The 57,671-nt window shown below is 34.8% G+C and carries 41 protein-coding genes, 3 tRNA genes and 1 pseudogene (1 of these 45 only partly in view); 34 read left to right on the top strand and 11 right to left on the bottom strand.

Translation table 11 applies throughout. From position 1 onward, the window contains the following. Positions 1–18 precede the first annotated feature (18 nt). The 8 genes from ACNQGJ_RS09610 to ACNQGJ_RS09575 all read left to right on the top strand — a co-directional run bounded on the left by ACNQGJ_RS09610 (position 19) and on the right by ACNQGJ_RS09575 (position 7,080). Positions 19–1,359 carry a TolC family protein gene (locus ACNQGJ_RS09610; protein ID WP_417972422.1) on the top strand — a complete coding sequence of 447 codons (1,341 nt, stop codon included), beginning with the start codon at positions 19–21 and terminating at the stop codon, positions 1,357–1,359. 2 nt (positions 1,360–1,361) lie between these two features. Further along, a complete protein-coding gene (locus ACNQGJ_RS09605; RefSeq protein ID WP_417972423.1) occupies positions 1,362–2,426 on the top strand; it encodes an HlyD family secretion protein in 1,065 nt (354 codons plus the stop codon). After that, positions 2,392–4,017: an efflux MFS transporter permease gene (locus ACNQGJ_RS09600; RefSeq protein ID WP_417972424.1), complete on the top strand. Its 1,626-nt coding sequence runs from the start codon at positions 2,392–2,394 to the stop codon at positions 4,015–4,017. Before ACNQGJ_RS09605 ends, ACNQGJ_RS09600 begins: the two co-directional genes overlap by 35 nt. A gap of 147 nt (positions 4,018–4,164) precedes the next feature. Further along, positions 4,165–4,992 (top strand): hypothetical protein, encoded by an 828-nt coding sequence (locus tag ACNQGJ_RS09595; RefSeq protein ID WP_417972425.1) that lies wholly within the window; start codon positions 4,165–4,167, stop codon positions 4,990–4,992. Positions 4,993–5,160: 168 nt separating this feature from the next. Beyond that, positions 5,161–5,448 (top strand): hypothetical protein, encoded by a 288-nt coding sequence (locus tag ACNQGJ_RS09590; protein ID WP_417972426.1) that lies wholly within the window; start codon positions 5,161–5,163, stop codon positions 5,446–5,448. Positions 5,449–5,502: 54 nt separating this feature from the next. After that, complete coding sequence (locus ACNQGJ_RS09585; RefSeq protein ID WP_417972427.1) at positions 5,503–5,988, top strand: hemerythrin domain-containing protein; 486 nt, start codon at positions 5,503–5,505, stop codon at positions 5,986–5,988. A gap of 204 nt (positions 5,989–6,192) precedes the next feature. Continuing rightward, on the top strand, positions 6,193–6,888 hold the full coding sequence (locus tag ACNQGJ_RS09580; protein WP_417972428.1) for an SMUG2 DNA glycosylase family protein: 696 nt from the start codon (positions 6,193–6,195) through the stop codon (positions 6,886–6,888). 27 nt (positions 6,889–6,915) lie between these two features. Next, complete coding sequence (locus ACNQGJ_RS09575) at positions 6,916–7,080, top strand: DUF488 family protein (protein WP_417972548.1); 165 nt, start codon at positions 6,916–6,918, stop codon at positions 7,078–7,080. A 994-nt stretch (positions 7,081–8,074) separates the two neighbouring features. On the opposite strand, the gene ACNQGJ_RS09570 is transcribed toward ACNQGJ_RS09575, so the two are convergent. Both ACNQGJ_RS09570 and ACNQGJ_RS09565 read right to left on the bottom strand, forming a co-directional pair. Beyond that, the gene (locus tag ACNQGJ_RS09570) at positions 8,075–8,383 is read right to left on the bottom strand and encodes an ATP-binding protein (RefSeq protein WP_417972549.1); all 309 of its coding nucleotides are present in this window, start codon (positions 8,381–8,383) and stop codon (positions 8,075–8,077) included. 153 nt (positions 8,384–8,536) lie between these two features. After that, entirely contained in the window at positions 8,537–8,740 is a 204-nt protein-coding gene (locus tag ACNQGJ_RS09565) for a hypothetical protein (RefSeq protein ID WP_417972429.1), read from the bottom strand. Between the two features lie 536 nt (positions 8,741–9,276). On the opposite strand from ACNQGJ_RS09565, the gene ACNQGJ_RS09560 reads away from it, so the two are divergent. The 3 genes from ACNQGJ_RS09560 to ACNQGJ_RS09550 all read left to right on the top strand — a co-directional run bounded on the left by ACNQGJ_RS09560 (position 9,277) and on the right by ACNQGJ_RS09550 (position 10,161). Continuing rightward, the gene (locus ACNQGJ_RS09560; protein ID WP_417972430.1) at positions 9,277–9,591 is read left to right on the top strand and encodes a hypothetical protein; all 315 of its coding nucleotides are present in this window, start codon (positions 9,277–9,279) and stop codon (positions 9,589–9,591) included. Between the two features lie 139 nt (positions 9,592–9,730). Further along, positions 9,731–9,811, top strand: coding sequence for a hypothetical protein (locus tag ACNQGJ_RS09555; protein ID WP_417980354.1), 81 nt, complete (start codon positions 9,731–9,733; stop codon positions 9,809–9,811). Between the two features lie 92 nt (positions 9,812–9,903). Beyond that, positions 9,904–10,161 carry a transposase gene (locus tag ACNQGJ_RS09550; RefSeq protein WP_417980352.1) on the top strand — a complete coding sequence of 86 codons (258 nt, stop codon included), beginning with the start codon at positions 9,904–9,906 and terminating at the stop codon, positions 10,159–10,161. A gap of 14 nt (positions 10,162–10,175) precedes the next feature. On the opposite strand, the gene ACNQGJ_RS09545 is transcribed toward ACNQGJ_RS09550, so the two are convergent. Continuing rightward, positions 10,176–10,328, bottom strand: a complete 153-nt coding sequence (locus ACNQGJ_RS09545; protein ID WP_417972431.1) for a hypothetical protein — start codon at positions 10,326–10,328, stop codon at positions 10,176–10,178. Between the two features lie 833 nt (positions 10,329–11,161). Here ACNQGJ_RS09545 and ACNQGJ_RS09540 point away from each other — a divergent pair. The 14 genes and pseudogenes from ACNQGJ_RS09540 to istB all read left to right on the top strand — a co-directional run bounded on the left by ACNQGJ_RS09540 (position 11,162) and on the right by istB (position 37,319). Further along, positions 11,162–12,184 carry a LacI family DNA-binding transcriptional regulator gene (locus ACNQGJ_RS09540; RefSeq protein WP_417972432.1) on the top strand — a complete coding sequence of 341 codons (1,023 nt, stop codon included), beginning with the start codon at positions 11,162–11,164 and terminating at the stop codon, positions 12,182–12,184. A gap of 248 nt (positions 12,185–12,432) precedes the next feature. Continuing rightward, positions 12,433–14,721 (top strand): annotated as a pseudogene (locus ACNQGJ_RS09535) (GH92 family glycosyl hydrolase); the annotation flags it as partial. A 5-nt stretch (positions 14,722–14,726) separates the two neighbouring features. After that, a complete protein-coding gene (locus ACNQGJ_RS09530; RefSeq protein ID WP_417972433.1) occupies positions 14,727–16,166 on the top strand; it encodes a glycoside hydrolase family 125 protein in 1,440 nt (479 codons plus the stop codon). A gap of 144 nt (positions 16,167–16,310) precedes the next feature. After that, a complete protein-coding gene (locus ACNQGJ_RS09525; protein WP_417972434.1) occupies positions 16,311–18,041 on the top strand; it encodes a class I mannose-6-phosphate isomerase in 1,731 nt (576 codons plus the stop codon). A gap of 17 nt (positions 18,042–18,058) precedes the next feature. After that, positions 18,059–19,195, top strand: coding sequence for an ROK family protein (locus ACNQGJ_RS09520; protein ID WP_417972435.1), 1,137 nt, complete (start codon positions 18,059–18,061; stop codon positions 19,193–19,195). A 45-nt stretch (positions 19,196–19,240) separates the two neighbouring features. Next, positions 19,241–20,416: an MFS transporter gene (locus tag ACNQGJ_RS09515; protein ID WP_417972436.1), complete on the top strand. Its 1,176-nt coding sequence runs from the start codon at positions 19,241–19,243 to the stop codon at positions 20,414–20,416. A 235-nt stretch (positions 20,417–20,651) separates the two neighbouring features. Continuing rightward, a complete protein-coding gene (locus ACNQGJ_RS09510; RefSeq protein ID WP_417972437.1) occupies positions 20,652–23,654 on the top strand; it encodes a SusC/RagA family TonB-linked outer membrane protein in 3,003 nt (1,000 codons plus the stop codon). Positions 23,655–23,677: 23 nt separating this feature from the next. Next, positions 23,678–25,279, top strand: coding sequence for a RagB/SusD family nutrient uptake outer membrane protein (locus tag ACNQGJ_RS09505; protein WP_417972438.1), 1,602 nt, complete (start codon positions 23,678–23,680; stop codon positions 25,277–25,279). Positions 25,280–25,398: 119 nt separating this feature from the next. Then, positions 25,399–28,572 carry a GH92 family glycosyl hydrolase gene (locus ACNQGJ_RS09500; RefSeq protein WP_417972439.1) on the top strand — a complete coding sequence of 1,058 codons (3,174 nt, stop codon included), beginning with the start codon at positions 25,399–25,401 and terminating at the stop codon, positions 28,570–28,572. A gap of 48 nt (positions 28,573–28,620) precedes the next feature. Further along, positions 28,621–30,891: a GH92 family glycosyl hydrolase gene (locus tag ACNQGJ_RS09495; protein WP_417972440.1), complete on the top strand. Its 2,271-nt coding sequence runs from the start codon at positions 28,621–28,623 to the stop codon at positions 30,889–30,891. Between the two features lie 192 nt (positions 30,892–31,083). Beyond that, on the top strand, positions 31,084–33,453 hold the full coding sequence (locus ACNQGJ_RS09490) for a GH92 family glycosyl hydrolase (protein ID WP_417972441.1): 2,370 nt from the start codon (positions 31,084–31,086) through the stop codon (positions 33,451–33,453). Between the two features lie 11 nt (positions 33,454–33,464). Next, positions 33,465–34,772: a glucosidase family protein gene (locus ACNQGJ_RS09485; RefSeq protein WP_417972442.1), complete on the top strand. Its 1,308-nt coding sequence runs from the start codon at positions 33,465–33,467 to the stop codon at positions 34,770–34,772. Between the two features lie 243 nt (positions 34,773–35,015). After that, positions 35,016–36,563 (top strand): IS21 family transposase, encoded by a 1,548-nt coding sequence (gene istA, locus ACNQGJ_RS09480; RefSeq protein ID WP_417972443.1) that lies wholly within the window; start codon positions 35,016–35,018, stop codon positions 36,561–36,563. Between the two features lie 18 nt (positions 36,564–36,581). Beyond that, positions 36,582–37,319, top strand: coding sequence for an IS21-like element helper ATPase IstB (gene istB / locus ACNQGJ_RS09475; protein WP_417972444.1), 738 nt, complete (start codon positions 36,582–36,584; stop codon positions 37,317–37,319). 377 nt (positions 37,320–37,696) lie between these two features. On the opposite strand, the gene ACNQGJ_RS09470 is transcribed toward istB, so the two are convergent. The 3 genes from ACNQGJ_RS09470 to ACNQGJ_RS09460 all read right to left on the bottom strand — a co-directional run bounded on the left by ACNQGJ_RS09470 (position 37,697) and on the right by ACNQGJ_RS09460 (position 38,012). Continuing rightward, a tRNA-Arg gene (locus tag ACNQGJ_RS09470) sits at positions 37,697–37,770 on the bottom strand. Between the two features lie 66 nt (positions 37,771–37,836). Continuing rightward, positions 37,837–37,911, bottom strand: a tRNA-Pro gene (locus ACNQGJ_RS09465). Between the two features lie 17 nt (positions 37,912–37,928). Next, positions 37,929–38,012 (bottom strand) — tRNA-Ser (locus ACNQGJ_RS09460). Between the two features lie 230 nt (positions 38,013–38,242). Between ACNQGJ_RS09460 and ACNQGJ_RS09455 the strand changes: the two genes are divergently transcribed. Both ACNQGJ_RS09455 and ACNQGJ_RS09450 read left to right on the top strand, forming a co-directional pair. Continuing rightward, positions 38,243–39,421 (top strand): acetyl-CoA C-acyltransferase, encoded by a 1,179-nt coding sequence (locus ACNQGJ_RS09455; protein WP_417972445.1) that lies wholly within the window; start codon positions 38,243–38,245, stop codon positions 39,419–39,421. Between the two features lie 72 nt (positions 39,422–39,493). After that, positions 39,494–40,255, top strand: coding sequence for a C40 family peptidase (locus ACNQGJ_RS09450; RefSeq protein ID WP_417972446.1), 762 nt, complete (start codon positions 39,494–39,496; stop codon positions 40,253–40,255). 50 nt (positions 40,256–40,305) lie between these two features. Here ACNQGJ_RS09450 and ACNQGJ_RS09445 read toward each other — a convergent pair whose 3' ends face one another. Both ACNQGJ_RS09445 and gyrA read right to left on the bottom strand, forming a co-directional pair. Then, a complete protein-coding gene (locus ACNQGJ_RS09445; protein ID WP_417972447.1) occupies positions 40,306–41,574 on the bottom strand; it encodes a tetratricopeptide repeat protein in 1,269 nt (422 codons plus the stop codon). Between the two features lie 48 nt (positions 41,575–41,622). Continuing rightward, positions 41,623–44,247 (bottom strand): DNA gyrase subunit A, encoded by a 2,625-nt coding sequence (gene gyrA, locus ACNQGJ_RS09440; protein WP_417972448.1) that lies wholly within the window; start codon positions 44,245–44,247, stop codon positions 41,623–41,625. A 256-nt stretch (positions 44,248–44,503) separates the two neighbouring features. Between gyrA and ACNQGJ_RS09435 the strand changes: the two genes are divergently transcribed. The 4 genes from ACNQGJ_RS09435 (at position 44,504) to ACNQGJ_RS09420 (ending at position 49,461) form a co-directional block, all read left to right on the top strand. Beyond that, positions 44,504–47,050: an ATP-dependent Clp protease ATP-binding subunit gene (locus ACNQGJ_RS09435; RefSeq protein ID WP_417972449.1), complete on the top strand. Its 2,547-nt coding sequence runs from the start codon at positions 44,504–44,506 to the stop codon at positions 47,048–47,050. Between the two features lie 138 nt (positions 47,051–47,188). Continuing rightward, positions 47,189–48,559, top strand: coding sequence for a 30S ribosomal protein S6--L-glutamate ligase (rimK, locus tag ACNQGJ_RS09430; protein ID WP_417972450.1), 1,371 nt, complete (start codon positions 47,189–47,191; stop codon positions 48,557–48,559). Between the two features lie 60 nt (positions 48,560–48,619). Then, positions 48,620–49,135: a DUF421 domain-containing protein gene (locus ACNQGJ_RS09425; protein ID WP_417972451.1), complete on the top strand. Its 516-nt coding sequence runs from the start codon at positions 48,620–48,622 to the stop codon at positions 49,133–49,135. A 44-nt stretch (positions 49,136–49,179) separates the two neighbouring features. Further along, a complete protein-coding gene (locus ACNQGJ_RS09420; protein ID WP_417972452.1) occupies positions 49,180–49,461 on the top strand; it encodes a GNAT family N-acetyltransferase in 282 nt (93 codons plus the stop codon). A 69-nt stretch (positions 49,462–49,530) separates the two neighbouring features. Here the strand turns inward: ACNQGJ_RS09420 and ACNQGJ_RS09415 are convergent, their stop codons facing one another. The 3 genes from ACNQGJ_RS09415 to hutH are packed head-to-tail and all read right to left on the bottom strand — an operon-like array spanning position 49,531 to position 53,053. Beyond that, the gene (locus ACNQGJ_RS09415) at positions 49,531–50,814 is read right to left on the bottom strand and encodes an inorganic phosphate transporter (protein ID WP_417972453.1); all 1,284 of its coding nucleotides are present in this window, start codon (positions 50,812–50,814) and stop codon (positions 49,531–49,533) included. A 30-nt stretch (positions 50,815–50,844) separates the two neighbouring features. After that, complete coding sequence (locus tag ACNQGJ_RS09410; RefSeq protein WP_417972454.1) at positions 50,845–51,489, bottom strand: DUF47 domain-containing protein; 645 nt, start codon at positions 51,487–51,489, stop codon at positions 50,845–50,847. A 49-nt stretch (positions 51,490–51,538) separates the two neighbouring features. Then, positions 51,539–53,053: a histidine ammonia-lyase gene (hutH, locus tag ACNQGJ_RS09405; protein ID WP_417972455.1), complete on the bottom strand. Its 1,515-nt coding sequence runs from the start codon at positions 53,051–53,053 to the stop codon at positions 51,539–51,541. A gap of 634 nt (positions 53,054–53,687) precedes the next feature. On the opposite strand from hutH, the gene thrA reads away from it, so the two are divergent. The 3 genes from thrA to thrC all read left to right on the top strand — a co-directional run. Continuing rightward, a complete protein-coding gene (gene thrA / locus ACNQGJ_RS09400; protein ID WP_417972456.1) occupies positions 53,688–56,135 on the top strand; it encodes a bifunctional aspartate kinase/homoserine dehydrogenase I in 2,448 nt (815 codons plus the stop codon). A 107-nt stretch (positions 56,136–56,242) separates the two neighbouring features. Then, a complete protein-coding gene (locus ACNQGJ_RS09395; RefSeq protein WP_417972457.1) occupies positions 56,243–57,169 on the top strand; it encodes a homoserine kinase in 927 nt (308 codons plus the stop codon). Between the two features lie 121 nt (positions 57,170–57,290). Next, positions 57,291–57,671, top strand: partial view of a threonine synthase gene (gene thrC, locus ACNQGJ_RS09390; protein ID WP_417972552.1) — the 5' portion only. 909 nt of this gene lie beyond the right edge of the window; 381 of the gene's 1,290 nt are visible here — the first part of the coding sequence; it begins with the start codon at positions 57,291–57,293; the stop codon falls past the right edge of the window.

Here is a 57,671-nt window from a genome sequence, read left to right as displayed (position 1 = left end):
CTTAAATAAACAATGATAATGCCTGTCGATACATCAAAAAAACTGATTTTCTTCTTCTTAATATTAAATTCCACATTTCTTTTTTCACAGAATAATTTACTTCAAAACCAAACACCAACACCATTATCTATTAATGAAATGTGGACAAATGCTGTCCAGTACAGCAAGAAAATTCACTTGAACAGTATAGAAAAAAACATAGCCAAAGAAGAAATTTTAGAAAGCAAAATTGAACGCCTTCCTGAAATTAGTTTAAAAGGCAATTATGAATATGCTACCAACATTCCCGTGTATGAAAATGGTCTTTTCAGTAAGCCAACTCAGCATGAAGTGATTCACTGGTTGTATAAAGTAAGTACTGATATGTATCTGAATATTTATAATGGAGGAAAATTAAACTTAAAAATAGATAAGAAAAAAACACTATTTGATATTGCAAAAGTACAACTGGACATGACTGTTTCTGAAATAAAGCTACAGGGAGCTTCGTACTATTTGAATCTACAACGAAGTCATGTTTTTAAAGAATTAATGACAAAAGATATTGCTAATCAGCAAAAACAATTACTTGAAATTAAGGCTCTCTATAAAAATGGCGTGATTTTAAAAAGCGATGTTTTGCGAGTCGAACTAAAATTATCAAATCAAAAAATGATGCTGGTTAAAATTGACAACGATATTGCAATTGCCAATCAAAAATTGAATATTTTAATTGGCTTGCCAGATCAGCAAATTGTAACTCCTTACGAAGAATTAGATCCCGCGCTATTTGAATTACAGTCTTATGAGTCTTATTTAGAAATAGCAAAAAAAAAATCATACGATTATCATATTTCAGAAAAGACAGTCGATTTAAGAAAAATAGAACTTAAAAGTATTAAAGCCAATGTCAAACCAAAAGTTGGAATGTATGGCGATTTTTATTTGGCAAATCCACAGATATTTTTATACCCTTATTCACCTAGCAATTATACTCTTGGAATTTTTGGAGTAAGAGCGTCGATACCTCTTTCGGAGCTTTATATAAACAAGCCAAAAGTGAGAACTGCACAGTTGAATTTAGAGAAAGAAGAAGTAGAACATCACAATATTGATGATAAAATAAGACAACAGGTATATGAAAATTATTTACGCTTTAAAGAAGCACTCATTAAAATTGATGTTGCTAAAAATGATGTTGCGCAATCAGAAGAAAACGCAAGAATTGTAAAACAAAACTACTTTAATCAAGCGGCACTTATTACCGATTTATTAGATGCAGATATTCAATTACTGCAGAGTCAATTTGATTTTGCCTCAATAAAAATAGCAGCACAAATTCAATACTATCAACTTCAAAACGTTTTAGGAACACTATAAAAATGAAAAACAGAAATACGTACACCGTTACCGATAAATTAATAACCAAAATCACGGGTTGGATTGCAATAATGATAACCATTATTTTAATTATTTGGGGTATCATTTCGTTATGGGATATCTATAAAAACGAAAAAACAAACGATGCTCAGGTTCAGGAATATATAAATCCTGTAATTTCCAGAGCAGGAGGATTTATTACTGCTATTAAATTTGAAGAAAATGAGGCTGTTAAAAAAGGAGATACTTTATTAATTATAGACCGAAGAGAATATGTAATTCAACAAGCACAAACCGAAGCTTCCGTGCTGAATGCAAAAGCACAGTTAGAAGTTTGGCAAAGCAAAGTCATGACACTTAACAAAACGGCTAAAGTAAATTTATCTAAAATTAATGTAGCCAAAGCCGAATTAAGAAAACAAGATCTGGATTATAGCCGATATAAAAAATTAGTTCAGGCGGAATCAGCAACACCGCAAAAATTAGAAACGATTGAGGCAGCTTACAATATTGCTGTAGCACAAACACAAGCAACTAATGATAAATATCAAGCATCGTTATCTGAAATTAATGATGCAAAAGCACAGGAGGCAGTTGTCAAAGCAGAGATAAAAAGACTTGAAGCATTGTTGGATCGCCACAAATTAGATGTTACGTACACTGCAGTTACGGCATCTTACGATGGTTTTATGGGTAGAAGAACGATTGAAAAAGGGCAAATGATTGATGTAGGACAAGTCTTGGCTTATATAATAAATGGAGAAACAGACAAATGGGTTGTTGCCAATTATAAAGAGACACAAATAGGCTCGATGAAACTAGGTGATACAGCTCGTTTTATTGCTGATGCTTATCCCGATAAAACTTTTAAAGGTGTAATTATTTCCTTTTCACCCGCAACAGGTTCTAGTTTTTCATTGCTTCCGCCGGATAATTCAACTGGGAATTACGTAAAAATTGTGCAGCGTGTTCCAGTTAGAATCAGAGTTACGAGTTCAAAAAATGAAGCCGATTTATTAAAGGCTGGAATGAATGTCAATGTTTCCATTGCTAAAAAACAAAGCTAAAATGCTTCCAAAAGGATTTTTATTTAAAGAATGGGTTCCGGAGTGGCTAATTAAAATAACACTGTTTACTGTATTGCTTCCCAGCTTAGTATTATTTTTTCTTCCAATGGCCAATATCAATGCAGCGGCCGGAAATACAGGAGGCGAAACCTACGACATTTATTTTTCAGTTGCCTTATTTTATGCAGGTTATGTTGCTTTCTTTTCCTTGGAAAGACGTTTTTTTAAATATTTGGCAGCAAAGGAATATTTTATTGTAATTACAATAATTCAAATTGTTAGTTCTTACATCTGCTACAGTACAAAAGAGATAGGAATTTTATTTGTGTTCCGATTTATCCAAGGAATGGCATTTACGATGACGGTAAATTTATCATTGTCACTAATTTATGCTCGCTTGAAAACGGAAAGAGCCAGAGTTATTGGCTATTCCATTTTTTTCGGAATGTTGGTCTGCATGATTCCATTTAACAATTTTATTACAGCACAAATTATTGATTCCGTTGATTTCAATATTGTCTATAAATGCGCTATGTTCTCTTACTTACCGAGTCTTGTATTCTTGATGTTATTCATGAATAACGTTAGGCTGGATGTAAAATTTCCTTTGTATCAGTTAGATTGGGCAAGTTTTTTATACTATGCCATTTCACTTTGTTTAATTGGCTACATAATGGTTTATGGACAGGAATATTATTGGATCGAAGATAGCCGCATCTATTGGAGTGTCATTTTCATAGCCATCTTTGGCAGTCTTTTTATTCTGCGACAGTCCAGATTAAAGCGCCCTTATTTTGATTTAGAGGTTTTTAAATATAGAAATTTTAAAGTGGGGGCATTAATAATTGCTATCTTTTATGTCTGTCGTTTTGCGTTTTCCATTACCACAACTTATTTTTTAACAGTCTTAAAACTTGATCCAATTCATGTAGGTAACATCACTTTAATCAATATTTTGGGAATTGTAATTGGAGTCATAATTTCAGCAGTTTTTGTATTGCAGCATCGTCCCATACGTCTGTTATGGATTTACGGATTCTGCATATTATTGTTTTATCACGCATGGATGATTTTCCTTTTTACCACACAAGCCAATGAGAATAATTTTTATATTCCCTTACTGATTCAAGGACTAGGAACGGGAACTTTAATGACCCCTTCCATCATATTTATGGTTTCATCTGTGCCAGAAAAATTAAGAGTAACATCTGCTGGTGTATGTTTATTTATGAGATGCTTCGGTTTTTATATAAGTGTGGGCTTAATGAACTATTTTGAGTTGTATTCTAAAAGTAAACACTTCAATACTTTTCAGGATAAAATTTCTAATGCAAACCCAATCACTTGGCAATCGGTAGATAAATATAAAGAAATTTTACTAAATGATGGAGCAACACCTAGATATGCCGCCAAAGCTGCAAATAAAGTTTTAATTAATGCTATTGACACTCAAAATCACATTCGCTATGCGATTGACTATTATGAAATGATTTGTATCCTTTTGGTTTTCACAATCCTTCTTGTAGCGCTGTTTCCTTATTTTAATCGTACTATTTTGACAGTATCAAAAAACCAGCCGTCACCTTTTTAATTTCAAAAACTACATTATAAATTTAAATTTTAATATTATGTGGATCATTTATATTATTGGCATTTTATCGATTCTTTTTTATATCATTTATTATAAAATTAAAAAAAAAAGTCATACATAACCTCGAGGTTTTCCATATTAATCGACTTGCTTCTACAACTTGACAAAGATTTAATCATTGAAAGTTCTGATGAAGATGATATAATATTATTTTCATCTAATATCAGAGGCTCTATCACTATATTTTTTGTTCAATATGATGGCATAATCTCAATCATAATTGAATTGACGACTATTGAAAATTGTAATAAAAAGAAAGAATGGATTTTTTTAGACAATATGAATCAACATTTGATTTTTAATTCTATAATTAAAGATCTTGAGTCCTTTTCAAATAGTAGTTTTGATTCGTATGTTTTAAAAAAATGGTTTGATAAAAGCAATCAAATAATTCAGAATACAGTTTTAACAAATTCAAACTCAATTTATAATATCCCGCAGTCTTTCTTCTGTGTTGCGTTTAGCGAAATAGAAAAATTAAATAAATTTCAAAAAATAAGTACTAAAGGCTATTTTGAAATTCTCTTTTTTAATTGCCTGATAACTGTGGAGAAAAGCGATGTTAAAGAACAAAATCAATTGTGGGATCAATTAGTTTCTTTATTGGTTTTTTATCTTAAAAATCATAATTTAATTAAACATGTTAAAGATATAGAAAAGCTTTTGGAAGACAGATTGGTTATGTATTCTGAAGAAATACAGTTAATCAAATCTAACCCTTACCAGAACTATACTATGCTTTACCATTATTTCTTTTTAAAACCTTTAAAACTTCCTTCAAAAATTAAACCTAAAGTGAAACAAAATTCCAATTTATCCCAAACAATACAGAGTGCTGAATTTTCGAAAATTGTATTGTTGATGATTGCTGATATTGAAGAAAAATTACCGATTTTACAAAACTTAATTCTTTGAACAGGAAGATTCTTCTACTAAGCGAACCAGCCAAACGTTTGCTTATACGAGCCTCTTTACAGGTCTTTAAATCCACGATGTAGATAAAATGATTATCTTTAAAGTTAGATACAAATGAGATTACAGGAATAATTTCAAAGACATGTAAATTTGAAAAATTAACCAAACATGAACCCATATACAAATTTGACAGAAGCTCTGGAAGGACTCATATGTCAAGGATACAACATTAGTTTTATTGCTGAAAAAGATTTTATAAATGCTAGAAATCATAAATATAAAATCCATTATAATGAAATTGCGGTTGATTACGCCTACCAGTTTAGGGACCCCGACCCAAAGTTAGATGCTATTATATATGGTATTTCCTCAAAGAAACATTGCATCAAAGGATTGATTATATTAAGTTGCTCCATGTTATTAGAAGATTGTTCACAAGAAATCAAAAAGAAATAGAAACGACAATAGCTTTCCGGATTTATAATATTATACGATTTACTTTAAATAAAAATGAATTTAGAACAAACAGTAATCAATAAAGACATTATAAGAAATTTAGAGCAATTACTTGCTTTTTTACATAAAGATCACCAGCAATCATTAGAATTATGTTGGGCAATTCGTGAAGGAATTAGGCAAAAAATTCCATATAAAAGAATTAAAAATTACACAGATTGGTATTACAGCAATGAATTAGCTCCACATTTTGCGATAGAATACGACTATATTTTTCCAATATTGGGAATGGAAAATGAATTAGTAAAAAAGGCTTTAACCCTACATCGCAGAATAAAAAAAAGTTTTACCAAAAAGATGGAAATTGAAAAATCATTAAGTCGTATTGAAGAAGATCTGGAAATATTAATACGCTTTGAAGAGAAACATATATTTAGTTTAATAAGAAATAACATGCCGCCAAATCAAATTATGGTAAATCTAAAAGCATTTTCGCGCGAAATAAATAACAAAGAGTGGAATGACTTGTTTTGGCAATAAAGATCTTTGATTTTATATTGCATGTATTTACTTTTAAAGAAATAGTTTAATTTAAAGCAAGAAAACAGTACTCAGCGTGTTTCCGCTCTAAATAAAAGTTCTTTATATAACGCTTGATATGAAGAACAAATAGATACGACTAATTATCATTATCTAAAATGGTTCTTTAATTTAAATGAAAGTATCGCAATGAAACAAAATTTTATGACAAAAACTTTTGCTGATAAAGTGATTGATTTCAATCGAGAGCTGCATTATTGTGGCAAATTGCCAAAAGGTTTTCAGGTCCTGAATCCATATCTTGACAATCCTGAAACCATCTTGGTAATGGAACGCTTTTATCATAAATATTATAATGATTTTCAGCCCAGAAAATTCATTATTGGTATTAATCCGAGCCGTCATGGAGCTGGAGTAACAGGCGTCCCATTTACAGATACAAAAAGATTAGAAAGTGTTTGTGGTATCAAAATGCAATCGGCACATACGCATGAAATCTCATCTGTTTTTATGTATGATATGATTACCGAATTTGGAGGTTGCGATCATTTTTATGATCAATTTTATATCAATTCTCCCTTTCCTTTAGCTATTACTCGTCAAGCAAAAGATGGAAAATGGCTAAATGCGAATTATTATGATGACATACAACTTTTTAAGATGGTAAAAGATTTTATGGTTCTTTCTATTAAAAATCATATTAGTTTAGGACTTGACACTTCTGAGGTTTTTGTACTTGGAAAGAAAAATGCACTTTTTATCGAAAAACTCAACAAAGAGGAAAAACTATTTGATAACATCAAAGTTTTGGAGCATCCACGGTACATTCAGCAATACAAATCCAAAGAAAAACAGTTTTATATTGACAAGTACATCTTGACTTTAAATAGTGTAGATTGAAAAAAGAAACAACACACTGCTTACACTATAGGACACTTAACGTCTAGTGTAGCTGATTTTTCAGGGATGCTATATTCTTTTGAGATTAAAATTCTTGCTGACATTAGATGTATGCCTCATTCTCGTAAGTTTCCTCAATTTGATCAAGATAGTTTAAAACAGCTATGGAAGAAGTTGGAATTACCCAAATGAATGAAAAGCTCCTTTACAAGCATCTTGTATTAACTTTTCATATTCTTCTTTGTCCATCAATTTATAGTTTTGATAAACAAAGAATTAATAATTTGTTTTTGCAACACCCATTTTTAGTGACATTTTGCGATTTCCACCACCAAAGGAAAACCTTCGAGAGATTCTTTTCGAGAAGTGATCAGTTTAATTTCAATTTTCATGTTCGTGATTTGTTCGTGAAAATGTAGCAAAACGTAATGTTTTGTCGTTCTAATATAGAAGAAATCAAAAACACGAAAATCATTAAACGCAAAAAACCCACTGAATCCAGTGGGTTTTTAAGTGAACATTATTGTACAAAATTCGAATCTTTTGCTAGAAGATTTAAAGCTTTTCGCCGATTCTCTTGAAGGATTGAGGTACTAAAATAAAATTAGTTATAGTTTTTATGTAACCTAAAACGATGAAGCGTTTCGGAGCAAGAGTCGATCCGTCAAAGAAAAAAAATTAAAAATTGGATTATAATTATTACAGAGAGAAAAAGCTTCACAACACTTGTTCATTGCTAACTTTATAACTTCAAAAATAAATAAAAAATACTTTACAGGACTGTGGCACGAAAATCTTTGATGGAAGTTTGATTTGAAAAATATTTAATAACTATGTAATTTCAAGTATTAAATCACAAAAAAGTTATTACAATTTTAGCATTGCATAAACCACATTTGTATTTTATTTAATATTTGTCCTTATGACAAAAAAGGATGTGATTTAGAGATTTTAATTGTTGAATTTGTTAAGATGATTTACAGCTGCGAATTTCAGTAATATTGACCACCCAACGCCAATTTAAAGTGAGCACCCCATTTTTCATTAAAAACTACTCTTTTTCATCTGTCAATTAGTATTCAAATGTACTTAAATATTACTCTTTGTTTATTCCTCTTTTTTCCTCAGAGATTCTCCATGTAATTCGAGTCGAAGGTATTGATCTCTGAGTCTATCCAAGATGGCATCAGCTATTGTTTTTTCTCCAATCGTACCAACTTTGCACTGGGATTTGCGATGTCACATTTATAGAACCATTATTATGCTTGTCTTCAATGATCTCTAAAAGGGTAATTCGGTTATTACTATCTACTGCTTGGAGTCCATAATAGTCCAATATAATAACATATTGCCGTTCTATTTTGGCTAATTTTCGCAGGTAAGAACCATCTGCTTTGGCCATTTTTAATTTATTAAACAGCTTCGAAGTATTTAAATAACTTACTTTAAAACCTTGGATACAGCCTTGATAACGTAATGGTGTGCCTAAATAAATTTACCTACACCGGTACTTCCCGTGATTAAAATGTTTTCATTTTTTTCTTCAAATTCACATTCTGCTAGGCATAGTATGGTATTTCAATCCATATTACGGATTTGTTCAAAATTGATACTTTCAATATTTGTTTTTAAAGGAATCGGGCATTGGTTATACTGTGTGCACTACGACGATTGTGCCTTTCATTCCATTCGGCACAATAAGCATCGATACAAACTGATCGAGTGTATAATGGTCGGTTTTTCTGATTTCAACAGCTGTTTTAAATTCATTACGGATGCCGTAAAGCTTCATTTGTTTCATTTTTGTTACTGTGGATTGCTTTGCCTGTTCGCTAACGCTCGGGTCATTCATGATTACTGTATTATAATTTAAATATAATATCGTTTTCCTTTGACATTACCGTGAATGGGCTGTTCTTGCTCGGGTCCTTATTCAAAGTCAATTTGATCGAGATTGTTTTGTAAAATATTTTGAATGGTCCTAAAATTGTAAATTTTAAATCAAGTGGCCGTTTAAAGGCATTTAATAATTGCACTTTACCTACCTTTTTCTCAAAGCCTAGTATTCCCAAACAACTTTTATGAGCCTACTCAGGATGGTTTCTGCTTTCGATTAACTGCATAATATATTCTCCTACAAATTCATCAATACTATTGGCTTAATCAATTAAGCGTGCAGCGCTCCACTGGGCTAGAAATTGATGGGTGCTGCCTAAATGTTCTAGGGTTGTGGTATAAAAATTAGGTTTGCAATTCCTTGGATGAATGGCTATTCGATTGTATTTATAACCCGTTAGGTGTAATTATTTTGACGTAAAATAAAGGGATCAGACATTGGTCAACACACTGAAATTCAATATCTTGATGTCGCAAAACAACCCAATATCTATGTCAAATATAGTAAAAAATTATTTTAGAGTTTTAGAAGTTATTACTTCTTTTAACATTGTTTTAAATAAAGAAAATCGAGCAGGAAGAAGACTCAAAATGTCTGATTTAGAAATAGTTGCATTGAGCTTAACTTCTGAATATATGTCTATTGATAGTGAAAATTCATTTTTTAATCAACTATATAAAGGAGAAATTCCTAATTTAATTGAGCGAAGTCAATACAATAAAAGAAGAAAAAAGTTATTCCATTTTACTGAAGAAATCGACAACATTTGTATTCAAAATTTATTGAATTTGAAAACTATTTTATAGTTGATAGTATGCTACTTGAGATTTGTAAATTGGCTAGACATAACAGAATAAAAATATGTAAAGATGACTTTCACACTGCTCCTGACAAAGGTTTTGCGCATCGCAAAACACTTGGTTTTATGGTTATAAACTTCACGGAATTTGTAGTATTTCAGGAGTTTTTCAGTCAATAGATATTACAAAAGCAAGTGTTCACGATGTACATTTGTTAAAAGATTAAAAATATCAATTATTTGATTGTGCGCTACTTGGAGACAGAGGTTGTTTGTCTGCAACACAACAATTAAACTTATTTGAAAGTGCAAATATCAAATTGGAAACATCAATAAGAAAAAATCAAAAAAAGGGTATAAAAAACAACCATATATTTATAGAAAATCAAGAAAAAGAATTGAAACTTTATTTTCTCAATTGTGCGACCAATTTATGATTAGAAGAAATTATGCAAAATCTTTTAAAGGTTTTAAAACAAGAATTTTGGCTAAAATAGCAGCGTTAACTTTGGTACAATTCATCAATAAATTTATTTTTGATAGACCAATAAATAATATCAAAACACAAATAATTTAATTACACCCAACGGGTTATTTATAATAGATTTTTACAGTTGATTTGGTATACAATAATTTTGCTTTTTTCTTAACATATTGATACGGAACGCTGTAATAATTTTTGTACTGACTTAATTGAACATGTTCATGTTGCATCACTGTTGAAGGATTGGTATTTGATTTCAAAACGTTCTTGTGGTAATGGAAGTAGTTTTTGTTGCTCGTCTTTTTAAAATAATTCTAAACGAGAGTAAGGACGCCCCGTTAGTTTTTGACTATCATGGGCATCTAATAAATCCCACATCTGCTGATTTAATTCTTTTAGAGAAAAGAATTTAGTTTCTTTTAGATGTACATAAATCCTTCGGTACAATATCTTGAAAGCTCCTTTAACCAATGATTTATCTCGAGGTTTATAAGCCCTGGCAGGCAAGATTGTAGTTTGGTAATGTTCGGCTTAATCAGCCAAGATTTCATTAATTGCTTCAAAACTTAATCCTAGCACTTCAAATAAAAAAACATACTTCTTTAGCCTATTCCTAGAAAGAGATAAGTACTTACTTATGAATAACTTACTTTTCCGTTACAATACAATTTAATTGCTTTTCTAATTTTGCTAATGTTTTTTATTTTGCTTCCATAGTCCGTGTTTTTTTTAACGAATGTATGGTGCTAACAACATGAAAAACTCACCAGTTTTTAATGGTCCGTTTGTTCCAAAAATGGTTATTAATTTAATCATTATTTGCATCGATATCCCTGGTCATCTAGATTTTTTTTATGACATGTCAATGTATTAGCCAAAATAAAGCTACTTTTTAATTAAAGTGCAAGTTCATTAAATTCTTGCTCTGATCTAGAAATTTCTCTCATTGCTTTCTTTTTTATTTGCATAATATTCTATAATTTGATAAAAAAAAAACGATTAATGTAAAAATAAATTTTACTAAAACGTTTTTGTAATAAATTTTATGGTACGTTTGTCATCAATCACTATTTATTTACAGCCTTTTATCATTATGAGAAAAGTTACAATTAAAGATATTGCAATTCAAGCTCAGGTTTCTATATCTACTGTTTCTTTTGTTTTAAACAACAAAGGACCACAAATGGCAATAAGCAAACTTAAGATTGAAAAAGTAAAAGAAATTGCGAAAAGCTTAGGATACATTCCAAATATGATAGCTAGTAGTTTGAGAACTGGAAAAACAAAATCGATTGGACTCATTGTAGAAGATATCTCAAATCAATTTTTTTCTGAACTTGCTAAAGTAATAGAGGATCAGGCTCGAATATTAGGTTACAAAATCTTTTATTGTAGTACAAATAATGATGATGTACGAACAAATGAATTAATCCAAAGCCTGCTGCAGGCAAATGTAGATGGATTTATTATCACCCCAACTGCCGGCTCCGAAAAAAACATCGATTATTTAATCCAGCTAAATAAGCCTGTAGTGTTGATTGACAGATATTTTCCTCACAAAAATGTGAGCTACGTAGTTATGGATAATTATGAAGCAGCATCTGAAGCTACAAATTTATTAATTAGTAAAGGATTTAAAAACATAGCATTGGTAAATAATACCTCTGGAATGATTCAAATGCAACTTAGGGAAAAAGGATATAAGGATGCTTTAAAAAAAGCAGCGATTTACAAGGAAACTCTTGTTTTACACCTCCCTTTTCAAAGCACAGAACAACAAAGAATTGAAGAACTTGTTTCTTTCTTTAAAAAAAATCCAGAGATTGATGCTGTTATTTTCTCTGCAAATTATATGGGACTAGCAGGTCTTCAGGTTTTCAAGCAAATGGGTTATATGTTGCCTAGTGATATTTCTATTATTAGTTTTGATGATCATGCAAGTTTTAGATTACACTCTCCTACTGTATCCGTAATTGAGCAACCTATAGAAAGTTTAGCAATAAAAGTAGTTGAAATTCTGATGGATCAAATTACTAATGAGAAGGAGTTTGAGGTGCAAAAAATAATGCAAAAAGGAAAATTAATTATTAGAGAGTCTATATTTTCTGGTAATTAATAAGTTTAAAAGTAGAGTGTTTTTTTATTTAATTTACTAAAACGTTTTAGTAAAGGTTTGATCCTAATAATCTCCAGTAAAAGAAAATACATACCCTTAGCAATTTTAATTCCTGTTAATAAATACAAAGTCTTCCCCACAAAAAAGGATAAATGAAGATAAAAGATTCAATGTATTTCAAATTTTAATTGAATTAATGCAATAATTACAGAACGACCAATAATAATTTAAATAGTACTAAAAGAACTACCATGAGAAAGAAACACTTTATTTTTTTATGTCTAATTTTCGTTTTTTTTACATCAAAAGCTCAGACAGATATTTTTGATCCTGTTGACTATGTCAACCCTTTAATGGGTACCCAGTCATCCCACAGTCTTTCTAATGGAAACACGTATCCTGCCATTGCTCGGCCTTGGGGAATGAACTTCTGGACTCCGCAAACCGGTAAAATGGGAGACGGATGGATGTACACTTACACCGCTGAAAAAATCAGAGGTTTCAAACAAACCCATCAGCCATCTCCTTGGATGAACGATTATGGACAATTTTCTATCATGCCGGTAACCGGCAAATTGGCTTTTTTAGAAGATGAAAGAGCAAGCTGGTTTAGCCACAAGGCCGAAATCTCTACTCCCTATTATTATAGCGTATACCTCGCGGACTATGATGTGACTACAGAAATAACCGCTACCGAAAGAGCTGCTCACTTTCAAATTACATTTCCGGAAAATGATAAATCTTATATTATTCTTGATGCTTTCGACAAGGGATCTTATGTGAAAATTATTCCTTCTGAGAATAAAATAATTGGATATACGACTCGCAATAGTGGTGGGGTTCCTGATAATTTTAAAAATTATTTTGTATTAATCTTTGACAAACCTTTTTCTGATAAATATACCTGGGAGAATCAAAAATTAGACAAAAACAAATTAGAGTCCTTATCTAATCATACTGGTGCGATAGTTGGTTTCTCAACTAAAAAGGGAGAAAAAATTAATATTAAAGTAGCTTCTTCCTTTATCAGCATCGAGCAGGCGGAACTCAACATGAAAAGTGAATTAGGTACAGCCACTTTCGAACAAACCAAAAAAGAATCCAAAAAAGAATGGAATAAAGTCCTCGGGAAAGTCAAAGCCGAAGGTGGAACAGTAGAACAAACTAAAACGTTTTATTCAAGTTTATACCGAACCGTTTGTTTTCCACAGAAACAATATGAAATTAATGCCGCCGGAAAAATAGTGCATTACAGTCCCTATAATGGAAAAGTTTTAGCAGGTGCCATGTTTGCCGGCACTGGATTTTGGGATACTTTTCGGGCTTTATATCCTTTATTAAATTTAGTTTATCCTTCTATTAATAAGGAAATGCAAGAAGGTCTAATAAATGCTTATAAAGAAGGAGGCTTTCTTCCGGAATGGTCTAGTCCTGGATTTAGAGATGTAATGGTCGGTAATAATTCGGCATCTGTTGTCTCTGATGCTTATTTAAAAGGACTTCGTGGATATGATATCAAAACCTTGTACGAGGCACTTGTAAACGGTGCAAATAATGAAGGTCCCTTAAATGCAGTGGGAAGAATAGGCGTCAATTACTACAATACTTTAGGTTATGTGCCAAATGACGTTGGTATAAATGAAAGTGCTGCTAGAACTTTAGAATATGCTTATGATGATTTTACCATTTGGCAGCTTGCTAAAGCACTAAAACGTCCCAAAAAAGAAATCAATTTGTTCGAAAAACGAATGATGAATTATAAATTACTTTTTAATCCCGAATTCAATTTGATGAGTGGCAAAAGTAAGGATGGAAAGTTCTCTTCTTCTTTTAATCCTTTCAAATGGGGTGGTGATTTTACTGAGGGAAACAGCTGGCATTACAGCTGGAGTGTATTTCATGACATGCAGGGTTTGATTGATTTGATGGGTGGAGAAAAAACCTTCATCTCTCAACTAAACGCAGTTTTTAGCTTACCTCCTATTTTTGATGATAGCTATTACGGAGCAACAATCCACGAAATACGAGAAATGCAAGTCATGAATATGGGACAATATGCACATGGGAACCAACCAATTCAACATCTTATTTATTTGTACAATTATGTTGGCCAGCCTTGGAAAACCCAATACTGGTCTCGAGAAGTAATGAATAAATTATACAAACCAACACCCGATGGCTATTGTGGGGATGAGGATAATGGTCAAACCTCAGCCTGGTACGTTTTTTCTGCAATGGGGTTTTATCCGGTATGTCCCGGAACCGATGAATATGTGTTGGGTGCTCCCCTATTTAAAAAAATAAGTTTGGAACTTGAAAATGGCAAAAATATAATCATTAATGCTCCCAATAATACTGATGAAAATATATATGTTGCTGATTTAAAATGGAACAATATTAATTACACTAAGAATTTTATAAAGCACTCCGACATACAAAATGGTGCAATTCTGAATTTCAACATGACCAATACCCCAAATAAAGTGAGAGGTACAGATCCAAAATCCTATCCCTATTCGTATTCAACCTCAAAATAAAAAGTATGCAGTCACGTAGAAAATTTATTCAAAACACAAGTCTTTTAACAGCCGGTTTACTAACAATTCCTGCGGGATCATTTACTTTTGCAGCTAAAGATTTCACAAGTAAAAGACCTCCATTATCTGAAAGAAAATTTACCAGTATGGCTGTGGAAGCAGCAATAGTAAAGGTCAAAAAACAAATAGCTAATCCTGAATTGGCCTGGTTATTTGAAAACTGCTTCCCTAATACGCTGGACACCACAGTTAATTTTGAAATTATAAATGGAAAACCGGATACCTACGTAATTACAGGTGATATTGATGCCATGTGGTTAAGAGACAGTACTGCACAAATTTGGCCCTATCTGCCTTACATCAAAGAGGATCCCAAACTTAAAGAATTAGTTAAAGGAGTAATTAATCGTCAGACAAAATGTATTTTACTCGATCCTTATGCCAACGCCTTTTATAAAGATGTGAATCAAATAAGTGAATGGAAAAATGATCTTACGGATATGAAACCGGGAGTTCATGAACGCAAGTGGGAAATTGACAGCCTCTGTTATCCTATTCGTCTCGCACACGGGTACTGGAAACAAACTGGAGACACTAGTTTATTTGACAAAGACTTCAAAGAAGCAATGTTCTTAGTGTTGCAAACTTTTAAAGAACAACAACGATATGAAAACTTGGGTCCCTACAGTTTTCAACGAACAACAGCTTGGGCTACCGATGGAGTTCCTCTGGGTGGTTATGGATATCCAGTAAAACCATGTGGTTTGATCGTGTCGACCTTTAGACCAAGTGATGATTGTACTTTATTGCCTTTTTTGATTCCAAGCAATATGTTTGCCATTGAAGTTTTAGGTTATTTAAAGGAACTGTTTTCACTGACAGCAATCAAAGATGAATCTTTGGTTGCCAAAGCAAAAGAATTACAATCACAGGTGAAAAAAGGTCTGGAAGAACAAGGAATAATTAATCATCCCAAATTAGGAAAAATTATTGCTTTTGAAGTAAATGGCTTTGGCAGTTTTCACATGATGGACGATGCCAATGTTCCATCCATTTTATCACTCCCTTATTTGGGTGCAATTGCGGCAGATGATTCTCTATATCTTGCCAGCCGTAAACTAATATTGTCTGATAATAATCCTTTTTTTTATAAAGGAAAAGCTGGGGAAGGAGTTGGCGGGCCACATACTGGCGTAGATACTATCTGGCCTATGAGCATTATCCTTCGGGCTATAACCAGCGTTGAGGAAGATGAAATTAGAAAATGCATTCATACTTTATTGAAAACACATGCTGATACCGGTTTTATACATGAATCCTTTCACAAGGACGATGCAACAAAATTCACCCGCAAATGGTTTGCTTGGGCAAATACACTTTTTGGAGAAATGATCGTACAAACAAGTATTAATTATCCGCAATTACTCAAAGAAAAGAACGGTTAGTTTTCTTCTAAAAAAAATAGTGGTTTTTTATTTTGCACCTACTCTATTCCTTTTTCAATAGTCTAGGCAGGGAAACCTTATCACTAATTATAACCAAATATCCTTTTAAAAAGATGATCGGAATACCAAAAAAATTAAATAGTTATGAAATCCAATTACGATAAATTTCCTGCTACACTAACGAAAGGCTCACTATTCCTAGGATGGGAAAAGGTTATGGATCAGTTGAAAACGGAAATAAATAAAGAGCGGTTTTTACTGGTATTCGATATTTATATTGGAATTAATACCTCCGAATTTTTAAAAGCAATAGAAACTTTTAAACCGCTACTTTTTATTAATACTAGCGATTTATTTATAAAGGAAGAAGAAGTTTTAAAGATAACTTCCCGATTTATGACAAACGATAGTTTATTTGGTTTTCGAACTAATTTAGCAATGATTGATTATTTCGACCCTATAAAACTTGAAAAGGCAAGACAAGCAATTAAAGACTCTAATGGGCTAATTATTGTCTTCGGATCAGGGGCTGAATTGGTGGATAAAATGTTTGACAAATTAATTTATGCTGATTTAGCACGATGGGAAAGTCAGTTGCGATTTCGCAAACAATCTGCTCCTGCTTTAGGTACAGATGACAGCAAGGAAAGCTTTGCCAAACAATATAAAAGAGCTTATTTTAATGACTGGATAATTTGTGATCAACATAAAAAATCGTTGTTTAACAAGGTGGATTACTGGATAGACACGCACGTCGCCAGCAATCCAAAGATGATCGACAAAGAAACGTTCTTCAATGGAATTCATAAAACCATCGAAGGACCTTTTCGGGTGGTTCCTTTCTTTGACCCTGCTCCTTGGGGAGGTCAATGGATGAAAAAAGTGTGCGATCTGGATCAGAATACACCAAATTATGGTTGGTGCTTTGATGGTGTTCCTTCTGAGAACAGCCTACTTTTGAATATTAATGGAGACTGTTTTGAAATGCCTTCCATTAATTTAGTATTTCTAAAAAGTAGCGCATTATTAGGAGAATCTGTAAAATCTCGGTTTGGAGACGAATTCCCCATTCGCTTTGATCTTTTAGATACTATGGGAGGCGGAAATCTTAGCTTACAAGTACATCCTACAACTCAATTTATTCGCGATAATTTCGGAATACAATACACGCAGGATGAGAGCTATTACATCTTGGATGCGAAAGAAGATGCCTTTGTATATCTCGGTCTTCAAACTGGGATTGATAAAGAAAATATGATTAATGATCTCCATGAGGCTGAACAGGGCAAAATTATCTTTGACACCGACAAATACATTAATAAAATACCTGCAAAAAAACACGATCATTTCCTCCTGCCTGCGGGAACAGTACATTGTTCTGGAGCGAATACGCTGGTTCTAGAAATAAGCGCTACTCCGAGTCTGTTTACTTTCAAACTATGGGATTGGCAGCGTCTTGGATTAGATAATAAACCCAGACCTATCAATATTGAAAGAGGGAAAGAAGTGATTAACTGGGAATACCAAACGGATTATGTATATAAAAATATGGTAAACACGATTACTCCAATTGCAGAAGGCAAAGCTTGGAAAGAAGAATCAACGGGACTTCATCCTAATGAATTTATTGAAAGTCGTCGTCATTGGTTTACTGAAAAAGTAACGCATAAAACGAACAATAGCGTAAACCTGATTAATTTAATAACAGGAGATGAAGTCGTCGTGGAAAGTCCAGACGGAAAATTCGAGCCTTTTCACGTACACTACGCCGAAACATTTATTGTTCCCGCTTCTGTCGAAAATTACACAATTACTCCTTTTGGAACCGCTATTGGTCAACAATGCGCTACTATTAAAGCATATGTAAGAATTTAATATTTAAAATAATAAAAATGTATACAAACGATAATCGAATTGTGATGACACTTGATGCAGGAGGTACAAATTTCGTTTTCTCGGCAATTAAAGGAAATCAGGAAATTGTAAGTCCTGTAGTCTTTCCTTCCAATGCAGACAATTTGGAAAAATGTCTAAATACAATTAAAGAAGGATTTTGTATTATAAAAAAAGAATTAAAAGCTGATCCCGTAGCTATTAGCTTTGCCTTTCCTGGACCAGCTGACTATAAAAATGGCATCATTGGAGACCTTCCTAACTTTCCCTCTTTTCGTGGTGGCGTAGCATTAGGCGATTTTTTAAGAGAAAATTTTGACATCCCGGTTTTTATAAATAATGATGGAAATCTATTTGCTTATGGCGAAGCTTTAGCCGGCCTGCTGCCAGAAGTTAATAACAATTTAAAAAATGGAGGTAATACCAAACAATATAAAAACCTTTTAGGAATTACCATAGGTACTGGATTTGGAGCGGGTATAGTAATTAATAATAATCTAAATATTGGTGACAATGAGTGCGGTGGTGATGTGTGGTTATTGCCTAATAAAAAATTTCCAAATATAATAGCCGAAGAAAGTGTCAGTATTCGAGCAGTACAAAGAGTATATGCGGAAAGCGCAAAAGATAATTCTGAAAAATCACCAAAAGATATTTTTGAAATTGCCGAAGGAATAAAGCCCGGAGATAAAGAAGCAGCAATTAAAAGCTTTGCAGAACTTGGGGAAGCTGTGGGTGATGTAATTTCTCGAATTATTAATGTAATGGATGGCTTAGTCGTAATTGGCGGCGGATTATCAGGTGCTGAAAAATACATTTTCCCTGCTATTTTAAAAGAACTTAATTCTACTGTTGGAACCTTTGATAAAAATTACTATCCTGGTTTACAAATGGAGGTCTATGATTTGTCCGATTCTTCAGCTTATGTTGAATTTCTAAAAGAAAAATCAAACCTCATCAATGTACCCTTCTCTAAAAACCAAGTACGTTACAATCAATCTAAAAAAATTGGAATCGCAATATCAAAACTCGGAGCGGCGAAAGCCATTTCATTGGGTGCTTATGCCTTTGCTTTAGAACAGTTAAATAAAAAGGAAGAAAAGCTTACAAATAATAAAATACTGTCAAAAACATGATAGTTAATACCAAGAATTTAATTTTTTAAATTTAAAAAAATACAAATGGAAAATAACAACCATAATTTACAAAAAATACTTCCCGTTCTATTTGGTTTCTTTATTGTTGGTTTTGTGGATCTTGTTGGTACAGCCACAAACAACATTAAACATGATTTTAATTTGAGTGATTCCATGGCAGGAACATTGCCTATGGTGGTATTCCTTTGGTTTTTAATTTTTTCTATTCCCGTGGGTTTATTAATGAATCGCATCGGAAGAAAGAAGACGGTTCTTTTAAGCATGATCGTCCACATAATCGCTTTTTCATTACCATTAATTGCCTATAACTTTACAATCATTTTAATAACTTTTGCATTATTAGGAATAGGTAATACTATTATTCAGGTTTCCCTAAATCCGCTTTTGTCTAATGTGGTACAAAACAATAAATTAACTGCTAGTCTTTCTGCAGGCCAATTTGTAAAAGCGATATCGTCTTTCATGGGACCGATAATTGCCGCCTATGCCGCCAAAGAATTTGGGGATTGGACGCTTATTTTTCCAGTTTATCTGATAGCTACTTTGGCATCCTCCTTTTGGTTATTGGCTACACCCATCATCGAAAATCAGACCATTCACTCTTCCTCCTTCAAATCCTCTTTATCATTGCTAAAAAATCCAACGGTATTAAAATTGTTTATTGGAATTTTTACAGTCGTTGGCATTGATGTCGGAATTAATACAATAGCGCCAAAACTAATGGAAGAACGTATTCTTGGAATGACTTCCCTGAACTCGGTTTACGCGATTAGTGTCTATTTCATATTTCGTACTGTCGGTTCTTTTATGGGGAGTATATTACTGTCTTATGTTTCAGTTAGAAAATTTTATATCAGTAGTACTTTTATCGCTATGGGCTCTTTACTTGCATTGATTTTTGCTGATACTGTAAACATTCTGTACTTGTTTTTAGCCTTGGTGGGTTTATCAGTTTCTAATATTTTCTCTATCGTTTTTTCCTATGCCTTGCAAAATTTACCAGATAAATCCAATGACATATCCGCCTTATTGATTATGGGGGTTTCTGGAGGTGCATTATTTCCCTGGTTGATGGGCTTATCATCCGATAATTTGAACCTTCAGGCAGGAGCTTTAATAGTCTTAATACTGTGCTGTGCTTATCATATTTATCTTTCCGTTTTTGTAAAAAAAATAGACATTGAAACAGGTGATAATTAAGATAAAGAGATTAAAAATTTGAGAATAAAAAATGATTTTTAAATGTCCAGATGCCATAAAAATGTATCAAATAAAAACTTAAGTGCCTATGCAAAAAAAAATTTTTAATTAACAAAAAATCTTAAACTAAATAATTTTTTATTATATGAATATACATAAAAAACAGTCTGATTTCCACAGACTATTCAAATTGCGTTTCACATGTGTATGTAGCGCATTTATCTTTCTTTTTTCAATGACTTCCTTTGGACAAAATATCCAAATAACAGGCGAAGTACTAGACACTAAAAACAATACTTTACCAGGAGTTAATGTAGTTGTAAAGGGCACATCAATAGCTACAATTACTGATTTAGAGGGTAAATTTAGCATAGCTGTGCCAAATGAATCTTCAGAACTCGAATTTTCTTCTTTGGGATTTGTTACCAGTATTCGCCGGGTAGGTCAATTAACTATCATTAATATTGTGCTATCTGAAGACGCTCAGGAATTAGATGAAGTTGTAGTAGTGGGTTATGGTGTACAGCGTAAATCCGACGTTACTGGCGCCATAAGTAAAATTACATCCAAAGAAATCCTCGAAAATCCCTCTTTTAATGCGCTTGAAAGTATGAGGGGAAAAGTATCCGGAGTAAATGTTTACACTAATTCTGGCTCGCCTTCAGGGAGTAATAGAGTAGTGATTAGAGGGGTGGGTACCATTAACTCTTCTTCAAATCCACTATATGTAGTTGATGGAGTTGCTATGCAGGATTTTCAATTTCTAAATCCCAATGACATTGAAAGTATGGAAGTATTAAAAGATGCCTCTTCCACTGCTATTTATGGCGCTAGAGGAGCTAACGGAGTTATTTTAGTGACCACTAAAAGAGGGAACAAAAGTGATAAAATTACCGTTGCATATGATACTTATGTTAGTTTTGGTCAATTGAGGAAACAAATGGATGTTTTAGACTCTAATCAGTTACTGCAAGTAATTAAAACGGGCTATGATAATGCCCCTAAATATAATGACTATCAACCGGGAGCTGCACCTGTACTAACCACTAATGATCCGCGCTTATTTGATGCGAATGGACAGCCGCTTTACAATACAAATTGGCAAGAGGAGGCTACTAGAACTGCGGTCTCTCAAAATCACCAAATCAGTATTCAGCAGGGTGGAGAAAAATCCTCGGTAGGCGCTTTTTTAAATTTCACGGACAGTCAGGGGATTATGTTGAATTCCTATATGAAAAGGATCAACGCAAAGTTTGCCTTTGATGTTAAACCTAAAGAATGGTTTGATTTTGGAATTAACATGCTCGTTAATCGTACTAATGAAAATGCGGTAGAGGAAGATGGTGGCGGACAGTCACCCAGGAGAACTATGATTGAAATGCCTTCGTTTTTTCCTGTAAAATATCCCGATGGTTCCTGGAGTAATTCTTTAGGTACAACCGATAATTTTGGATTTGAAGGAATGGCAAATCCGGTTCATGTGCTACAAACTCAGGAGCGTTTGCGCAACCGTACTCAAATCTTCGGTAACGCTGCTTTGACCTTTCATATTTTACCCGGCTTAAATTTAAAAACCCAATTCGGAGTTGATAATCAGTATCGCAATTATAAAGATTATGGGCCCACTGATTTAGTAAATATTTCTGCCCCTAATGGTTTTGCTCAAATTGCAAATGAACAAAATCTATATTGGCAACAAGAAACTTTTCTTACCTTCAATAAAGATTTTGGAGAAAATCACCGCATAAATTCGGTGTTAGGTTTGAGCTGGCAGGAAAATAGTTTTGAAAGAAGTGGTTCTGCCACCAGAGGTTTCTCTGATGATTTCTTTAAATACAACAATATGGGAGCCGCCATTACTCCTGACCCACCAACGTCATTATCTGAAAGCTGGGCTATGAATTCGTATTTTGTACGTACCGGTTATACCTATAAAGATCGTTATTTGTCAACATTCACCGCTAGAATGGATGGTTCCTCCCGTTTTGGTGACCAAAACAAATATGCCTTCTTCCCTTCTTTGGGTCTAGGTTGGATCGCTTCAAAAGAAGATTTTTTTGTAAATAATCTTAAATTTATAAACCAATTAAAATTTAGAACTAGTTACGGTCTTACTGGTAATTCCGAAATTGGAACCTACCGATCTCTAGCAACTATAGCTTCCGGTACTGCTTTGATTAATGGAGAACGTGCTCCCTCATCCTACTCTAACAGACTACCCAATAGCAATTTAAAATGGGAAAAAACTTCACAATTTGACATCGGTTTTGACTTAAGTATGTTTCAAAATAGAGCTTCTCTCGAATTTGATTATTATTACAAATCAACAACGGATCTTTTATTAGATCGTCCGGTTCCGCACAGTACTGGTTTTACATCTGTACTCGATAATATTGGTGAAGTATCTAACCGTGGATTAGACATCTTAGTTTCAACAGTAAACATTGAAAACGATGATTTTTCATGGAACACATCATTAAATTTAAACTTCAACAAAAACCGTATTGAAAAATTAGGCACGAACAACGAAGATATTGAACCAGGTCCTTTCTGGGTATCAGGGAGTCAGACTATCTTGCGCGTTGGGGAGTCTTTGGGATCTTTCTATGGATATACCCGTTTGGGAACTTGGGGTACTGATGAAGCGGCTGAAGCAGCCCTAGTAAATCAAATTCCGGGCGAGGCTAAAAGATCAACTACAAAAAGTATTTTAGGAAGTGGTTTACCCGATTGGACTGGAAGTTTTATAAATAAATTAAGATATAAAAATTTTGATTTTATCGTGGACTTTCAATTTGTTAAGGGAGGCGAAATTCTTCAACAGTTTTTTCACTCCACTCAGGATAGAACGGGTTACGGTAATGGTTTAGTTGAAACACTAACCGAAGCTTGGACCGAACAAAATCAAAACACAATGGTACAGCAAATTCGAAATGGTCCTATCAGCGGTCAAAGTTCGGAAATGGACAGCCAGTGGGTTTCTGACGGATCTTATCTTCGGCTTAACAGTGTATCTCTTGGATATAACTTCTCGGATACATTTCTTGAAAAAAGTGGTATTAACCGTTTAAGAATCTATTCTACATTAAACAATGCATGGGTTTTAAACGCAAAATCCTTTAAAGGATTTGATCCCGAAGGATCTTCACAAGGGGGAAATCAATGGGGACAGAATATGTTTTTCTTTCAATATCCAAGACCAACCACGCTCACTTTTGGACTTAATGTTAGTTTTTAATCAACCTTTAATTGAAATTTAATATGAAAAAATCTATTATACTTTTAACGGGACTCCTTTTAACGCTGAACTCTTGTTCTGATTTCTTAGTTGAAGAGCCCTTAAGTGAAATTACACAAGATCAATATTTCACGTCTCCTAACCATGCTTATGCTGCCGTTAATCAACTATACCGAGGGGGAATTCAGGATCTTACTTTTGCAGGTAGTGCTTATAACGGACCTAAACTAATGAGTGGCGGATACATGTCTGGTTTCTTTGATAATCCCAACTATAAAGGGCAGGAACAATTTATCATTCAAAGCCAAACATTGAGTCTTAACCCTCAAACAAGTGCTGGTTATCTTGATGGAATTTGGGATCCTTGCTATAGAGCAATTGCCAGAGCTAATTTTGCTATTGAAAACATTCCTGTAACTCCGGGATTAAACGATAATGAAAAAAAACAACTTTTAGCACAAGCCTACTTCTTCAGAGCGTTTAATTATTTTTATTTAGTGAAATATTTTGGAGACGTACCCTTGATTATTGATACCCTTCAAGAGGATATTTATGTTTCACGTACAAGTTCGAAAATAGTATACGAGCAAATGATTACGGATCTTACTTATGCTAGTAAGGAAGGAAATTTAAATGACCTTCCTATGCCAAAAAACAATTTTAGAATTTCAAAAGGTGCTGTAAATACCCTTTTGGCTGATATTTATTTGCATATGAGTGGATTTCCGGTTCAGGAGAATAAATATGCCGAGGCGGCAAAAACAGCTCGGGAAATTATCAATTCAGGGAACTATAGATTAATCCAAAATGGAAATACAACTAATAATAGTGCCTACAATATTATGAGAACTTCTGATATTGAAGATGAATACATGTATCAGGTAGAGTATATGTCTGGAATTGCAACTAATGGATGGATGGCAACCTATTCTTTTCCAACAGGTGCAGTCAACTGGCCTGGGCAAATTTTTAAATATGCTATTACCACCGCAGTCTTTTTGCCCCGCCCCGAATTACTAGCTATTTATGATAGCACCGAGGATATTAGAATTCAGGAAAAGCAATTTTTTCATTCCCAGTTTACCTATGATTATTCCAATTCTACCGGTATAAAAACGGAGACAAGAAATTTCCCAACAATGCCCTATTTGTGGTTTGACCAAAATGCTTTATTTACTTCAGGGCAGCAGGACAAAGATTTCAAAATTTACCGTTATGCCGAAGTATTGCTTATTGCTGCAGAAGCAATTGCCAAAACGGAAGGGGTCACGGCAGAAGCAAGAGGATATTTAGCACAGGTTAGAAGCAGAGCTTCAATTTCCGGTAAGAATGTACAAACTATTTCAAACGAACTGGCTGCTTTATCTTCCAATCAATTTATTGAAGAAGTTTGGAAAGAAAGATTAAGAGAGTTTCCTCTTGAATTTAAAATCTGGGAGGATATGCAACGTACTCGCAAAATAATGAAAACTAACATTACTAATAAAGGGATAATCTCTTTTATCGATCTTATTGGAGCTACAAATACTTGGGGAAATACTTTTCAGGCCAGAGATCTTCTTTATCCTTTATCCGCAAATGAAATGCAACGTAATCCTAAATTAATTCAAAACGAAGGTTACTAGAATATAAAATATATTGAAATAAAAAGGGAGGAAAAGCGAACGTTGCAAGTGTTGAAAGCAACTTTCTCTTCCCTTTTTTATTTTTGAATTAAGGGTAATTAAATAAACAAAAAAACAGCATGCAAAATCTAACATACCTCCTTTTCTTATTCTTTTTAATACCAGGATTAAAGAAAGATAGCGCTGAAACAAAAATACTTTGGCAAATTGGTATTGAAAACAACAAAGCCGATGAATTTGCATTGAAATCGTATGCTTATCAGGACTTTCTGAAAAAAGATTTTGGTTGGGAAGACCGCTATTATCTAATTGGCGTTTCAAAGCCAGAAAAAGACTGGCCCTATATCATCCCGGGTCCTCAGGATAAATGGGGAGGAACTGGCGGTACTTCAGGGATACGAACAAATGTGATGAATATTGTATTTGGAATGGATAAAATTCCAAAACAAGGAAAATATAAATTAATTGTCACCGTTTTAGAAGCTTCTGAAAATTTTGAATCGCTGCTAAAAATAACCGTGAATTCTAAATCTTGGAAATACAAACTGAAGCCAGGTACTGGTGACATTAATCTTAAAAAAAATAAAAACAAGCGAAGCTCGCAAACCATAAGCATTGACATTGCTCCTGGGATATTAGCAACTAATGGGAATGAAATACACCTAGGAATTATTGAAGGTTCCTGGCTTATTTTTGATGAAATAAGACTCGAAGGCCCCGCTACTACCAGTGTGTCAAAAATGAAGCAAGCTGCCTTTATACGAAAAGTGAAACCCGCGGATTATGAATTGAAAAATAAAGCGATTCAACCCTTATTGATTGATGTCGAACATTTGTACGGCACGCCGGAATTGACAGTTAAATTAGATGGCGATCTGATTTTTAAACAAAAAATGGAGCAGGGTCGTTACTTGTTTGAGGCACCTATGCCAGCGGTGTTAAGTACTCAGGAATCGAATTACAGTATCGCTTTAGACGGTAAAACAATTGAAAACGGTATCATAATTAGGACCCCTCAAATCGAAGCGTCAGCAACTAATTATGTAGATACACAAATAGGAACGGCGCACTCCAGATGGATGATTGCTCCGGGACCATGGATGCCTTTTAGTATGGTAAAACTAAGTCCTGATAATCAAAATGCCGGTTGGCAATCCGGATATGATCCCTCTTTTGAAAGTATTGGTACTTTTAGTCACATCCACGAATGGACTATGGCTGGATTAGGAATGATGCCTACATCAGGAAAACTTAAGACGGATATTGGAGATCAAAGTGTCGATACTATCAATCCGTTATCTCTTGCTAAAAACAACAATTTAAAACCACCATTATCGGGTTACAGATCCAGAATTGATAAGTCTTCCGAAAAAACACCTGTTGGATACTATAGTGTCAAATTAACAGATTATGATATTTTAGCTGAACTAACAGCGACCAATCGATGCGGCTTTCAAAGATATACTTACCCAAAAGAGGTCAATGCCAGGATAATGATTGATTTACAAATACCATCCGAATACAAGTATCTCATTCAGGATGCTGAGATACGACAAATCAATAATCGAAGAATTGAAGGATTCAGCAAACAACTCTCCGCAGATGCTTGGTCTGGAGGAGTCGATCAGGAATACACCATTTATTTTGTTATAGAATTTGATCAGGATATCAAAAAATTTGGAGGTTGGGAGAATGAGCTTGTATCAGAAAATAGAAGTGTTAAAGGTATTAACCTATCCAAAATAGGCGCTTATGCAGAGTTTGATACTCGAAAAAATCAAATAATCCAGACACGCTCTGCAATTTCATATGTTGATATTGAAGGGGCTCGCCTGAATCTCAAGACAGAAATATCGGATCCCTTTAAATGGAATTTTGAAGAGATCCGTCAGGCTCAGGTTGATTCTTGGAATGAGATCCTAAATCGAGTTGAAATTAGTTCAAATGACAAACGGGAGAAAACACGTTTTTATACCAACCTGTACAGATCCTATTGCAGGAATACCTATAGTGATTCTGATGGTCGGTGGGTTGATGCTACCGAAAAAATACAAAAATTCTCCGATAATGGTGCCTTTGCCTTAGGATGTGATGCCTTTTGGAATACCTTTTGGAATTTAAATCAGGTGTGGAATTTAATAACCCCAGAATGGTCAAGCCGATGGGTCAAATCGCAATTGGCCATGTTTGATGCTAATGGATGGCTGGCTAAAGGTCCCGCAGGTATGGAGTACATTCCCGTGATGGTCGCAGAACATGAAATACCTCTTTTAGTAGGAGCCTATCAAATGGGAATACGCGACTATGATACCGAAAAACTTTTTACCGCGGCAAAAAAAATGCAAACAACGCTTCCTCAAAAAATTGGTGGTGGCTATGCCGGAAATGAGGACTTAGCACCCTACTTAAAATACGGTTATGTCCCTTCCGATAAAGGACGCTTTTCCAATAGCCTGGAATATTCCTTTGACGATTGGACTGTGGGTCAATTGGCACTAGCCTTAGGCAAAAAGCAAGACTACGAAATATTTAATGATCGAGGCAACTGGTGGAGGAATGTTATTGAACCCAAAACCGGATATGCACAACTTCGCAATAGCGATGGCATCTGGCAATCGGACTTTGATCCGTTTAAATCGGGGGCAAACCATCATTATGTAGAAGGCAATGCCTGGCAGCTCACCTTTTTTGTTCCTCAAAATATACCTGCTTTAGCAAATGCAATAGGAAAAGATCGTTTTATTGAACGTTTAAATTGGGGTTTCGAACAAAGCGAACCCTGGAGATATAATGCTCCTGGAGATCAATATTGGGATTTTCCAGTCGTACAGGGAAATCAACAATCCATGCATTTTGCTTTCTTATTTAATTGGGTCGATCAACCATGGAAAACTCAAAAATGGTCAAGGTCAATACTGGATCGTTATTATGGATTTGATATTTCAAATGCCTATTTAGGGGATGAAGATCAGGGCCAAATGAGTGCTTGGTTTATAATGGCGGCATTGGGCTTATTTCAAACAGATGGTGGTACCCGCTTAGACCCTATTTATGAAATAGGGAGTCCATTATTTGAAAAGGTCACCATTGATCTGGGACAAAAATACGGTCGGGGACAAAAGTTTATAATCGAGGCAAAAGGATCCTCAAGAAAAAACATCTATGTACAATCAGCCAACCTTAACGGAAAAGTACTAAATAGTTTTCAATTTCCGGCAAGTGAATTGCTCAAAGGAGGCAAACTAAGTCTAATCATGGGGCCAAAACCCAATAAAAAATGGGGAACGCAATAGATTAAAAAATATAAGTAGGACATCAAATAATAACTTTAAAATAAACATATGAATTATTTCGCAAAAAAAGGTTTATTACTTTTTTTCCTGGGATTAGCTTTTGGTTCCTGTCAAAAAGATTCAGAAAAAAAGATTGATAACCTGACACAATTTGTAGATCCTTTCATTGGTTCAGGAGGACATGGCCATGTTTTTGTCGGTGCCAGTGTTCCTTTTGGCGGGATCCAGTTGGGTCCCAGTAATTTTTATAAAGGCTGGGACTGGTCTTCCTCCTATCATTATTCAGATAGTATTGTAAAAGGTTTTACCCATCTAAATTTAAGTGGGACAGGAATTTCTGATTTAGGGGAACTTTCGGTTTTGCCAACTGTTGGAGTTCGAAAAGTTTGGTCCGGAAATCAAGACCGACCAAAAGAAGGTTATGCCTCTTTTTACAATAAAAAAACAGAAGCCGTAAAACCGGGCTATTATACGGTAAAATTAGAGGATTATAATATTAAAGTGGAACTCTCTGCTACAGAACGCGTAGGCATTCACAAATATACTTTTCCTGAAAATAAAGAATCCAGAGTAATTGTCGATTTAAGCGAAGGAAACTCAGATGTTGCTGTAGAAACCTTCATGCGTCAAATTAATGACACTACTTTTGAGGGCTATCGCTATTCAAAAGGATGGGCTGAAGATGAAAGAGAATATTTCTCCTTAATACTCTCAAAACCGGTAAATAATTTTGTGATCTATAATGAAAACACCAAGGTAGAAGGTAACGAAGCTACAGGAAAATTTATCAAAGGGTTCTTGGAATTTTCGACCACTGAAAAGGAAATTCTGTATCTAAAAATGGGAGTTTCACCAGTAAGCATGAAAAATGCCTCAGCTAATATTCGAGCTGAAATTCCAAACTGGGATTTTGACAAAGTAGTGGCCGACGCCGATGCAAAATGGAATAAAGAGCTTTCAAAAGTAACTATCAAAACGAAGGATGAAACTAAAAAAAGAATATTTTATACCGCTTTATACCACACCATGATTGCTCCCAATGTCTATAACGATGCAAATGGTGAATATAGAGGAACAGATAAAAAAGTATATCCGGATCCTGGATTTAACAACTACACTTTATTTTCGCTTTGGGATACCTATCGGGCAGCACATCCCCTTTTCACAATTACCCAACCCAATCGAGTAAGTGATATGATCAATTCCATGCTTCTGATTTTTAAACAACAAGGAAAACTACCAGTATGGCATTTAAGAGGGAATGAAACTAATACTATGCCCGGTTATAGTGCTATTCCCGTAATTGTCGATGCCTGTCTTAAAGGATTCGAAGGAATTAATTTAGAAGAAGCCTATCTTGCCGTAAAAACTACTGCCACTGGTGATTTTGAGCCAGGGGTGAAAGATATGATGAAATACGGTTACATACCCGCTGACCATGGTCCTGAATCAGTGGCCAGCGCTATGGAATATGCCATTAGTGACTGGGCTATTTCTAAATTAGCGGAAAAATTAGGCAAAAAAGAAGATGCTAAATACTTTGCTGAAAGAGCGAAAGCCTATAAAAAATACTTCGATCCTGAAACAAGATTCATGCGAGGAAAATTATTAGATGGCAGCTGGAGAACTCCGTTTGATCCCGTTTCGGCACAACACAGGATTAATGATTATTGCGAAGGAAATGCTTGGCAATATTTATGGATGGCCCCTCAGGATCCTGAAGGTTTAATAGCACTTCTTGGTGGTGATAAACCTTTTGTTGCAAAACTGGATGAACTTTTTAGTCGTTCATCAAAACTAGACGAAGGAGCTTCAATGGATATTTCTGGATTGATTGGGCAATATGCACATGGCAACGAACCGAGTCATCATACTACTTATATGTATGCATATGCAGGAGAGCAATACAAAACCGCTGATAAAGTAGACTATATTTTAAATGATCTTTATACCGACAAACCCGATGGTTTGAGTGGAAATGAAGATTGTGGTCAAATGTCAGCCTGGTACGTTTTTTCTTCTATGGGATTTTATCCCGTAAATTCATCCAATGGAATGTATGTATTTGGCAGACCTTTTTTTGATGAAGTAACAATTGCTTTACCGGGCAATAAAAACTTTAAAATCGAAACAGAAAACAATAGTTCCAAAAATATCTACATTCAATCGGTTACTTTAAATGGACAAAAACATTCAAAATCGTTTATCACTCACAAGGAAATTATAAAAGGAGGAGAACTTAAGTTTGTAATGGGAGCAAAACCAAATCTTGTATTTGGAAAAAAACAAGAAGATCGTCCTAAATCAATTGTCTATTAATAAATTACAAAGTTAAAATTTTGATTCTGATGTTCTAATAGTAAATACTATTTCACATTGGAATCAGATTTTATCGATTTGATAAGCTATCATATCTGTGCATAACCTTCCTACTACTTTCCTTTTAAAGTTTTGATAATCTAAATCTAAGGAATTTCTTTTTTCTTTTCTGGAATCTAAAAAATGCGAATCATGAAAAAAAAAATAATTGCATGTATTATAATTGGGATCGCTATAAACCTAAATTCAGTAGCGCAAACCAAAATAAATAGTCACATAAAAACTTCAAATGACTCAACACAATGGATCAATTACGTAAAACCTAATATTGGTACCGCTCATTCTCGTTGGTTTTTCTATACTCCTGCTGCGCTGCCTTTTGGAATGGCAAAATTAGGCCCCTCCACAAATGGGCATTATGGCAATGCTTCCGGTTGGGAGGCTGTTGGATATGATTACCGCCATGCTTCAATCGAAGGTTTTGCCGCTTTCCATGAATTTCAAATTGGAGGTATTGTTACTGCAGCAACGGTTGGTGCTATTCAAACCATTCCGGGTAAACTCGAAAATCCGGATGAAGGATATCGATCCCGATTCGATAAATCAGAGGAATTTGCTACCGCAGGATACTATTCTGTTTTGCTTAAAGATTATAATGTAAAAGCAGAATTGACAGCAACAAATCGGGTGGCATTTCAAAAATACACATTTCCAAAAAGTAAGCAATCGAATCTAATTTTTGATATTGGAAATCAGCAAGGGGAAAGTGGTAAGATAAAAAAAGCTTTTGTAACGCGAGTCGATAATAATAAAATAGAAGGATATGTAATTACCGAGCCTGAATATGTCAAAGTGTATCAGCCAGGGGCCACTGTAAGCATGTTTTTTTCTGCTATAATTAGCAAAAACCCTGAATCATGGGGTACTTTTCGAAACAATACTGTTTTTGCTAATGCCCAAAGCATAGAAGGCGTTGGAGCCGGAATTTATCTGGTTTTTGATACCGAAAAAAACGAAAAAATTGAAGTCAAAATGGGATTATCCTACACTTCAATTGAAAATGCTAGACTCAATTTAGCAACGGAAGCGGCTGATTTAAACTTTGAGAAGGCCAAACAATTGGCAACAGAAACATGGAATAATCAATTAGGACGCATTGCCGTTGAAAGCAAAGACGAAAAGTCGAAAATAAAATTTTACACAGGCCTGTATCATGCTCTTTTGGGAAGAGGCCTTGCTAGTGATGTAAATGGTCAATATCCTAAAAATAATGGAAGTGTTGGACAAATTACTCTGAATAATAATGGGGTTCCTCTACATAATCATTACAATACTGACGCTGTTTGGGGTGCTTTTTGGAATCTCACGCAACTATGGGCTTTAGGCTATCCGGAATATTATTCTGATTTTATAAAAAGTCAACTACTCGTTTATAAGGAAACGGGCTGGCTTGGAGATGGAATAGCAAACAGCCGCTATGTCTCTGGAGTTGGCACCAATTTTGTCAGCTTAATTATAGCATCCGCTTATTCCTGCGGCATACGAGATTTTGATATTGATCTGGCCTATGAAGCGGCACTCAAAAATGAAATCACTTGGGACAATCGTCCAGAAGGAGCCGGCAAAATGGACCTCAAACCTTTTGTAAAAACAGGCTTCATCAATTTTACGAAACCTTTCGGTAAAAGTGATGCCGAAGGCTCCGGATTTAGTGCCTCTCACACTTTAGAATATGCTTTTAGTTCCTTTGCTGTAGCCCAAATGGCAAAACAACTTGGTAAAAAAGAAGATTATGAAAAATTGATGAAACAATCTAAATCATGGGAAAATCTTTATGATCCAAAAACGCAGCTAATTCGTCCTAAAAACAATCAGGGTAAATTCATAGATCCTTTCGATCCTTATGCGCCTTGGATTGGTTTTCAAGAGGGAAACGCAATCCAATATACCTTCTATGTACCGCACAATCCGGAACGTTTAATTGCTAAAATTGGAAAAGAAACCTTCAATAATAGATTGGACAGCATTTTTACTCTTTCGCGCAAAACAGTATTTGGGGGCGGTAAAGAAATTGATGCTTTTGCAGGTATAAAAACACTGTACAATCATGGAAATCAACCTAATCTTCACATTTCATGGCTGTTTAATTTTTCTGACAAGCCCTATCTTACCCAAAAATGGACTCGTGCTATTTGTGACGAATTTTATGGTACGGAAGGAATTCATGGTTACGGTTATGGTCAGGATGAAGATCAGGGTCAATTAGGAGCTTGGTATGTCATGGCTGCTATCGGTTTGTTTGATGTAGGCGGTTTAACAAAAAAAAATCCAGAGTTCCAAATTGGAAGTCCCCTATTTGATAAGGTAACAATCAACTTGAATCAGAACTATTACAAAGGGAAACAATTCAGTATTGAAACCCGAAATAACAGTAAAAATAATTTCTACCTGAAAAACATAAAATTTAACGGCAAGAACCAACTCAATACCTCTATCCCCTTTTCTGAAATAACTAAAGGCGGTACGCTGCTACTAGACATGTCTAATAAACCAATTCAATAAAGAAAACGATTATGAAAACATATTTTTCTTTTTTAATCCTCACAAATATACTCTTTTTTTCCTCCTCTGCAACTGGACAAAAAGTGCTTATGAAGCCCGAATTGGCTCATGAAATCAAAACAGACACCCGTTTGAAAACAGTAGCTGAAGAGGCCCTAAAGCTCGTTTCTTCTGGTTTTAATGCAGGAGATGGATATTCCGAAGTATGGATTCGGGATTTAAATACTTTTACGGAACTCGCAACAAAAGTAGCCGATAATGAAAAACTGAAAGAGGCCCTGCTTAACTTTTTTAAATTCCAGGGAAAAGATGGTAATATCATGGATGGATATACTGAAATTAAAAATGCCAATAGTGATGGTGTCTTTTATTACAGCAAACTCGTTCCGGGATTTGCTGCCCACAAAAACACTGTGGAAACAGATCAGGAAACTTCTCTAGTTCAAGCTTTATATAAATATGTAAAAGCTACTGGCGACCGCTCTATTCTAAAAGTACAAATTGACAACATCACTGTGGAAGAACGGATGGGAAAAGCATTAAACTTTTTACTGGAACATCGTTTTGATGAAAAATACGGCCTACTTTGGGGTGCTACCACAGCCGATTGGGGTGACGTACAACCGGAGCATGATTGGGGCGTAATCATCGACAGCTCCAGTCATTTTGCAATTGACATTTATGACAATGCCATGTTTGTTATTGCGCTAAACAATTATATTGATTTATTAGCCCTTGACAATCAAAAGAAACCTTGGCAACAAATCAAAGAAAAAATTGTAAGCAATACTAAAAAACACCTTTGGGACCAAAAAAATAATAAATACAGGACTCATATTTATCTCAAGGACTCGCCCTTCCCTAAAGATTTTGATGAAAATAAAATCTACTATCATGGTGGTACCGCTATTGCAATTGAGGCGGGTTTACTGAATAAAAAACAAGTAAAACAAGCTTACGAAAAAATGAAAGCGAATGTGAAAGCAGCAGGAGCGCAGACTATAGGGCTCACTCTTTATCCCGTTTATCCAAATGGTTTTTTTAAAAACATAGGAATGAGTGAATATGGCTATCAAAATGGAGGAGATTGGACTTGGTTTGGTGGCAGAATGGTACAACAATTAATACACTATGGTTTATATGATGAAGCATATGAAGCACTTTCTCCTATGCTAGACAGAGTGCTACTACACAAAGGATTCTACGAATGGTGGACACCTGCAGGAGAACCTATGGGCTCTGGTCAATTTAGGGGCTCAGCGGGAGTTCTATGGTCAGCGATTGAGCGGTTAAATAGTCAGACTAGTAGTAAGAGGTAAAATTATGTAATTATTGAAAGTTATATAAATCAGCTTAATGGACGTATAATCTTTACCCTTGTTGGAAAAACCGGTCAAATTGACCACCCAATTCCAGTGCAAATTAACCACCAGTTCCGGAGTAAACTGACCACCCTATTCCAGTTCAAAATGACCACCTAATTTTGGGGTAAAATTGAGCATTAAAAACTACTTACTTTTTCATGTTGTTAGCACCATACATTCGTTAAAAAAATACGGATTATGGCAAACAAATTAACAGACATGAGTAAAATTAGAAAAGTAATTAAATTCTATTGTAACGGCAAGAGTAAGTTATTCATAAGTAGCTACTTATCCCTTTCTAGGAATACAGTAAAGAAGTATATTTCTTTATTTGAAGTCCTCGGATTAAGTTTAGAAGTCCTTAATGAAAAGACAGATGCAGAACTAGAACTTTTGTTTTCACATACTACCGTGGAATCAATAAGTCCCAAGATGCAGATTCTTTATGCTTTTTTCCCTAAAATGGAACGGGAACTTAAAAAAGTGGGCGTTACCATTCAGCACCTTTGGGAGCAATATATTGCCCTAAACCCTGAAGGCTACAAGAGTTCACAATTTAGCCATCACTACAAAATATGGGGCAAACGGGTCAATCCGGTAATGCATATGAATCACAAAGCTGGTGATAAAATGTATGTAGATTATGCTGGAAAAACACTCTCTATCATTGATAAAGACACAGGAGAAATCAAAGAAGTACAGTTTTTTGTAGCCATATTGGGAGCCAGTCAATACACCTATGCAGAAGCTTCTATGAGCCAACAAAAGGAAGATTTTGTTAGTTCTGTAGAAAATGCTATGTGCTTTTTCGAAGGTACTCCTGAGGCTATTCTCCCCGACAATCTAAAATCTGCAGTAATAAAAAGCAGTCGTTTTGAACCCACAATTAATGAGACCTTGGCTGATTTAGCCGAACATTACCAAACCACAATCTTGCCTGCCAGGGCGTATAAACCAAGAGATAAGTCATTGGTTGAAGGAGCCGTTAAGATATTGTACCGAAGGATTTATGTAAATCTAAAAGAAACCAAATTCTTTTCTCTGGAAGAATTAAACCAGCAGATATGGGATTTATTGGATGCTCATAATAGCCGAAAACTCACAGGACGTCCTTACTCTCGTATAGAATTATTTTTAGAAGACGAGCAACAAAAACTACGTCCACTACCACAAGAACGCTTTGAAATCAAATACCAATCCTTTGCAACAGTGATGCAAAATGGACATGTTCAATTGAGTCAGGACAAAAATTACTACAGCGTTCCCTATCAATATATAAAGAAAAAAGCGAAACTATTATATACCAAATCAACCGTAGAGATCTATTACAAATACAACCGAATAGCCGTTCACGCGCGAAATTACAAGCCTTACATCTATAATACAACTCCAGAACATTTGGCCAGTACGCATCAATTTGTAGCCCAGTGGAGTGCTGCTCGCTTCATTGATTGGGCAAGTAGCATTGATGCCTTTGTAGGGGAATATATTTTACAGATTATTGAAAGTAGAAACCATCCTGAACAAGCCTATAAAAGTTGTTTAGGAATACTAAACTTCGAGAAAAAGGTGGGGAAGCAGCGATTAATAAATGCTTGCAGGCGGGCACTTGATTTTAAAATTTACAATTTTAAGACCATACAAAATATATTAGAAAACAACTTAGACCATATTGATTTTGAACAAGAACCCGAGCAAGAACTCCCGGTTCACGGTAACATAAGAGGAAAACAGTATTATAATTAAATTAAAAACCAAGTAATCATGAATGAATCCACAGTAACAAAAATGAAACAAATGAAGCTTTATGGCATGTTCAATGCTTTTAAAACAGCTATTGAAAGCGGAAAAACAGACCATTACACACTCGATCAGTTTGTATCGATGCTAATTGATGCCGAATGGGATGAAAGGCACAATCGGCGTATTACTCGCAGTATCACTAATGCCCGATTCCATTACAAATCAAATATTGAAAACATCAATTTTGACCAAACCCGTAATCTAGATCGTAACATGGTTCTGCGTTTAGCAGAATGTGAATTTGTAGAAAAAAACGAAAATATTTTAATCACTGGAAGTACTGGTGTAGGCAAAAGTTATTTAGGTACTGCATTAGGCTATCAAGCCTGTATACAGGGTTTTAAAGTGAGTTATTTTAATACCTCTAAGCTATTTGCTAAATTAAAAATGGCCAAAGCAGATGGTTCTTACCTACGAGAATTGGCTAAAATAGAAAGGCAAGACGTTATTATACTAGACGATTTTGGACTCCAAGCATTGGATAGTCACAACCGAATTACCCTTTTGGAGATCATTGAAGACAGGCATAATAATGGTTCCATTATTGTAACCTCACAAATCCCAGTGCAAGGTTGGTATGATATAATTGGCGAAAAAACTATTGCCGATGCCATTTTGGATAGACTCATACATCAATCCCATCGACTCGAATTACATGGAGAATCTATGAGAAAAAAAAGAGGGTTAAACAAAGGCTAATATTTAACTATATTTGAATACTAATTAACAGATGAAAAAAAGTAGTTTTTATTGAAAATGGAGGTGGTCAGTTTGCTCCGGAATTAGGTGGTCATTTTGAATTGGAATCAGGTGGTCACTTTAAATTGGAATTGGGTGGTCAATATCACTGGAATTTGCAGTAAGCCCCCCGTCAAATTATAGGGAAAAATAAAAATGGCAGTAAAATTTCTGAGTAGGATGCTTGTTTGAAATCATTTTGATGGAGGGAGTCATCTAAGAAAGACTACTATTTAACACCTTGCATATTATGCAAATATTATGCAAATGACATTTTCATAAAAAACAAAAACGCTATAAAACAAAAGTAACCCACTGATTATCAGTGAGTTACCTAGTGAAGGCAGAAGGATTCGAACCTTCGACCGCCTGCTTAGAAGGCAGGTGCTCTATCCAGCTGAGCTATGCCTCCATTTATTATTGGGACCTCTTGCTTAGCAAGCAGGAACTCTGTAGTATTAAACAGAGTAAAAATTAGTCGGGGTGGCAGGATTCGAACCTGCGGCCTCCTGCTCCCAAAGCAGGCGCGATAACCGAGCTACGCTACACCCCGAAAAGAAAATTATAAAGCGGAGGGACAGGGACTCGAACCCTGGCACCGATTGCTCGATGACAGTTTAGCAAACTGCTCCATTACCACTCTGGCACCCCTCCAAGCTCAAAGAAACGTGTCCTGTTTTGCGGTTGCAAAATTAAGACATCTTTACGTTTCTCACAACTATTTAAGACCTTTTTTTTAATATTTTTTATCGTTTTTACAAAAACACTTCACAGTCAAATATATAGAATAAAAATAAATTTAAAAAAAGATATTGGCTAATCAAAATTTGAAATTGTTTAAAAAAGATTAAATTTGCTATATAAACCAACATTATAAAAAAGTCATGAACAAAAGAGTTGTTATCGTTTCTGCCGTTAGGACACCTATCGGAAGTTTTATGGGGGGATTATCTACAGTTACTGCTCCACAATTAGGCGCAATCGCTATCAAAGGCGCTTTAGATAAAATAAAGTTAGATCCAAATTTAATTGATGAGGTATTCATGGGTAACGTAGTTCAAGCCGGCGTAGGCCAAGCACCTGCCAGGCAAGCTGCGATATTAGCTGGTTTACCAAATTCAGTTGCCTGTAGCACTATAAATAAAGTATGCGCTTCAGGAATGAAAGCGGTGATGTTAGGCGCGCAAGCAATTCAGTGCGGTGATGCCGAAGTTGTAGTTGCTGGCGGGATGGAAAACATGAGCCTTATTCCACACTACATGAATTTAAGAAGTGGAACTAAATTTGGCCCTGCAACCATGATTGACGGCATGCAGAAGGACGGACTTACTGATGCATACGACAACAACGCTATGGGAGTGTGTGCTGACTTATGTGCTGCCGAATATAATTTTACCAGAGAAGATCAAGATGCCTCCGCAATTCAATCGTATGAGCGTAGTGCGAAAGCATGGGATTCAGGAAAATTTGATAATGAAGTTATTCCTGTTTCTGTTCCACAAAGAAAAGGAGAGCCTATCATTGTTTCTAAAGATGAGGAATTCACCAATGTGAAATTAGATAGAATACCATCTTTAAATGCCGTTTTTACAAAAGACGGGACTGTAACTGCAGCAAATGCATCAACAATAAATGATGGAGCAGCTGCTATAATTTTAATGAGTGAGGAAAAAGCAATAGCTTTAGGACTAAAACCTTTAGCCTACATCAAAGGATATGCCGATGCGGCTCAAGAACCTAAATGGTTTACTACAAGTCCTTCAAAAGCAGTTCCTAAGGCACTAGAAAAAGCCGGAATTACAATCAGTGATGTTGATTATTTTGAATTCAATGAAGCATTTGCTGTTGTAGGTTTGGCTAATTCAAAAATTTTAGGTTTAAATGACAGCAAAGTAAATGTAAATGGTGGTGCCGTATCTTTAGGTCATCCTCTGGGTTGTTCAGGCGCTCGAATTATAGTTACATTATTGAATGTTTTAGAACAAAACAATGCTAAAATTGGTGCCGCTGCAATTTGCAATGGTGGTGGTGGCGCATCAGCAATTGTAATTGAAAGAGCTTAAATAATTATATCTTAAGAGTTATAGACTTTAAAAACCTATAACTCTTAATTCTTAACTCCTAAAAGAACCTAAATGTTCGGAATTTGTAATCTTGCCATAATCCCTCTTCGTGTTGAACCCAGTGATAGAAGCGAAATCGTTTCTCAAGTTTTATTCGGTGAACATTTTGAAATTTTAGAGCAATTGAGACAGTGGTCCAGAATAAGAATGCAATATGATGATTACGAAGGTTGGATCGATTCCAAACAATTACAACTGATTTCTGAGTCCAGTTTTAATCAATTATCCAACGAAGCCATTATTCTAAATGCTGATTTAATTGAATATATTATCGCCTCAAATAATTTATTGATACCGATCCCTCTTGGCTCTTCTTTATCTTATATACATCACAATGAAATAAACACTTCTAATTTTGCTTTTGAAGGAACTAAAACCAGTGGTGAGAAAACGAAAGAAAGCTTAATAACTACTGCCTTTCTGTACTTGAATGCTCCATACCTTTGGGGAGGAAAAACTCCTTTTGGTGTTGATTGTTCCGGTTTTACTCAAATGGTTTACAAACTCAATGGATACAAATTATTACGAGATGCATCTCAACAATCAACCCAAGGAGAATCTTTAAGTTTTATTGAAGAAAGTGAACCTGGAGATTTAGCCTTTTTTGACAATGAAGAAGGCAACATTATTCATGTAGGAATAATAATGGCCGATAATTACATTATTCATGCCAGTGGAAAAGTACGAATTGACCGTATAGATCATCTAGGAATATTTAATGCCGAGACAAACAAGCATACCCATAAACTTAGAGTTATCAAAAAAATAGCATAAAAAAAAGTCTGTCTAAATTTAGACAGACTTTTTTATTTGAAAAATTAATATTAAATCTTTGCTTTTAATGCTTTGTATTCTGCAGTCATTTCTAAGGCGCTGTAAACTCCTAAAAGAGTTTTGGAAACATCAGCGTTTTTAGGATCTAGTTCCACCGCTTTTTCAAGATACGGAATTGTTGCTTTAAAAAGCGCTTCTCTTTTCTTTTTCAATTCATCATAACGCTTCATATCTTTAGTTGAGGTTCCCAACTTATTCATTTCATCAATGATCACCTTCTCATCCTCTAATTTTAAAGCAGCTAAATTAATATACCCATTAATATATTTTGGGTCAATTTCTAAAACTCTTTTGTAATATTTTTCGGCATCTGCAACATTTTTAGCATTTGCACTTAATACTCCCAAGTTAAAAATCAAATCAGCGTCATTTGGATTTTTTTCCAACACTTCAGCAATTAATTTTTTATACATGTCAAAATCTTTTGTTTCTAAATAAAGATTAGCCTCTGTCAGTGTCAAAGAAGTATCTTCAGGATTTGCTTTTCTTGCTTCAGAAATTGCTTTTTTAGCTTCTTCAGTTTTACCTTTTTCAACTAAAATCAACGCCATGTTTTTATAAATCTCACCTCTTTTAGAAGTAACAACTTCAGTTCGTGGCTTTTCATGCGTTCCTAACTTTACCATTCTGTCTCTTTCTTGAAGTGTATTAAAAAAGTCTTCTTGACTAGTTAATTTATTAACCGCAAAATAACTAGTTCCTTTTCCAGAATAGTTTAAGTTTTTCAAATCATCATACAATTTAAGAGCCGCATCATAATCTTTAGCGTTTACATAAGTAGAAGCTGAATAATATAGATTGATGGTGTCTTTTTTATCTAACAAATAAGCGTCGTATAATTTTTTAGCACTTTCAGCATGCTTATCTATTTTTGAATCAGCAATTGCACCGTTAATCAATTTGAATTTAATATCAGTAATTGAAGTGGCAGCTTGAGTTGAAAATTTTACTTTGCCAGATGTTTTCTCCGCAACAATCAAATCTTGATATGCTTTTGCAGCAAGCGAAAGATTAGTATTAGCATCAACATTTTTATTGGCTAAATCCAATAAAGAATTTCCTTTTACAAAGTAAAATTGCGCTTTTTCAGCATCTGAAGCGTTAGCAATTAATGATTCTGCTTCCATTAGAATGGTTACTGCCTCTTGAGATTTACCCCCTTTCAACGCTTTTTCAGCGGCCTTAATTTGATCTTTTTGAGCAAAAGCAGCTACTGATAGCAATAATACTGATGTTAATAATACAGATTTACTTTTCATAATATTCCGTTTTTGTTTAATAATTATTTTTTTTTTTAAAATTTTTATTTAAGCTTCATCATCGTCATCATCGTCACTTTCAGTCGCATCATCGGCTTCGTCTTCTTCAGATTCATCTTCGTCCTCATCCTCTTCTGAACCTTCGTCCTCAAGAACTTCTAAAACGGGTTTAACTCTTTCGATAGCTTCTGTTTCGATAACATTCCCTTCTTCGTCAACAACTACTTCAGCAACATCGTCTTTCATCACTTTCGTAACCGCTGCAATTGAATCGTTTCCTTTGATGTTAATTAACTTCACCCCTTGGGTTGCACGTCCCATCACTCTCAAGTCTTCAACAGCCATTCTAATAGTCAGTCCTGACTTGTTGATGATCATTAAATCATCCGCATCTGTAACTGAATTTATAGAAATCAATTTACCCGTTTTCTCGGTGATATTTAAAGTCTTCACTCCTTTACCACCACGATTAGTAATTCTGTATTCATCTAGACTTGAACGTTTTCCATAACCGTTTTCGGCAACAACTAAAATTTCGCTGCTCATATCATTTACAGTAACCATGCCAATAACTTCATCCGTTTCATCTTTAAGAGTAATTCCACGTACACCAGAAGCTGTTCTTCCCATTGGACGGGTTTTTGTTTCTTCAAAACGAACTAATTTACCAGATTTAACAGCCAAAATAATTTGACTTTCACCATTGGTTAATTTTGCTTCTAATAATTCATCCCCTTCTTTAATAGTAATTGCAGCAACACCATTCACTCTAGGTTTAGAATATTTCTCTAAAGAAGTTTTCTTAACCTGACCTTTTTTAGTAACCATGATAAGGTTATGGCTATTGATGTACTCTTTATCCTTTAGATCCTGAGTACAGATAAATGCTTTTACTTTGTCATCGCTTTCAATATTTACCAAGTTTTGAATCGCTCTTCCTTTAGCCGTTTTACTTCCTTCTGGTATTTCATAAACGCGCATCCAGAAACATTTTCCTTTTTGGGTAAAGAACATCATATATTGGTGATTCGTTGCCACAAACATGTGTTCTAAGAAATCCTGATCTCTTGTTCCAGCACTTTTTTGTCCAACTCCTCCTCTATTCTGAGTTTTATATTCGGTTAGATTGGTACGTTTGATGTAACCCGCATGAGAAATAGTAATGACTACATTTTCATCCGCAATTAAATCCTCAATACTTACATCGCCTCCTGAATATTCAATTTGAGAACGTCGAGCGTCCCCATATTTATCTCTAATTTCTGTAAGCTCTTCTTTGATTAAAGCAATTCTCAAGTTTACATCCGCTAATAAAGCTTTTAAATGCTCAATTAACTTCGTGATTTCATCATATTCTGTCCTTAACTTATCTTGCTCCAGACCCGTTAATTGTCGCAAACGCATTTCTACGATAGCACGAGATTGAATATCTGATAAATTGAATCTTTCGATTAATTTTTCTCTCGCCTCTTCAGTGCTTTTTGAAGCTTTGATTAAAGCAATTACTTCATCAATATTATCCGAAGCGATAATCAAACCTTCTAAAATATGCGCTCTTGCTTCCGCTTTTTTTAATTCAAATTGCGTTCTGCGAGTTACCACATCATGACGGTGTTCTATAAAATAATGAATCAAATCTTTCAGATTCAACATTTGCGGACGCCCTTTCACAATGGCAATGTTATTTACGCTAAACGAAGATTGTAACTGCGTAAACTTATAAAGTGTATTTAAAACCACGTTTGGCGTCGCATCACGTTTCAAAATATAAACGATTCGCATTCCGTTTCTATCCGATTCATCTCGGATATTTGCAATTCCATCAATTTTTTTATCATTCACTAAATCAGCAGTACGTTTAATCATATCTGCCTTATTGACTTGATAAGGGATTTCAGTAACAATGATACACTCACGGCCATCGACTTCTTCAAAACCAACTTTAGCACGCATTACAATACGCCCTCTTCCCGTTTTAAATGCTTCACGAACACCTTCATATCCATATATAATACCACCGGTAGGAAAATCTGGGGCTTTAATATGTGTCATTAGTTCGTCAATCTCAATATCACTATTGTCCATGAAAGCTAACGTACCGTTGATTACCTCAGTTAAGTTATGAGGTGGCATATTGGTTGCCATTCCTACTGCAATTCCAGTTGCCCCATTTATTAATAAGGTAGGAACACGAGTCGGCATAACTGTTGGTTCTTCTAGCGTATCATCAAAATTTAATTTAAAATCTACCGTTTCTTTATCAATATCAGCCAAAATTTCTTCCGAAATCTTGCGCATTCTAGCCTCGGTATAACGCATTGCTGCAGGACTATCGCCATCCACAGACCCAAAATTACCCTGACCATCAATCAATAAATAACGCATACTCCATTCTTGAGCCATACGAACCATGGCATCGTAAACAGAGGTATCACCATGAGGGTGATATTTACCCAGTACTTCCCCGACGATTCTGGCGGACTTTTTGTGGGCTGATCTTGAGTTAACACCCAAATCATGCATTCCAAATAGTACTCTTCGATGTACTGGTTTCAAGCCATCTCTAACATCTGGAAGTGCTCTTGATACAATAACTGACATCGAGTAATCGATATAAGCTGTTTTCATTTCATCTTCTATGTTAATAGGAATTAACTTTTCTCCTTCAGACATAAGTTGTTATATTAAATAATTATATTAGTTTCAAAACGTGCCAATATACGATTTTTTGATTTTTTTTACCCTATTTGACACTACATATTTCAATGATTTATTAACAAATTTTACAGCCGATTTATTTAATAATTTAAGTAAACTTTAACTCCATTATTACTATTATTTTTGTCTATTAGCTGACACGACTTCATAAGGGAATGGTTTTTGTTTTCGAATCATTAATTCACTAAATTTACGATATCAAATATATATTATGGATGATAATTTTTCACCACGAGTAAAAGACGTTATTACTTACAGCAAAGAAGAAGCTTTGCGGCTAGGTCATGACTTTATAGGAACGGAACACTTAATGCTCGGCATTTTAAGAGACGGTAACGGAAAGGCTATTCAAATATTAAACAACCTTGCTGTCGATTTAGATCATTTACGTAGAAAAGTGGAAATCTTAAGTCCTGCAACACCAAGCCTGGAAGTAAATGTTGAAAAGAAAAATCTACACCTGACACGACAAGCAGAAAGAGCCCTAAAAACAACGTTTCTTGAAGCGAAAGTTTTTCAGAGTACGTCTATTAGCACAGCACATTTATTGTTATGTATTTTAAGAAACGAAAACGATCCAACAACCAAGCTATTGAATAAACTAAAAATTGATTACGATATAGCTAAAGAACAGTATCTAAACATGACTCCAAACGAAGAAGATTTTATAGAAAATTTACCGCGAAATGAATCATATAATGACGATTCAGGACAAGATGACAGTTTAAAAGAAGGAACTTTCAACAATCCATCCAATAAATCGAACAAAAAATCCAAAACACCTGTTTTGGATAATTTTGGAAGAGATTTAACTGAAATGGCTGAAGAAGGAAAACTTGATCCCGTTGTCGGACGTGAGAAAGAAATTGAACGCGTTTCTCAAATTTTGAGCCGTCGTAAAAAGAACAACCCATTGCTTATAGGGGAACCTGGTGTGGGGAAATCTGCGATTGCCGAAGGCTTGGCCTTGCGCATTATTCAGAAAAAAGTATCGCGTACTTTATTTAATAAGCGCGTTGTCACTTTGGATTTAGCCAGTCTTGTGGCTGGAACAAAGTACCGTGGACAGTTTGAAGAGCGCATGAAAGCAGTGATGAATGAATTGGAAAAAAATGATGATATTATTCTTTTTATAGATGAAATCCACACAATAGTTGGAGCGGGTGGCGCAACAGGTTCACTAGATGCTTCAAATATGTTCAAACCAGCGTTAGCGCGTGGAGAGATTCAATGTATTGGCGCTACAACTTTGGACGAATATAGACAATATATAGAAAAAGACGGAGCATTAGAACGACGTTTTCAAAAGATAATTGTGGAACCTACATCAGTTGCAGAAACGATTACTATTTTGAATAATATTAAAAATAAATACGAAGACCATCATAATGTTACCTACACACAAGAAGCAATCGATGCCTGTGTGAAATTGACAGATCGATACATGTCAGAACGTTTCTTACCAGATAAAGCTATTGATGCTTTAGACGAAGCAGGTTCTAGAGTTCATATTACCAATATTGAAGTTCCAAAACTAATTTTAGATTTAGAACGTCAATTAGAAGATGTTCGGGAGCTGAAGAATGTTGTGGTAAAAAAACAAAAATACGAAGAGGCCGCTAAACTTCGTGATGATGAAAAGCGCATTGAAAAAGATTTAGCCATTGCTCAGGAACAATGGGAAGAAGATGCTAAAAATAACCGAATTGAAGTAACGGAAGACAATGTCGCTGATGTCGTTTCTATGATGAGTGGAATACCCGTAAATCGTATCGCACAGACTGAAAGCAATAAATTAGCTAAACTTCCAGAACTTATTGAAGGTAAGGTTATTGGTCAAAGAGAAGCTGTAATGAAAATTGCTCGTTCAATCCAGAGAAATCGTGCCGGATTGAAAGATCCGAATCGTCCAATTGGTTCCTTTATTTTCTTAGGACAAACGGGTGTTGGTAAAACGCAATTAGCTAAAGTTTTGGCTAAAGAATTATTCGATTCTGAAGATGCGTTGATTCGTATCGATATGAGTGAATACATGGAAAAATTTGCAATCTCCCGTTTAGTCGGTGCACCTCCGGGATACGTAGGATATGAAGAAGGTGGTCAATTAACAGAAAAAGTCAGAAGAAAACCCTATTGTGTAGTATTGTTGGATGAGATAGAAAAAGCCCATCCTGATGTTTTCAATATGTTATTACAAGTGTTGGATGATGGTTATCTGACTGACAGTTTAGGTCGGAAAATTGACTTCAAAAACACGATAATTATTATGACTTCAAATGTTGGAGCCAGACAATTAAAAGATTTTGGACAAGGAGTGGGTTTTGGGACTGCTGCCAAAGTGGCTCAGGCAGATGATAATTCGAAAAGCATCATTGAAAACGCATTGAAAAAAACTTTTGCTCCTGAATTCCTTAACCGAATTGACGATGTAATTGTTTTCAATGCTTTAGAAAAACATGATATTGATTTGATTATCGAAATTGAATTGAAAAAATTATTTGCTCGTGTTGCTGAATTAGGCTATCAATTGAATCTTTCTGACAAAGCGAAAGCGTTTATTGCTGAGAAAGGTTTCGACAGGCAATTTGGCGCAAGACCATTAAAAAGAGCCATTCAGAAATACGTAGAAGATGCGCTTGCCGAAGAAATTATCACTTCGAAAATTACTTCGGGAGATGAAATTTACATGGATATCGAAGATGGCTCACAAGAGTTAACAGTGCAGATACATAAAGCTGGAGAACCAACAAATCCTTAATTTCATAAACAATTCTAGTAAAATAAACCCGTTACGTTTTTATAACATAACGGGTTTTTTCTTTAAAATAAACACACTTTTTTTGAAAACAAATATTTACATTTGGTCTTTATAAAAAAGGTTAATTAAAATTATTTTATGTCAGATAACAAAGTTATTCTAGGGAGTGAAGAATGGTGCTCATTTCCTGAGTTAGGGATTCCTACTATCAAAGCCCGAGTAGATTCAGGTGCAAAAACATCCGCTTTACATGCTATAAACATTGCTCCATTTATCAAAAATGAAAGCAACTGGGTGAAATTTGACATCAACCCGATACAAAATAATCTAAAAACGGTAATTCATTGTGAAGCGCCTTTAGTTGATAAACGTATCGTTAAAAGTTCTAGTGGTTTTAGAGAACAGCGCTATGTTATTCAAACAAATCTGCAAATAGGGAATTCAAAATGGCCTATTGAAATGACATTGACCAATCGAGATTCTATGGGATTCCGAATGCTATTAGGCCGTGAAGCCATGAGCGGAAGAGTTCTGGTCGATCCAGAACAAAAATATCTTTTAGGACAACCTACATCGGATACATTAAAAGAATTGTATAAGAATTCTGAGAAAGCGAGTTCAGGGCTGCGAATCGGACTTTTAGCAAGTAATCCAGAGTTGTACAGCAACAAGCGTATTATGGAAGCTGGCGAAATGCGTGGTCACGAAATGCACTTCCTAAACATCAAGGAATGTTATATGAAATTGGATGCAAAGACCCCAGAAATTCATTATCGTGGGGGCAAAATACTAAATCAATTTGACGCTATTATACCAAGAATAAGACCTAGCATCACTTTTTACGGTTGCGCTTTGACCAGACAATTTGAAGCACTAAATGTATTTTGTTTAAATTCATCCACCTCAATAACACAATCTAGAGACAAACTATATTCATTACAATTGCTTTTGCATAGCGGAATCGACATCCCTACCACAGGATTTGCAAATTCTCCATTGGATACCGATGATTTGATAAAAATGGTAGGCGGATCTCCTTTAATTGTAAAATTACTCGAAGGAACGCAAGGAAAAGGAGTTGTTTTAGCCGAAACAAAAAAAGCCGCGGAAAGCGTTATTAATGCTTTTAAAAGCTTAAATGCAAACATATTAGTGCAAGAATTCATCAAAGAAGCTAACGGGAAAGATATTCGTTGTTTTGTGATAGATGGAAAAGTAGTTGCAGCCATTCAGCGTGAAGCTATGCCTGGCGAATTTAGAGCCAATATTCATTTAGGAGGAACTGCATCGATTATAAAAGTAACCCCCGAGGAAAAACGTATTGCTATAAAAGCTACGAAAGCAATGGATTTAAAAGTGGCAGGTGTAGATATTATCCGTTCAGCTAAAGGACCATTATTATTAGAAGTAAATTCATCTCCCGGATTAGAAGGAATTGAAGGTGCCACCAATAAGGATATAGCAGGTGAAATGATTAAAGCGATTGAGAAGAATTTTAAACTGAAATAGTGATTGATGACAAATTTTAACCTGTTAATAAATTTTGACATGATACTTTAAAACTAACAAATGAATGAATATCTTGATATAATTCTTCGAAGTGCTGCCGTTTATTTTTTTATGGTTATCGCTTTGCGCCTATTTGGTAAGAAAGAATTGTCTCAACTAAACACTGCCGACGTGATCTTGATTTTACTGATAAGTAATTCCGTCCAGAATGCCATGGTAGGCAGCAACACAAGTCTTTATGGCGGCATGGCGGCGGCTTCTGTACTTTTTTTTATCAATTTTATTTTGAAAAAACTAATGTACAAGTACAAGAGATTTAGCAGTTTCATGCAGGAAAAACCCGAAATTCTAATCCACAACGGGAATCTGGATTTTAAGATATTGAGTAAATTAAACATCTCTTCTGATGAATTAAAAGAAGCCATGCGCGAACATGGGGTCGAATATTTCGCAGATGTAAAACTTGCTATGCTAGAAATTGATGGTAATATCAGCATTATTTCTGGGAATAATAATCTTCGGCAGACCCATTACAAACGAAAACACATACGCAAAAGTCTAAGTGGAATAAATTAAGTACACGTTTCATTGAATTAACAACAACAATAAAACAGAAATCCATGATAATTGAACAATCAAACGAATCCAAAAAGGGCTATTTTAAAGCCGTTATTAATGAAGTTGAAGCTGGAAAAATGACGTACACATGGACAGGAACTGATACATTTACTATTGACCATACCGAAGTGAATCCTGATTTTGCAGGGCAAAGTGTCGGTAAAAAACTGGTACTGGCAGCAGTACAGTTTGCACGAGAAAACAATTTTAAAATTGTGCCATTGTGTCCTTTCGCTAAAAGTGTATTTGATAAAACGAAAGAAATACAAGATCTTCTATTTTAGCAAACTTAATATTAGAGCATAAAAAAACCATTCTTGAAGAATGGTTTTTTTACGAATGGTATTCACATATTAAATAAATATACTAAAGATATAATAAATGATGGCTGCTAATATTGCTGAAATTGGAATGGTTAAAACCCAAGCCCATAATAAGCTAACGGTCATTCCCCATCGTACGGCTGAAACTCTTTTAGTAAGTCCAACTCCAATGATAGAACCTGTAATCGTATGTGTTGTACTTACAGGCACTTTAAAATGCTCTGTAAAATATAAGGTCAATGCTCCGGCAGTCTCTGCGGCAACACCTTCAAAAGAAGTCACTTTTGTAATTTTAGATCCCATTGTTTTCACAATTTTCCAACCACCACTCAAGGTTCCAGCTGCAATAGCAGAATAACACGCCAAAGGAATCCAAGTTGGCATTTTAAAGGTTCCCTCATCGTTTGGAAGCACCACATCTAACCAAGCTGGTAACGATTCTTGGGCAACCCCACTGGTGTGGATATAAACCGCAACTGCGGCAGCGATAATACCCATTACTTTTTGGGAATCATTTCCTCCATGTCCTAAACTAAAGGCTGCAGAAGACAGTAATTGCATTTTTTTCAACCACGCCGTAGCTTGATTTAAATTTAAACTACTGAAAATTAAACAGAATGCACTTATTGACAAAACAATAAAGGAGACTAAAAACCATTTGATGTTATGTGCTTCAAAAGCAACACTCCAAAAATGAGAATCAAAACGAGGTTTTTCAATTTGATCGTAATAAAGCATTTGGCTTTCAACAAACCAAATAGTCAAGAGCATTAAAGAAGTTGTAAAAATCTTTGGATAAATGCTCTTTTTAGAAGCATTCAGCAACCAAATCGATATTAAATAAGACATCAAAGCTCCTAGCAATGGTGCCAGTATAATAAAAGCAACAATGATTAGAACCCCTGAAGGCATACCGCCATCTTTTCCGTCTTTGTACCAAGAAACTACACCAAAACCTGCATGAGCAATTGCTGCTCCGGCAAAACCACCAATTAAGGTATGTGATGAGCTGGATGGAATTCCTTGCCACCAAGTAAATAAATTCCAAATGATAGCAGCTATCACACCTGCCAGAATCACAACTAAGTTAATATCCATGGTATTGGCTGTTTTTGCAACAGTATCCGCTACGCCAAAACCAAAAACCCAATAGGCCAAAAAGTTAAAGAATGCCGCCCAAATGACTGCTTGAAAAGGACTTAATACTTTTGTGGCAACAACGGTTGCTATAGCATTGGCAGCATCATGAAAACCATTAATGTAATCAAAAATTAAAGCCAGAACTATAATAACTATTAATAGAGTAAATTCCATAATTATAATGTCAGAATAAAACCGATTGAATTAAGAATGTTTTACAGAAATTGATTCTAAAACACTCGCTACACTTTTACATTTATCCGTTGCCGTTTCTAAAACTGACAATACTTCTTTGTACTTGATAATGTTTTTTGCATCAGTTTCATTTTCGAATAAATCAAGAACTGCTTTATCATAAACATTATCTGATTTATTTTCTAACTTATTAATTCTAAGACAAGCGTCCGTAATATTTTTCATTTTTTTCAAATTTCTCAATTCTCTTACCGCAACATCAATGTTTTGACAGGCTTCAAGATTGATTTCCGTTAATTTTCGGATTGATTTTGTGATTTTATCCACCTGATACAACCGCATTCTACTTGCTGCACCATGAAGATTTCCAGCAACATTGTCTATGGAACTAATTAATGAATAAATATCTTCTCTATCGAATGGAGTAATGAAGTTTCTACTTAACTCTAAATTTGTTTGACGTGTGATGTCTTCTCCTTTTTGTTCTAAAACATCAATTTTCTGGAAAAGAACTTCACGTTCCTTAAAAGGAAGATTTACAGCTTCATGCAAATTGGTAGCAATTTCGATTAAATTACTAGAAGCTTCCTCAAAAAGAGGGAAGAACTTTTTATCTTTAGGAACCAAAAATTGGAAAAAATTATTTATGTTCATTTCATTAAAATTTAGTTCGGCAAAATTACTTCATTATTTTACGCCAATGTTAAGTTAATATTAACAAATCATTTTCTATTTGAAAAGTATTTAAAAAAGAAACAGTATTCTCAATATCATAGTGCAAAATTCGGTCTTCTTTTACCAATGGAACTTCCTCCCGATATGCACTTAAAAACATCTCTATAAAATCACTTGATAGTAACGGTCGTCTGTATTCAATGGCTTGCGAAGCATTCATTAGTTCGATTGCTAATATTCGTTCTAAATTGTCTAAAACACGTAACGCTTTTGTAGCCGCATTTGCCCCCATGCTTACATGATCTTCTTGTCCATTACTGGAAACTATACTGTCAATACTGGCGGGAGTTGCTAATTGTTTATTTTGACTGGCAATACTGGCCGCTGTATATTGTGGGATCATCAAACCGGAATTCAATCCTGGATTATCCACTAAAAAAGCTGGAAGATTACGCAAACCAGAAATCAACTGATAGGTTCTACGCTCCGATATACTTCCCAATTCTGCCAAAGCGATTGCCATGAAATCTAACGCTAATGCTAGTGGTTGTCCATGAAAATTACCTCCAGAAATGATTTGATCGCTTTCAATAAAAATATTAGGATTATCGGTCACTGAATTGATCTCTGTTTTAAAAACTTTCTTTACATAGTCAAACGCATCTTTAGACGCACCGTGAACTTGCGGCATACATCGGAAAGAATATGGATCTTGAACATGTGATTTTACTTGTTCGATAATTTCACTTCCTTTCAAAAATCCTTTGATACGATTTGCCGTTACAATTTGCCCTTTGTGCGGTCTAATAAAATGAATTAATTCATGAAAAGGTTCAATTCTTCCATCGAAAGCTTCCAATGAAATAGTTCCAATCAAATCGGCCAAATAAGAAAATTTGCTGACTTTCATCAAAATATGGGATCCATAGGCACTCATAAATTGGGTTCCGTTCAATAATGCCAGTCCTTCTTTAGACTGCAATACAATTGGTTTCCAGTCAAAATGCTTCAAAACTACACTGGAATGCACTTTTTTACCTTCAAAATAAACGTCTCCTTCACCTAATAAAGGCAACGATAAATGCGCCAAAGGAGCTAAATCTCCGGAAGCTCCAAGCGAACCTTGCGTATAAATTACGGGAAGAATATCATTATTATAAAATGCAATCAATCGCTCAACCGTTTGCAATTGGATTCCCGAATGTCCATAACTTAAGGATTGGATCTTAAGCAACAACATCAATTTTACAATTTCAGCAGGTACCTCCTCACCCGTTCCGCAAGAATGCGATTTTACTAAATTTTCTTGTAGTTTTGATAAGTTCTCGTTTGAAATTTTGACATTACAAAGTGAACCAAATCCTGTATTTATACCATAAATAGGTTCAGAATGTGAAGCCATTTTTCTGTCTAAATAATCCCTGCATTTTTGTATATTAACTTTGGCCTCTTCAGACAATGCCAGTAATTTACCATGAGATATAATCTCTTCTAATGTTTCAAAATTGAGTAACTGAGTACTTATATAATGTGTATTGTCCATTTTTACTTTCTATTTAAAAGGTAAAATTGAAAAAATCTACATTAATAAACAATATTTAATGCCGATAATTTAAAATTCAAACCTAAAAACCAAATAACCTTACGGTTTATGCATAAAATTAAAAATTAATTGACTTAAAATAGAAGACATTAGGCATCAGTATTAATACGATTTTTCGCAGTATATTATGTTGATCGTTACAAAAACTACTTAAACGTGCTTTATTACAGTAATAAAGTATTTCTATAAAGTAATAAAACGAATTGCAAATCATATTATTTATCAATAATAATACGAAATGCTTCAACATTGGCCTTGAAAATTAAACATTGTTTAATATATTACAGAATGCAATTGAAAAATTAAAATATTCGCAAAAACACAATTAATAGGTTTCCGTTTTTATAAAAAACTGTACTTTTGAAAAATCAAATGACAAGCACCAGAACAACATATCACTCTTCGATTTCAACTCAACTTTGGGTAGTTGCTTCTGCTACATTTACTACAACAACTACCACCCCGTAGGGGTATACATTTTACATATAATCCTACTATTATATTTTTTTTCTAAAGAAAGAAAGTTCTTGGGTATATAATAAACATTTACATTTTTTATATAAAACAAACGAAAATGAAAGTATTAAAATTTGGTGGAACTTCGGTTGCCAATGCACAAAATATAAAACTGGTTTTAGATATCGTTATCAATAAAGCAAAAGAAGAGCAATTAATTGTTGTGGTATCTGCCTTTAGCAAAATTACTGATTTGCTCCAATTAGCTTCTCAAAAAGCAGCAGCTGGTGACGAAAGCTTTAAAGAAATCCTTACCGATATAGAAAAAAAACATCTAGACGCTTTAAAAGAACTTATTCCTGTAAGCGAACAAAGCGGACTTTTAAGTCATATAAAAAGAATTATCAATCATCTTGAAACTTTATTAGATGGTTGTTATCTTTTAGGAGAATTATCTCCAAGAACTTCGGATACTATATTGAGTTTTGGCGAATTGTTGTCTTCTTATATTATCGCTGAAGCATTAAAACAGAGCCTGAAAAATAGTGGTTATAAAGACAGCCGTGAATTAATCAAAACCGATCATCATTTTGGAAAAGCCACAGTAAACTTTGAAGTTTCAAATCAATTAATTGCTGATTTTTTTGCTTCGAATGCAAATCAAGTGGTGGTAATGCCCGGATTTATAGCCGCATCGCTGGACGGAATCAATACGACTTTAGGTCGCGGTGGTTCTGATTATACGGCAGCTATCCTGGCAGGAGCATTGAACGCAACTGACTTGGAAATTTGGACTGACGTCAACGGAATGTATACCGCCAATCCAAAAATTGTAAAACAAGCACAACCTATTGCATTCATTTCCTATCAAGAAGCGATGGAATTATCTCATTTTGGTGCCAAAGTTTTATATCCTCCCACTATTCAGCCCGTGCTGAGAAAGAACATTCCAATTCTTATCAAAAACACGTTCGAACCAGAAGCAGAAGGGACTTATATTTCAAATCTTGAAATGGATCATACTAATCCTGTAAAAGGAATTAGCCATATTGATAATATTACTTTGATTACGCTTGAAGGCCCCGGAATGATTGGTGTCACTGGTTCATCAAAAAGACTTTTTGAAGTATTATCACATGAAAACATCAATGTGATTTTTATTACTCAAGCCTCATCTGAACATTCCATCTGTATCGGAATTCTAAACTCAGATGCTGATGTTGCTGAAGATGCCATCAACAGCGCTTTTGAAGTAGAAATTTTACAAAACAAAATCGATCCGTGTATTGTTGAAAAAAACCTGTGCATCATTGCTTTGGTTGGTGAAAACATGAAAAATCATCAAGGTTTAAGCGGTCGAATGTTTAGCACATTGGGTAAAAATAACGTAAACATCAGAGCAATTGCCCAAGGTGCTTCTGAAAGAAACATTTCGGCTGTTATCAACGAAAGGGATGTAAAAAAAGCACTGAATTCGCTGCATGAAAACTTTTTCGAAGAAAACACCAAACAGTTAAACCTATTTGTCATGGGTGTTGGGAATGTGGGTGAGAAATTCATCGAGCAAATTTACCAACAAAATAAATTCCTGAAAGACAAACTCAAAATAAATCTAAGAGTTATCGCTTTATCTAATTCCAGAAAAATGCATTTTGACGAGGACGGAATCTCTCTAAAAAATTGGCAATCTATTTTAGAAAATGGCGAAGCGGCGAACAAAGAAAAGTTTCTTTACACTGTAAAAGAGCTCAATTTACGCAATAGTATTTTTGTTGATATTACGGCAAACGAAAGCGTGTCTAAAACCTACGAACACTATTTAAAACGCAATATTGCCGTAGTAACGTGCAATAAAATTGCCTGTGCATCGGAGTACGACAATTATAAAAAACTTAAAAAATTATCTCGGCAGTTCAATGCTCCTTTTCTTTTTGAAACCAATGTTGGGGCTGGATTACCAATCATCGATACTGTAAAAAATCTAATTGCTTCTGGAGATAAAGTGAATAAAATTCAAGCCGTTTTATCGGGAAGCCTAAACTTTATATTCAATAATTTTAACGAAAGCAATACTTTTCATGACGTTGTAAAGGAAGCTGGATTACAAGGGTTTACAGAACCTGATCCAAAAATAGATTTGAGCGGAATTGACGTTGCCAGAAAGATATTGATCTTAATTCGGGAGAGCGGTTATAAAATGGAAATCGACACGATTGTCAACGAATCTTTTATGCCTGCAGAATGTTTAGAAACTACATCAAACGAAGCATTTTTTGAATCTTTAATCGATCACGCTGCCCATTTTGAAACTATTTATAAGGAAGCGTTAAGCAAAGATTCTCGATTGAAATACGTCGCGCAATTCGAAAATGGAAAAGCAAATGTTGGGTTGCGTTTTATCCCGAAAGACCATCCTTTTTATAATCTGGAAGGAAAAGATAATATTGTATTGTTTTTCACGGATCGTTATGTAGACCAACCTTTATTAATAAAAGGTGCCGGTGCGGGAGCCGCAGTAACCGCTTCAGGAATATTTGCTGATGTAATCAGAATTGGAAACCTATAAATATGTCGTAAAGTCCAATGTCGTAAAGTCTTAAAGTTAGCAACTTGATTTTATGTTCATTTCTATGACTTTACCCCTTTATGACTTTAGACTTTAAGACGACTATTATGAATGAAATAAAAATATTTTGCCCTGCTACAATCGCCAATCTTTCCTGTGGATTTGATGTTCTTGGGCTTTGTTTAGAAACCGCAGGTGACGAAATGATTATTCGAAAATCAACCATAAAAGGGGTTCGAATTACTAAAATTGTGGGGGCCGATTTGCCTTTGGAAACTGAAAAAAATGTCGCCGGAGTGTCTGTTTTAGCGATGTTGGAAGCTGTAGAAACGGAATTTGGATTTGAAATCGAAATTTACAAACACATCAAAGCCGGAAGTGGAATTGGAAGCAGTGCAGCAAGTTCAGCTGGAGCGGTATTTGGCATCAATGAATTACTGGGACGTCCATTTACGAGAAAAGAACTGGTTTTATTTGCCATGCAAGGCGAAAAACTAGCCAGTGGAAATGCTCATGCCGATAACGTTGCTCCTGCCCTTTTGGGCGGCTTTACATTGGTAAGAAGTTATAATCCTTTGGATATTATCAAAATTAAAAGCCCATCAGAATTATATGCAACAGTGGTTCATCCACAAATTGAATTAAAAACTTCGGATGCACGTTCGGTATTGAAGCAAACCGTTTCCTTGAAAAGTGCTATTATGCAGTGGGGAAATGTAGGCGGATTAATCGCTGGATTGTACACCAATGATTATGATTTAATCGGTCGCTCCTTACACGACGAAATCGTGGAACCGTTGCGAAGTGTCTTGATTCCGGGATTTGATTTGATCAAAAAAACAGCGTACGAAAACGGAGCTTTAGGTTCTGGAATATCGGGTTCAGGCCCTTCTATTTTTGCTTTAAGCAAAGGAAAGGAAACCGCTGATAAAATAGCCAAAGCCATGAGTGCCGTATACGATGCAATGAATTTACCATACGAAATTCACGTTTCAAAAGTGAATGATGAAGGGATGAAAATAGTATCCCACTAACCCCCGAAGGGGAATAAAAAAATAGTGCTTTTAAAATTACAATAAACACATTATGAATCCAGTTTCGTCTCCCTTCCCTTTGGGGAGGGTTGGGGTGGGGATTCTAAAATTAGTATACATAATGAAATATTACAGTTTAAACCATAACGCACCCAAAGTTTCTTTTCAAGAAGCCGTGACACAAGGATTAGCCACTGATAAAGGATTGTATTTTCCGGAAACTATTACCCCATTAGCATCTACTTTTTTTGATGCTATCGAAAATTTAAGCAACGAGGAAATTGCGTATGAAGCGATTAAACAATTTGTGGGTGATGAAATTCCCGCAGACACTTTAATAGAAATCATTGCCGAAACCTTGTGTTTTGATTTCCCTGTTGTCGAAGTGGAAAAAGACATTTATTCTCTTGAATTATTTCATGGCCCAACGATGGCTTTCAAAGACGTAGGCGCACGATTTATGTCGCGTTGTTTGAGTTATTTCAATAAAGAAAACAAAGAC

This window comes from Flavobacterium cryophilum, from assembly GCF_048286555.1.
GTDB lineage: Bacteria > Bacteroidota > Bacteroidia > Flavobacteriales > Flavobacteriaceae > Flavobacterium.
Note: the sequence above shows the minus strand (reverse complement) of the source record. Positions and strands in the feature narration are given on the sequence as shown.

What these genes read in the sequence shown, in the direction of transcription:
- ACNQGJ_RS09610 (WP_417972422.1), top strand. Translation starts at nt 19, where the DNA reads ATGCCTGTCGATACATCAAAAAAACTGATTTTCTTCTTCTTAATATTA.
- ACNQGJ_RS09425 (WP_417972451.1), top strand. Translation starts at nt 48,620, where the DNA reads ATGAATGAATATCTTGATATAATTCTTCGAAGTGCTGCCGTTTATTTT.
- istB (WP_417972444.1), top strand. Translation starts at nt 36,582, where the DNA reads ATGAATGAATCCACAGTAACAAAAATGAAACAAATGAAGCTTTATGGC.
- hutH (WP_417972455.1), bottom strand. Translation starts at nt 53,053, where the DNA reads ATGGACAATACACATTATATAAGTACTCAGTTACTCAATTTTGAAACA.
- ACNQGJ_RS09560 (WP_417972430.1), top strand. Translation starts at nt 9,277, where the DNA reads ATGTCAAATATAGTAAAAAATTATTTTAGAGTTTTAGAAGTTATTACT.
- ACNQGJ_RS09525 (WP_417972434.1), top strand. Translation starts at nt 16,311, where the DNA reads ATGAAATCCAATTACGATAAATTTCCTGCTACACTAACGAAAGGCTCA.
- gyrA (WP_417972448.1), bottom strand. Translation starts at nt 44,247, where the DNA reads ATGTCTGAAGGAGAAAAGTTAATTCCTATTAACATAGAAGATGAAATG.
- ACNQGJ_RS09495 (WP_417972440.1), top strand. Translation starts at nt 28,621, where the DNA reads ATGAATTATTTCGCAAAAAAAGGTTTATTACTTTTTTTCCTGGGATTA.
- ACNQGJ_RS09485 (WP_417972442.1), top strand. Translation starts at nt 33,465, where the DNA reads ATGAAAACATATTTTTCTTTTTTAATCCTCACAAATATACTCTTTTTT.
- ACNQGJ_RS09450 (WP_417972446.1), top strand. Translation starts at nt 39,494, where the DNA reads ATGTTCGGAATTTGTAATCTTGCCATAATCCCTCTTCGTGTTGAACCC.
- thrA (WP_417972456.1), top strand. Translation starts at nt 53,688, where the DNA reads ATGAAAGTATTAAAATTTGGTGGAACTTCGGTTGCCAATGCACAAAAT.
- ACNQGJ_RS09420 (WP_417972452.1), top strand. Translation starts at nt 49,180, where the DNA reads ATGATAATTGAACAATCAAACGAATCCAAAAAGGGCTATTTTAAAGCC.
- ACNQGJ_RS09505 (WP_417972438.1), top strand. Translation starts at nt 23,678, where the DNA reads ATGAAAAAATCTATTATACTTTTAACGGGACTCCTTTTAACGCTGAAC.
- ACNQGJ_RS09500 (WP_417972439.1), top strand. Translation starts at nt 25,399, where the DNA reads ATGCAAAATCTAACATACCTCCTTTTCTTATTCTTTTTAATACCAGGA.
- ACNQGJ_RS09515 (WP_417972436.1), top strand. Translation starts at nt 19,241, where the DNA reads ATGGAAAATAACAACCATAATTTACAAAAAATACTTCCCGTTCTATTT.
- ACNQGJ_RS09565 (WP_417972429.1), bottom strand. Translation starts at nt 8,740, where the DNA reads ATGAATGACCCGAGCGTTAGCGAACAGGCAAAGCAATCCACAGTAACA.
- ACNQGJ_RS09600 (WP_417972424.1), top strand. Translation starts at nt 2,392, where the DNA reads ATGTCAATGTTTCCATTGCTAAAAAACAAAGCTAAAATGCTTCCAAAA.
- ACNQGJ_RS09510 (WP_417972437.1), top strand. Translation starts at nt 20,652, where the DNA reads ATGACTTCCTTTGGACAAAATATCCAAATAACAGGCGAAGTACTAGAC.
- ACNQGJ_RS09395 (WP_417972457.1), top strand. Translation starts at nt 56,243, where the DNA reads ATGAATGAAATAAAAATATTTTGCCCTGCTACAATCGCCAATCTTTCC.
- rimK (WP_417972450.1), top strand. Translation starts at nt 47,189, where the DNA reads ATGTCAGATAACAAAGTTATTCTAGGGAGTGAAGAATGGTGCTCATTT.
- ACNQGJ_RS09540 (WP_417972432.1), top strand. Translation starts at nt 11,162, where the DNA reads ATGAGAAAAGTTACAATTAAAGATATTGCAATTCAAGCTCAGGTTTCT.
- ACNQGJ_RS09520 (WP_417972435.1), top strand. Translation starts at nt 18,059, where the DNA reads ATGTATACAAACGATAATCGAATTGTGATGACACTTGATGCAGGAGGT.
- ACNQGJ_RS09415 (WP_417972453.1), bottom strand. Translation starts at nt 50,814, where the DNA reads ATGGAATTTACTCTATTAATAGTTATTATAGTTCTGGCTTTAATTTTT.
- ACNQGJ_RS09530 (WP_417972433.1), top strand. Translation starts at nt 14,727, where the DNA reads ATGCAGTCACGTAGAAAATTTATTCAAAACACAAGTCTTTTAACAGCC.
- ACNQGJ_RS09455 (WP_417972445.1), top strand. Translation starts at nt 38,243, where the DNA reads ATGAACAAAAGAGTTGTTATCGTTTCTGCCGTTAGGACACCTATCGGA.
- ACNQGJ_RS09590 (WP_417972426.1), top strand. Translation starts at nt 5,161, where the DNA reads ATGAACCCATATACAAATTTGACAGAAGCTCTGGAAGGACTCATATGT.
- ACNQGJ_RS09445 (WP_417972447.1), bottom strand. Translation starts at nt 41,574, where the DNA reads ATGAAAAGTAAATCTGTATTATTAACATCAGTATTATTGCTATCAGTA.
- istA (WP_417972443.1), top strand. Translation starts at nt 35,016, where the DNA reads ATGGCAAACAAATTAACAGACATGAGTAAAATTAGAAAAGTAATTAAA.
- ACNQGJ_RS09585 (WP_417972427.1), top strand. Translation starts at nt 5,503, where the DNA reads ATGAATTTAGAACAAACAGTAATCAATAAAGACATTATAAGAAATTTA.
- ACNQGJ_RS09435 (WP_417972449.1), top strand. Translation starts at nt 44,504, where the DNA reads ATGGATGATAATTTTTCACCACGAGTAAAAGACGTTATTACTTACAGC.
- ACNQGJ_RS09580 (WP_417972428.1), top strand. Translation starts at nt 6,193, where the DNA reads ATGACAAAAACTTTTGCTGATAAAGTGATTGATTTCAATCGAGAGCTG.
- ACNQGJ_RS09605 (WP_417972423.1), top strand. Translation starts at nt 1,362, where the DNA reads ATGAAAAACAGAAATACGTACACCGTTACCGATAAATTAATAACCAAA.
- ACNQGJ_RS09490 (WP_417972441.1), top strand. Translation starts at nt 31,084, where the DNA reads ATGAAAAAAAAAATAATTGCATGTATTATAATTGGGATCGCTATAAAC.
- ACNQGJ_RS09410 (WP_417972454.1), bottom strand. Translation starts at nt 51,489, where the DNA reads ATGAACATAAATAATTTTTTCCAATTTTTGGTTCCTAAAGATAAAAAG.